Genomic DNA, 40,642 nt, shown 5'->3' with positions numbered 1-40,642 from the left:
TCGTGGCTCAACTCCATCGACTCCATGCCGCCCTTGTCGCGGTTGTAGCGCTGAGGCGCGCGCCCGCTCCTCATTCGCTCAAGGTTCGCGGCGCTCCAGTTGTCGATCTGGGGATTCGCGGCCTCGTTCTTCCAGTAGCGGGACCGAACGGTCGACCATGACGGCTTGTTGCCCGCTTTGGTGAGCGCATAGATGTCGTCACCGCGGGTCCAACCGCGCGCTCCTGCGTTTGCGGCAACTTCAGACCGCCGAACGACGACAGGACCTACCTCGGCGCTGTCGACCTGCTCCTCGGCGACCCGGCTACCGCGCGTGGTCTGCATAAATCCAAGGGTGTCGACGTAGTCGTAGACCGACGGCACCGTGAGCACATCCGGGCGCGCCGAAACTCCGAGCTGCCCAAGGGCGTCGGCGTTGTAGGTGCTGTTGTCGTACGTCGCGGGCGGGCCGCGCTCGATTGCCGAGTCTGAGGGCGCTGCAGACACGTGGTGTCTGTCGTACGCGTGCACGTTGGCAATCGGGCTTCCGATCGGTATGGCTGCGGCCGCCGTCGGCGTTGTGAGCCCCAAGCAGGCCGCGAGGGTTGCTAGGATGAGGACAGTGATGCGCTTCATCGCCTAATCACCTCGTCGGGGTCGAGGCCAAGATTCGCCAGATCCTCCTCAACCTGGGCGACGAATCGTTGGCAGCACCGATCGACCTCGGCGCGGTCGACCGGCCTAGCGGCGGCATCCGGGGCGAAGACCGAACCAAACGTCCACCCTGACGGGGAACGGCGGATGGCGAGTGCGCCACTCTCCTCGTAGGACATCGAGTCAAAATCAAAGTCGCCCGGGTCCGGGTCCCGAAGCCAGATCAGGAGGCTTCGGGCGAGCTCGACCACTGGGAATCCTGGTTCGTCGTAGATGGTCACGTCGTCATCGCGAATGCGGAAGTGAGCGTCGAGAGCGACCAGGTAGTCGGTCTGCGTTGTGCCTCGCAGCTCGTCGGTGCTCAGGTGGTCGTAGGTCAAGTCCACAGTCGTCACCTCACGTTGACGGGGAAGGCGTTGATGACTCGGCCGTCGCCAGTGACTATGACGCGTATGAACTCCTGACCGCGTGTGCCGACGACCCCACCGCCAGGGACGATCGCTCGGAACGTGTCATCCAGCTGGTTCAGCACCAGGTCCACCTCCGGCAGCACACCCTCGTAGGTGGCTGTGTCGCCCTCCAGCACCGGGACTGGCAGCCTGCCGGGCCACGACAGCGCCAACTCCGCGCTCTCCTCCCTCAGCCGGGCGGCGGGACCGGTCCCGCCGGGAGAGAAGACCACATCTGCGACACCGACCCTCGGTGCTAAACCCTCATCAGTGGCGATCAGCGTCAAGTCAACGTCCAGCCACTCACCGTCCCTCAGGACGCGCTCAGGGAAGAGCGATATCTCTGCCTTCAAGAGCCCGGATGGCTGGGCGGTCACCACCGTGTGCTCATCGGTCAGCGCCTCCACGACCACTTCGGATCCGGTCTCGGCAGCACGGTCCAAGGCGGCAGCCTCATCCAGTGACGGCGCATCGCCCTCAGGCTGGCTGCTCACCGCCTGAGCAGCCCCGCCAGCGTCTCCGGGAGGTGGCACAGTGCCCCACACCACAGCGCCGAGCCCTACCGACAACACGAAGACCCGACAAACACACGCGGCACCCGCACCGACGCCCCCTACCCGGGCAGTCGCCGCGGGAACAGACAATAAGGTCCCCACGACCCTCCCCGCCGGGTCGCGCGATCTCAAGCCGACACGCCGGGGTCCCGCAGAACCCTCACACCCGGGCGCTGTCCTCGGGTTCGTGAGCGCCGAGGTTCACGGCACGCCGGGCGTTGGCCAGGGCGGAGACGGTCACCGAGCCGAGCACTCCGGCCCGGTCGAAGACCCGCACGGTGCCCACCGCGATCCCGTCGTTCTCGGTGCGGTCCATCGCCTCCAGGCCGACCTCGAGGCCGACCGGGAGCCGGGAGAGCACCAGCGTGATGTCGGTGTTGATGTAGGTGACCCCGTGGGTGCCCCAGTTGGTGACCATGCTGGCGGCGTCGGCGATGCTGGCCACCGCGGTGAACGGGGTGGGTCGCTCCCCCAGCACCGGCGGCACGCCCGTCTGCCAGGTGCGTTTGCGGCTGGGGTTCTGGTGGCCGGCGAAGTCGTTGGACCAGTCGGTGTCGTCGCTGGCGAAAATCGGCACGTGCGGCTGATCGGTCTCCGGCGCGATGTCGGCCGGCGGCGGCTGCGGGGTGGCGGAGGAGACCCAGATGTCGCCGTCAGGATTCGCGGTCGGCAGCAGGAACAGGCCGCTGGCCCGGGCCACCCGGGCACCGTCCTGCTCCAGGTCCACGTCGATCAGGCAGAGTCGCTTGCCTTCCCGGACCACCCGCAGTCGCGGGGTGACCTCGTGCATCCGGGCCGGCGCGAAGAGATCGACCGCATACTTCGCGGGGCGCAGGTCGGTGCGACCCAGCGTGGCCAGGCCCTTCTCCATGCTGGACGCCAGCAGGGCGCTGACCGCGACGCCGTGCATCTGGTCGTCGCTCCACAGACTGCAACTGACCGGCTCGGGCAGGAAGCTCTCGTCACCGCTGCGACGGAAGAAGGCCAAGGGCATGGCGCCCACCCTAACTGTTGGGGTCTCCAAGGACTCTAGCGACCCGGGCGACCACAGCCATGTGGTCGCTGCCCGGGATGAACACCCGCTCCAGGTCGAGGGGGACGAAGCGCGCATCGACCATCACGTGGTCGATCTGGACCAGCGGCGGCACCCAGCCGGGGAACGTGTCCGGACTGGCCTCCGACGGCCAGGTGGGCTGCCAACCGGCGCCGATGAGTTCACCGACCCGGCGCAGCCCTGCATCGGCGAACGCGCGAACCTCCCGGTGATCGGGGGTGGCGTTGAGGTCACCGGCCAGCAGCACCGGCAACTCACCCGCCATCGCCTCCTCAACTTCGGCGAGCAGGTTCTCCAGATCACCGCGCCACGCGTACGCCGGCCCGATCGGCGGCCGCGGGTGTACGCCGAAGAAGCGGAACTCCCCCAGGTCGTGCTCGACGGTGACCGCATAACCGTCGTACCCGGTGCTGGTGCGGACCTCGTCACGCAACGGCCACCTGGAGAAGATCATCGTCCCCTCCACCGTCTCCTTGGAGTCACCGGCGCGGAACGGCATCGCCAGGTCGAGGCCCGAGTCGTCGAGAGTGGCCAGCGTTCGGGGGGTGATCTCCTGCAGCACCAGCACGTCGACACCCCGCTCCGAGGCGGCGCTCAGCACCGCCAACGGGTCGGCGTGGCCCTTGAGCAGGTTCGCGGTCATCACCGTGACCACTGGCCCGTCGGGGATCTGCTCACGGTCATCGATGAACTCCGGGGCCAGCCACCAGCCGTGCAGGCCCAACGGCAGCAGCACGATCAGAGCCACGGTCAGCCAGGTGCGCGGGGAGCCGCGCCGGCCGGCGTCCCGGGCCCGGAAGGCCGCCACCACACAGAGCAGCGCCACGACCCCGTAGCCGAGCACGGCGTACGGCGTGAACGAGACGATCCGCACCGCCCAGCCCTGCTCGAGCTGCAGCACCCGCAGCACCGTCAACGCCACGGCGCCGGGCATCAGCGTCACCAGCAGTAGCCAGAAGAGGATCCGCGCAACGATCACACCGGGCAGCCTCTCAGACCTAGAGCAGCACCATGTCGTCGCGGTGCACGACCTCGCGCTCATAGGCCGCACCCAGCGCCTGCTTCAGCTCGGCTGAGGAGCGGCCCAGCAGCGCCGGCAACTCGTCGGCGTCGAAGTTCACCAGACCCCGGGCCACCGGGCGGCCGTCCGGATCGACCAGGTCGACCGGGTCGCCGGCGACGAAGCTGCCACCCACCGTGCTGATCCCCGCGGCCAGCAGTGAGGCGCGGCGTTCGGTGACGGCCCGGACCGCTCCCGCGTCCAACCCCAACAGTCCCTTCGGCTCGGTGGCGTGCGCCAGCCACAGCAGTCGGGTGGGCCGGCGGCGGCCGGTGGGGTGGAAGAGGGTGCCGACCGGGGCACCGGCCAGCGCCGAGGCGGCGTTGTCGGCGCTGGTGAGCACCACCGGGATCCCGGCGCCGGTGGCGATCTTGGCCGCCTGCACCTTGGTGTGCATGCCCCCGGTGCCGACACCGGCCGCCCCGGCCTTGCCGATCCGCACCCCGGTGAGGTCGTCGTCGGAGCGTACGTCGGCGAGCAGCGTGGTGCCGTGGTGATCGGGGTGACCGTCGTAGAGGCCGTCGACATCGGAGAGGAGCAGCAGCAGGTCGGCATGGACCAGGTGCGCCACCAGGGCGGCGAGACGGTCGTTGTCACCGAACCTGATCTCGCTGGTGCCGACGCTGTCGTTCTCGTTGACGATCGGCAGCACACCGAGCTCGAGCAGCTTCGCGAACGTCTGATAGGCGTTGCGGTAGTGCGCGCGCCGGGTCACGTCGTCGAGGGTGAGCAGCACCTGCCCGGTGACCAGCCCGTGCCGGGCCAGTTCGTCGGTGTAGCGGTGCACCAGCAGGCCCTGCCCCACCGAAGCGGCGGCCTGTTGGGCGGCCAGGCCACGCGGGCGACGCTTCAGGCCCAGCGGCGCCAGGCCCGCGGCGATGGCACCAGAGGAGACCAGCACCACCTCGACCCCGGCGAGCCGGGTGCCGGCCAGTACGTCGACCAGGGTGCGCAGCCGGTCGGTATCCAGACCGCCGGCCGCGGTGGTGAGCGAGGAGGAGCCGACCTTGACCACGATCCGGCGGGCTGCACTCACCTCCGGTCGGGTCACTGCTCCTCCTCGGACACATGGTCGGGGTCGGCGGCCGAACCGATCTCGTAGGACATCGGGCCGGAGTGGCCGCCCCGGGGGGCGACCTTGGGGCCGTTGGCGAGCCGTTCCCGGCGCTCCTCGTCGAGGCGGCGGGCCACGTCGGCGCGGGTCTCGTTCTCGCCTCGGGCGACCATCGCCTCGTCGATCTCACGGCGACGCCGGGCGGCCGGCCGCTCACCGGCGAACCGTTCGTCCTCGCCGCGTCGGCCCAGGTTGGTCGCGCCGGCATCGATGCCGGGGGCGAAGTCGAAGACCACCGCGTCGTCGGGGTCGCCGATCAGCACCGTGTCCCCCTCGACGGCCCCCAGCTCGACCAGCCTGGTCTCGACGCCGAGACGGTTCAACCGGTCGGCGAGGAAGCCGACGGCCTCGTCGTTGCTGAAGTCGGTCTGCCGCACCCACCGCTCCGGCTTCTCGCCGCGCACCCGCCAGCCGGCGCCGGTCTCGGTGACGGTGAAGTCGGGGCCGTCGACCGCCTTGGGGCGGATCACGATCCGCTCGGTCTCGGCCGCGGGCCGGGCGGCCCGGGCCTGCTCCACCAGTCCGGCCATCGCGAAGATCAGCTCCCGGGTGCCCTCACCGGAGGCGGCGGAGACCTCGAAGACGTCCAGGCCGCGGCCGCGCAACTCCTCCACGACGAAGGAGGCGATGTCGCGCCCGTCGGGCACATCCACCTTGTTCAGCGCCACCAGCCGGGGTCGGTCCTCGAGGCCGCCGTACGAGGCGAGTTCGCGCTCGATGATGTCGAGGTCGTCGACCGGGTTGCGGCCGGGCTCGATGGTGGCGGTGTCGAGCACGTGCACCAGCGCGGCGCAACGTTCGATGTGCCGGAGGAACTCGTGACCGAGTCCGCGGCCCTCGGCCGCTCCCTCGATCAGGCCGGGGACGTCGGCGACGGTGAAGGTGGTGTCGCCGGCACTGACCACCCCGAGATTGGGCACCAGGGTGGTGAACGGGTAGTCGGCGATCTTGGGCCGCGCCCGGGAGATCGCCGCGATCAGCGACGACTTGCCGGCGCTGGGGAAGCCGACCAGGCCGATGTCGGCGACCACCTTGAGCTCGAGGACGATGTCGAGTTCCTCGCCGGGCTCACCGAGCAGCGCGAAGCCGGGCGCCTTGCGCTTGGACGAGGCCAGCGCGGCGTTGCCGAGCCCGCCCCGGCCGCCACGGGCGATGACCAGCTCGGTCCCGTGACCGACCATGTCGGCGATCACGTCGCCGTCCTTGGTGGAGACGACGGTGCCGTCCGGCACCGGCAGCACCAGATCGGCGCCGTGGCTACCGTTCTTGTGCCCACCGGCGCCGTGGCTGCCGTGCTCGGCGGTACGCCGGGAGCTGTGGTGGTAGTCGAGCAGGGTGGTGACGTCGGGGTGCACCCGCAGGATCACCGAGCCGCCGGGGCCGCCGTTGCCTCCGTCGGGTCCGCCCAGGGGCTTGAACTTCTCCCGGTGGACCGAAGCCACGCCGTTGCCACCGCGTCCGGCTGCGACGTGCAGAGTGACCTGATCGACGAAGGTGGGAACGGCCATGGCTGGATTCTCCCTCACATGAGGCGAAGGGCGCCCCCGTCGGGGGCGCCCTTCGCGAAGTTTGGTCCTACTCGCCCGAACGGATCGGGCGACAGGGGGTGGTTCAGGCCTCGGCCGCAGCCAGGTCCTGCACGTTGACGACCCGGCGGCCACGCTTGGTGCCGAACTCGACGGTGCCGGCCACCAGGGCGAACAGCGTGTCGTCCTTGCCGCGGCCCACACCGGCGCCCGGGTGGAAGTGGGTGCCACGCTGGCGGACCAGGATCTCGCCGGCGTTCACGACCTGGCCGCCGAAGCGCTTGACGCCGAGGCGCTGTGCGTTGGAGTCGCGACCGTTCTTGGTGGAAGCGGCGCCCTTCTTGTGTGCCATGTCTCTACCTCTTCTGGAGTGCTGGTGTCAGTCTGTGGGGCTCGGGGACTTCAGAGCCCTCCGGGCCGCGTGACGTCGAGGCGTCACACGCTCCCGGTTCAGTTGTTGATCGCGGTGACCTTGACCTGGGTGTACTTCTGGCGGTGACCCTGGCGCTTCTTGTAGCCGGTCTTGTTCTTGAACTTCTGGATGATGATCTTGGGACCCTTGGTCTGACCGAGGACCTCCACGGTCACCGACGCCTTGTCGAGGGCGGCGGCGTCCGAGGTCACGGCCTCGCCGTCGACCAGCAGCAGGACCGGCAGGGCAATGGTGTCACCGGTCGGGGTGCTCACCTTGTCGATCTCGATGACGTCGCCCACGGCAACCTTCTGCTGGGTGGCGCCACTGCGCACGATCGCGTACACCGCGGTCTCCTTCGTTGAAAGCTTCTGAGTCTGTGATGGTCCGCCACTCATCCTGGAAACGAATGCGCGGAAGCCTCGCGTGTGCACACGCACACCAAGGGTCAATCCTAGGGTGAGGCACCCGGCCAGCGCAAAACGGCGGGCCGGGCGCCGCCCTCACTTCTGGTCGTCGGCCGCCGGCGCCGGGGTGGCCACCCGGCCACGGGTGCGGGTCCGCACCGTCACCTTGGGCGCTTCGGTGGCCGGCGGCGGGGCCACCGGCTGGGTCGGTGTCTCGATCACCACGGTGCCCACCGAAGCGTCGCCGGCCGGGGAACCGGCGGGGCGTCGGGCGGACCTGCGGCGGGTGCTGGTGACCACGGTGGGTCGCTCCACCGGGGTGGTCGGCTCGGCGGCCTTGGCGGGCTTCTCGGCGACCGCACGCTTCTCGGGGGCCGGAGCCTCGGTGCCTGGAGCCTCGGGGGCCGGAGCCTCGGTGCCTGGAGCCTCGGTGGGCTCAGCCGCCGGGGACTGGGTGTCCGGGGCCTGGGTCTCCACGGCCTGGGTCTCCGACGACGGGGCGTCCGCCTCGTCCGCTGGTGGCCGGTCCGCGTTCTCCGGGCGGGCCACCGCGGCGACGTCCTTGGGTGAGGGCACCGCCTTGGGCTTGGCCGGCTGCTGCGAGCCGCCGCCCTTGCCGCCCTTGGTACGCCGGTTCCGGCGGTTGCTGTCGCCGTCGCCGCGCTTGGAGTCGACCGGCATGTCGCTGATGATCACGCCCCGGCCCTCGCAGTGGCTGCAGTTCTCGCTGAACGCCTCCAGCAGGCCGGTACCGATCCGCTTCCGGGTCATCTGCACCAGACCAAGCGAGGTCACCTCGGCGACCTGGTGGCGGGTCCGGTCCCGGCCCAGGCACTCGACCAGTCGACGCAGCACCAGGTCCCGGTTGGACTCCAGCACCATGTCGATGAAGTCGACGACGATGATGCCGCCGATGTCGCGCAACCGGAGCTGCCGGACGATCTCCTCGGCCGCCTCCAGGTTGTTCTTGGTGACCGTCTCCTCGAGGTTGCCCCCGGAGCCGGTGAACTTGCCGGTGTTGACGTCGACGACGGTCATCGCCTCGGTGCGGTCGATGACCAGCGAGCCGCCCGAGGGCAGCCAGACCTTGCGGTCCAGCCCCTTGGCGATCTGCTCGTCGATCCGATACGCAGCGAACGAGTCGGGGTCGTTGTCGTTGCGGGTGTACCGCTCCAACCTGGCCTCCAGATCGGGCGCCACCTGCGCGACGTAGGTCTGCACCGTGTCCCAGACGTCGTCACCCTCGATGACCAGTTTGGCGAAGTCCTCGGTGAACAGGTCCCGGACCACCTTGAGGGTGAGGTCGGGCTCGCCGTACAGCAGCTTCGGTCCGCCGCCGGAGGTGGCCTTGGCGTCGATGTCCTCCCAGCGGGCCTTGAGCCGGGCGACGTCCTGGCTGAGCTCCTCCTCGCTGGCACCCTCGGCCGCGGTGCGGACGATGACGCCGGCGGTCTCGGGGACGATCTCCTTGAGCAGCGCCTTGAGACGGCCGCGCTCGGTGTCGGGGAGCTTGCGGGAGATACCGGAGGTGGTGCCGTCGGGCACGTAGACGAGGAAGCGGCCGGCCAGGCTGATCTGGCTGGTGAGCCGGGCGCCCTTGTGTCCGACCGGGTCCTTGGTGACCTGCACCAGCACGCTCTGGCCGCTGGTCAGCACCGACTCGATCTTGCGCGGCTGGCCCTCGGTGTGGCCCAGCGCCGACCAGTTGACCTCGCCGGCGTACAGGACCGCGTTGCGGCCCTTGCCGATGTCGATGAACGCCGCCTCCATCGAGGGCAGCACGTTCTGCACCCGGCCGAGGTAGACGTTGCCGATCAGCGAGGTCTGGGACTCGCGGGCCACGTAGTGCTCGACGAGGACCTTGTCCTCCAGGACGCCGATCTGGATCAGGTCCTTGGCCTGCCGGATCACCATCACCCGCTCCACCGCCTCGCGGCGGGCCAGGAACTCGGCCTCGCTCACGATCGGGGCGCGTCGGCGACCGGCCTCGCGACCCTCCCGGCGGCGCTGCTTCTTGGCCTCCAGGCGGGTGGAGCCGGACACGGAGGTGATCTCGTCCTCGGCCGAGCGCGCCTGACGGACCCGGGTGACCGTGTTCTGCGGGTCGTCGGCGCCACCGCCACCACCGCTGCCGCCACCGTCACCGGCGCGACGGCGGCGACGACGCCGGCGGGTGGAACTGCTGCCGCCGGACTCGTCGCCGGACTCGTCGTCCTCGGAATCGGTGCTGTCGTCCTCGGACCCCTGCTCGTCGTCCGCTGCCGTGTCGTCCTCGGACTCGTCCCCGTCCTCGCCCTCGGTGCCGGGCTTGCGGCGACGTCGCCCGCCGCGGCGGCGCCGGCGACGCGGCTGACCCCCGGTGGACTCGTCGTCGTCCTCAGCCGAGGTGTCGTCCTCGTCGTCGGAGTCCGGGGTCTGGTCGGCGACCTCGTCGTCGGCCTCGTCGTCGGCGTCCTCATCGTCGGAGTCGTCGGAGTCGTCGAGCTCGTCGACGACCGGCGCGGTCCGCTTCGGACGGGGCGGCAACTGGCTGGCGTCGGGGGCCTGGAAGAGGAGCATGGTGCCGGGGACCGACTTGGGTGCCGGTGCTTCGTCCTCGGGCTCGGCCACCAGGGCATCGCCGGACTCCGCGGGCGGAGCCTCCTCGACCGGAGCCTCATCGACCGGGGTCTTCACGGCCGACCCTTCCTTGGTCTTGGCCGGCTGGCGCTTCTTCTTCTTCGGCGGCGCCGTCTCGGCGGTCTCGGCCGGCGGTGCCTCGGCGGACTCGGCCGGCGGTGCGGTCTCGGCGGTCTCGTCGGGGTTGTTCTGTTCGGTGGCGGCCGACTCGTCGGTCACGTCGTCGAGCATCTGCTCTCCTCATCCCGCACCGGGCCGGGCGGGTGTCGGTGCGCCGCAGGGCGCACAAAGTCTGTCAGCGGCGGCGACATTCTCCGCGGGGCGTCAGCGAACGTCGGGCGACACCTGCCGCGGTCGCAAGGCCCTCTTGCCTGTCGCTGTCACCAACAGGCCGGCCGCGTCGCGGTCTGGCACCAACTCGGGTCCTCTGTGCCCAGCCATGGTGTGACTGGGCGAGTACGTCGTCGGGTCGTGGCTCCGGCGGGGTTGCCGCCGTACCGATCAACCGTGGCGAGTATCGCACAGATCGTCGGAATCCCCCTAGGCCTCGGCCAGCGGGTCGCGCACACCGGTGCGCTCGGCGTCGAGGAGTCCCTGCGCCGATCGGGTGAGCAGGGGGGCGCCACCGATGTCGATTCCGGTGACGGTGGACAGGCCGGTGAGCACGTCGTCGGGGCGCACGGCGGGCACCGTGTGCTCCAGCAGCAGGTCCAGCCGGGTGCGGGACACCTCGGCGGCCGGGTCCGCGACGTTCAGTGTCACCACGGCTGCCCGGCAGTCGAACGCGCGCAACCCCTTCTTGGTCATCCGCTCCACGCTCACCGACTCCTCGGCCAGGAAGGCCGCCACCGCTTCGGCGGCCCGGTCCCGGTCCACGTCGAGGTCGATCAACCACCGACTGGCCTGCAACCGGTCCGCCAGGGAGCCGCCCGGCGAGACCACCACGTCGAGCACATCGAGGCCGTCGGGAAGGGAGGCGTCCAGGTCGATCCGGACCTGGTCGGGGTCGAGGACCTCGGCCAGCGCGATCTCCAGGTACTCCGCCTCCGACGCCGACCCGGTAGGGGCAGCACCCGCGTAGGAGATCCTGGGGTGCGGGTTGAATCCCGAGGAGTAGGCCATCGGGATGCCGGCACGGAAGACGGCACGTTCGAAGGCTCGGGAGAAGTCCCGGTGGCTGGTGAACCGGAGCCGGCCACGCTTGGCATAACGGATCCGGAGTCGCTGCACCGGCGGCGCCTGCTGTGGGGGCTGTTCTCGCACCCGCAGAACTGTAGTCGGATGCCTCAGCCGTTGGCCGCGGCGGCCTTCATCAGCGGCGACACCCAGATCGGACTGACCCGCTCCCCCGCGCACCAGTCGGTGATCCGGGTCGCTTCCGCGTCCAGGGCGCTCCGGGCAGCGCGGCTCACCGGCTCGACCAGATGCACCCGGACGGTGCCGTGCGGGTCCTGCACCCAGCAGCCGACGACCCGCCCGTCCACCCAGGCGGTGGTGCCGGCGTTCCCGGTGCTGTCGAAGTAGTCCGCCATCCGGTCACCGAGGAAGAAGGACCGGTCCTGCCACCCCATCGGGGTGGGGTCCAGCACCGGCAGCAGGGCGACGCTGGGTTCGTCGTGGGTCACCGGGGCCAGGTCATCGGGCAACAGGTAGCCCGTGGCCCCCGAGTCCAGGCTCACCTCGACGGCCGCGACATCGGCCAGGGCCTGGCGCACGATCGTCTTGGTGGCCCCGGTCCACCAGACCAGGTCCGCCAGCGTCCCCGGGCCGAAGGTCCACAGCCAGCGCCGGACGAGCTCGGCCCAGCCCCGATCGGCGTCGATCGGTGCGGGCTGCTCCCCCAGCCACGTGCGCGTCGTCGTCCAGGTCGGCCGGTTGATCCGCCAGTGGGCATCGTTGTGGGCCCGGACCAGATGCCCCTCCAGGGCCAGCACGGTGAGCACCCGGGGAGCCACCGGGACGGTGCCGCCGTACGCCTTGTCGGTTGCGTACTGGTAGCCGCCGGCCACCGCAGGCACCTCGGCCTTCACCTGCGTCGCGGTCCGGGGCGTCCCGTCGGCCAGGCAGGCCAGGACGTCCTCGGCTGCGCCGGCCAACCAGGCGGCGCCGTCGTCGGTGAGGCCGGCCGCTTCCACCTCCTTGACCAGGCGTCGCCGCTCGGCGCCGGCGACCCGGGCGCTGGGTCCACCCAGTGCGGCCGGCAGCAGGTCGCGGGGGAACCCGAAGAGGGTGCGGCGCATCGCCATATGCCGCACCAGCGAGCGTCGCCGGTACAAGGCGTCGTCGACGTCGGCCACCGCGAGGCCGTCCACCCGTGCCAACAGCGACAGATAGACGGTCGGTACGTCGGTGGCGTGCAGCACCGTCATCGCCGCCACCGCCTCCTCGACCAAGTCGGTGCGGTCGGCCCACCGGTGCCGCACGAGGAGTCGGGCCCGACGTTCATGGTCGTCGACGTGTCGCATCGGGTCAGTATCGCGGGGAGGGCGGACATAGGCTGACACCGTGGGGACGACGGGTCGGCGCGGCAGAGCCGGTGAGCTGATAGTGCTGGCCGGGCTCGCGCTGCTGCTGGTGGCCGGCTGGGCGGTGATCCAGGCCCGTCCGGCCCCGGACGGCCCCGGGGGCCAGTCCGCGCCGCTGACACCACCGCCCCCGGCGCCCCCCGAGGCCGACGAGGAGCACCCGCTCCCCGAACCACCGATCATCGACCTGGACTGCCTGCCGATGCCGGCCGGCACCTCGTTGACGGTGCTGACGTTCAACATCCACAGCGGGATCGGCCGCAACGGACCTGATCTGCCGGGGATCGCCGAGGAGATCCTGGCCTGGGACGCCGACATCGTGATGCTCCAGGAGGTCGACGAGCGCCGCCCCCGCAGCGGTGGGGTCCGCCAGGCCGACTGGTTGGGTCGGGCCACCTCGATGGCCGCGGTGTACGGCGGCCGGGCACCCATGAACCGTGACGGCGGCCTGATCGGCAACGCGGTGCTGTCGAAGTACCCGATCATGGGTTGGAGGTCGATCGACCTGCCGATGGCCGGTGGCCGCGCCGCCCGCACCGCCGTCCAGGCCGTGGTCGATGTCGACGGGGTCCAAGTGAGCGTGTGGAGCACCCACCTGGACCATCACCGTGGCAGTGCCCGACGAGCCCAGGCAGCGGTGATCGCCGGGCAGGTCGCTGCGGACCGTCGCCCCACCCTGATCGGGGCCGACCTCAACGTGGTGCCCGGATCGGCGCCGCTGCGCCAACTCCTCCGGGCCGACCTGCGGGACGCCTGGCGGGCCGGTGACGGTCCGGGGCTCACCGTCCCCGCCGGGGCTCCGCGGCGACGCATCGACTTTCTGCTGCACAGTCGCGAGTTCACTGCCGTGAAGGCCGGCACGCTGCGGTCATCGGTGTCGGACCATCGGGCGGTATGGGCCCGGCTCGAGCTCGGCGGCGAGGGTGAGTGCATCCAGATCGGCGACGGGTGATCGACCGGTTGGACGTCAGCCGCGCAGCACCGCGAGCCGGGTGGGGTCGACCGTCAGGTCGACCGACTCCCCCGGCGCCGGCGGCTGGTGCAGGGAGGCGACCGCGTCGAGTTCGCCGATCCCCTCCACGGCGACCACCAGCCGCACCAGCTCCGGGGTCGCCTGGATGCTGCGTACCTGCCCGCTGAGCCGTCCCCCCGACCCTACGACGCGCAGCGCCGAGCGTCGTACCGCGACCGCCGGGTCCCCGGCGCCGTCCAGGGCGGCCGCGGCCAGCACGCGGGCCGCTGCCGGCCCCTGCAGTACTCGGGCGTAGCCGAGGAAGAGCGCGGTGTCGGCGTCCACCGGCGCCTGCCACACCTGGGCGATGTGCCCGGACTGCACCACCCGGCCGGCACGCATCACCGCAAGCCGGTCGGCGACCCGGAACGCCTCCTCGTGGTCGTGGGTGACCATCAGCGCGGTGGTCCCGGCGGCGGTCAGGATGGCGCGGAGGTCGGCGGCGAGCCGCTCCCGGAGGCCGGCGTCGAGCGCGGAGAGCGGCTCGTCCAGGAGCAGCAGCCGTGGCTCCGCGGCCAGTGACCGGGCCAGCGCCACCCGCTGCCGCTCGCCGCCGGACAGCGTCCCCGGCAGCCGATCGGCGTACCCGGCCAGCCCGACCAGCTCCAGCAGTTCGGCGACCCGCGTCTCCCGGGTCCGGGCCGACACCCGGCGCAGCCGCAGGGCGTAGCCCACGTTGCGGGCCACCGACAGGTGGTCGAAGAGTTGCCCGTCCTGGAACATCAGCGCGAAGCCGCGCTTGTGGGTGGGGGTGCGGGTCAGGTCCCGGCCGTCCCAACTGACTCGTCCCGAAGCGGTCGGTTCGAGCCCGGCGACGGCCCGCAACAGCGTGGACTTGCCGGAGCCGGAGGGGCCGAGCACCGCCAGCACCTCCCCGTCGGGCAACTCCAGGGAGACGTCGACACAGGCCGGAACCCCGTCGTAGACGACGGTCAACTGCTGCAGTGTCAGGGTCACGGTCTACAAGGCTCCCACGGATCGGACCCGCAACCGCTCCACGGCCAGCATCACCACAGCAGTGGTGGCAGCCAGTACCACCGAGGCGGCCAGCGCCATCCCGTAGTTCATCGGCCCCGGGTGCCCGATCAGCCGGTAGATGACCACCGGCATCGTCGGGTCACCCGCCCGGGCCAGGAACGAGGTGGCGCCGAACTCGCCCAGGGAGACCGCGAACGCGAAGCCCGAGGCCGCCAGCAGCGGCTTCCAGATCACCGGCAGGTCCACGGTGACCACCCGGCGTACCAGTCCGGCGCCCAGGGACGCCGCGGCCTGGCGCTGTCGGTCATCGATGCCCTGCAGCACCGGCACCAGGGTGCGCACCACCAGCGGCAGCGCGATCAGGGCCTGGGCCAGCGGCACCAGCCACGGCGAGGACCGCAGGTCCAGCGGCGGCGCGTTGAGGGTGATCAGGAAGCCGAAGCCCAAGGTGACCGCGGAGACTCCCAGTGGCAGCATGAAGAGGCCGTCCAGGACGCCCTGCAGTCGACGTTCGGTCGAGGTTCTGGCCCGTCGGCCGGCCACGATCGCGATCGGCAGGGCCAGCGTCAGCGCGATCACCGTCGCCTGTCCGGCGATCCGCAGGCTGGTGGTCAGCGCGTGGCTCACCGGTACCACCAGCGCCTGGCTGGCGCCCGGGGTGGTCAGGGCCCGGTAGTTGTCCAGGCCCCAACCCCCGGAGACCTGCAGCGAGCCGGTGACCAGCGTGGCCATCGGGGCGATCACCAGCAGCATCAGGGTGGCCACCCCGACCAGGATCGGTGCCTGCCGCCACCCGACCCGGCGCGGCTGGGCGACCTGCCGCCGCTGGGTGGGGTCGGCCACCGCCCGCAGTCGTGCGGCGATGGCGAGCAGGGTGGTGACGACCGCGAGTTGCAGCAGCGACAGGACGGCGGCGGCCCGCAGGTCGAGCAGCTGGGTGGTGAGCAGGTAGATCTCGGTCTCGACGGTGGAGTAGCGCAGCCCTCCCAACATCAGCACCACCCCGAAACCGGAGGCACAGAACAGGAACACCACGCTCGCCGCCGACACGACCGCGGGTCGCAACGCCGGCCAGGTGACGGTGGCGAACACCTGCCTGGGTGACGCGCCGAGTGCGGCAGCCGCCTGAGCGGGGCGTACGTCGAGCGACTCCCAGGTGGCGCCGACCACCCGGATCACCACGGCGACGTTGAAGAACGCCAGCCCGCAGACGATCGCCACCGGCGAACCGTCGAGTCCCAGGCCGGCCAGCGGACCGGCGAAGAGTTGCCGGAAGGCGATGCCGACCACCACCGTCGGCAACACGAACGGGACGATCATCAGCGCACGCACCACACCGCGCCCGGGGAACGCGAGCCGGTGCAGCACGTAGGCGGCCGGCAGCCCGAGCGCGAGGGCGACCCCGGTGGCGGCGCCGGCCGACCAGAGGGTGAACCAGAGCACCCGCCTGGTCCGTGGGCGCGACATCACCTCGACGATGCCGCCCAGGTCGACCGCGCCGTCGACGAATAGCCCTCGCGTCACCATCCCCCAGATGGGCAGCGCGAAGAAGATCGCCAGCACCACCAGCGGCCCGACGGCCAACGCCGCCAGGGTGAGCAGGCGGCGCAGGCTGCTCACATCAACGGCTGATGAGTTCGGTCCAGGTGGTCAACCACTGCTGCCGGTTCGCGGTGATCTCGGCCGGGTCGACGGCCAGCGTCTCGCTGGGTTGTTCGGCGTGGCTGGCCCAGTCCTCGGGCAGGTCCACGTCCGAGCGCACCGGGAAGACGTACATGGACGTGGGCAGGGCCGACTGGACCTCGGTGCTGAGCAGCCAGTCGACCACGGCGCGAGCGCCTTCGGGGTTGTCGGCGCCGGCCAGCACGCCGGCGTACTCGACCTGTCGGAAGCACGTGTGCAGCAGTGCGGCCGTGGTCGATTCGCCGTCGTCGCCGATGGTGAAGGCCGGGGACGAGTCGTAGGAGAGCACGATCGGCCGGCTGGCGTTGTCGCCGCCGCCCTGGGTGAACTCGACGAAGTAGGCATCCGACCAGCCGCTCGTGAGCTTGGCGTCGTTCGCCAGGAGTGCGGTCCAGTAGTCCGGCCACCGCTCGCCGTACTCAGCGATGGTGGCGAGCAGGAACGCCATCCCCGGGGAACTGGTGGTGGCGCCGGGGAGCACGAAGAGCCCCTCGTACGCCGGGTCGAGGAGGTCTTCGAGGGTGGCCGGGGGCACCACGTCGTTCTCCGCGAACCAGACGGTGTCGATGTTCACGCAGACCGAGCCGGTGTCCACCGGGGTGAGGGCCTCGTCCTCGTCGCCGGGCAGCAGGTGGTCGGCGACACCGGCGGGCAGGTCGGGGCGGTAGGGGTCGAAGACACCCTCGGCGAGCGCTCGCGACGCGAACGTGTTGTCCACCCCGAAGACGACGTCGCCCTGCGGGTTCCCGGCAGCCAGCACCAGTCCGTTGGTGAGCTCACCGGCGTTGCCGGAGCCGCGCTGGTCGAGGGTGTACCCGGTGGCGGCCTCGAACTCGGCAACGAGTTCGTCGGGGAGGCTGAACGAGTCGTGGGTGAGCAGCACCACGGTGCCGCCGGTCTCGGTGGCACCGCCGGGATCAGGGGTCGGCTCGGGGTCGGCGGCGCACCCGCTGGCCACCAGTGCGGTGATCGCTACGAGGGCCCCCACTCGGAGGCTCGGACGGACGTGAGGCATGTCGACTCCCTTCGCCGGTGCTAACCGGAGCAGGTGATTGAGGGTCTGCGGCCGGTTGCCGCACTCTCAGCGCTGAAGCGCTCCCCTGTCATGGACCACCAACCCTAACCGGACGACGGGTCAAGGTCGTCGGGGCCCTCGGCGGTGGACCGCCCGCAGCAGTTGGGTCGGGCGTCAGCGCAGCATGGCGATCAGCATCGCCGCACTCCCGATGAGGTCATCGAGTGACACATCGAGTCGGAACACCTCGACGACGACCTGGTAGCCACTGCCGAAGACGAACACCTGCCCGTTGCCGGCCTCCGGAGAGCCGTCGGTGCCCACGGCCAGGCCGGCGTTCGCATAGGCGGGGTCGTCCAGGACGTCGAGGCCGATCGCTTCCAGGAACTCACGATCGGGAACGTCCCCGCCGCGCAGCCACCGTTGCAGGTTAATCTGGAAGGTCTCGGTCCCCGACTCCGCGTACCAGTGGCAGTTGGTCACCTCGTCGAACTCGTCGGCGCCCGGCCCGATGAGGTCCACCTGGGCGAGCACCACTCCGGCGGCGTTGACGATCGCTGGGCTGTCACAGGTGGGCAGGGCGGTACCAGGCCCGTCCGTGCTCTCGTCCGGGCCGTCGTCGTCTGGGCCGTCCTCGTCTGGCGCGTCGGCCTCACCCACCGAGGGTGGAGTCGCCACCGGCCCGGGCTCGTCGGCGCCCCCTCCGCAGCCAGCCAGAGCCACCAGAAGTGTGCCCGCGGCACACAGCGTCACAAGTCGTCGCATTGTTCTTCCCCCTCGGTCCCGAGTCCTTGCCCGCCACCCTAACCCGCCCCCGGTAGCCCCGCCTCGTGACCACCCCGGGGGTCGCACGGGGTCTCGATACGCTCGCTGACGCTCGCTACTCGACCGCCGAACCACACCGACCTGTTCGGTGGCCGAGTGCCGCCGCCCGTTCGGTGGTCGAGTGCCGTGCCTGTTCGGTGGTCGAGTGCCGCCGAGCTTGCGAGGCGGTGTATCGAGGCCACCCCCGAGGTCGCACGGGGTCTCGATACGCTCGCTACTCGACCGCCGAACCACACCACCCTGTTCGGTGGTCGAGTGCGGTCCCTGTTCGGTGGTCGAGTGCCGCCGGCGTCGGTGGTCGACCGCCGAACCACCGCCCTTGTTCGGTGGTCGAGTGCCGCCGAGGAACGAGGCGGTGTATCGAGGCCACCCCCGGGTGGCACGGGGCGTGCCGGTGGCCCCGCAGCCGGTGGGGTTGCGGGGTCAGGGGCTGGGTGTATCTCGTGGTGGGTCGACGGGACTGCTGCCGTCGGGTCCACGGTGATACGCGCGGCCTTGGGGGCTGGTCCACAGGTACTCACCAGGGATCAGCATCGTGTAGGTCCACCCCAGATGGGTCTTCGCCCTGTGGTGGCTACGACACAACGGCGCGAGGTTCGTGGAGTCGGTCCGGCCACCGCCACCGTCGTCGCGCCAGGGTTCGACATGGTCCAGATCGCTGGTCCTGGCCGGCCGGTGGCAGAAGGGGAACACACACGTCGGGTTGTTCCCGACCACCTGCTCCCGCAACCTGCCTGCGGGCTGATACCCCGTCGACATCAACGTCTCGTGAAGATCCAGGACCGGTTGCACGGTGACCTGGGCTCCGGCGCACCATTCGGTGAGCTGCTCGAACGTCACCAACCGATCCCGCTGCCCCAGGATCGTCTCGACCCGGGCGATCCCGTCCCCGTACCCCTGGACCGCATCCTCGGACAGATGCACATGCAACACCACCCGCCGGGTGGGTGGCCTCGATACATCGGCTCGTCCCTCGCCGACACTCGACCACCGACCCTCCGCTCCATCACCCGGCGGTGTATCGAGGCCACCCCCGTCACTGTCCCCGCGGTTGTCGAGGGTGAGGGTGAGTTGGGTGCGGGCCAACTCGCCGAGGGCTTTGGCGCGGCGTACGTTCAACGATTCCAGAGATCCCAGTTCGCGGTACTGCGCGGCCAGGGTGGTCAACGCTTCCTGGAGATCGATCGCATCAGCGGCGTCGATGACCCCGTGCACGCGGGCGTGGCAGACCTGCCCATCGATCAGGTCATCGAGGTCGATGTCGACCCGGCGACCCTCGAGGCCGTCGAGGCGGCGTTGTTCGGCCTCCTCGGGGTCGAACCGGGTGATCGCCTCGTTCAGGATCCGGTCCAACGCGGTGGGCCCGATCCGTCCCGCGGCGGGGGCGACCTGACCGTCGACCCACGCCGCCCCGGCCTGGGGGAGCTTCATGGTCTGGGACGCGATCCGGCGTGCTGCCCAGCCGGGGACCTCACCGGCACGGACCCGGGTCCAGGTCTTCCGGAGCCGATGCGCCAGTTCCAAACACTCACCCAGATACTTCTTCGCCGACTCCGTGCTACGGCCCAGGGCGGCGGCGTACTCGATGACCGCGGATTCTGACACCTGAGGGGCACCCGCACCCGCCAACGCGCAGGACCGGTCCCCGAACCAATGCCCGGCGGCCTCGGTGTCATCGGTCGGGGTGTTGATCCCGCAGTACTTCACCGCCGCCACCATCTGGTCGACCTCGGCCCGCTGCTCCACCACCCGGCGAGCGCGCACGAAGTCGAGCACCTCACCCGAGGTGTCGAGATCTTCGAGCTGCTCCGCCTTCATGAGAACAAGCCAACCAGCAGCCTCCGACATTTCCGGGCGACTGGGGGGCGTGGTCTCGATACACCGCCTCGTTCCTCGGCGGCACTCGACCACCGAACGCGGGCGGCACTCGACCACCGAACGGGGGCGGCACTCGACCACCGAACGGGGGCGGCACTCGACCACCGAACGGGGGCGTGGGTCGGCGGTCGGGCGTGGTCTCGATACACCGCCTCGTTCCTCGGCGGCACTCGACCACCGAACAGGCGCAGCACTCGACCACCGAAACCGGGCGGCACTCGACCACCGAAACCGGGCGGCACTCGACCACCGAGGTCAGAGGTCAGACGACGGACAGGGGGAGCAACTTCTGGCCGGTCGGACCGATCTGGATCTCCGTGCCCATCTCCGGGCACACCCCGCAGTCATAGCAAGGGGTCCAGCGGCAGTCCTCGACCTCGATGTCCTCGCCGTCGGCGACCGCCAGTGCGTCCTCCCAGTCGGCCCACAGCCAGTCCTTGTCGAGGCCGGAGTCGAGGTGGTCCCAGGGCAGCACCTCGTCGTACTCACGCTCCCGGGTGGTGTACCAGTCCAGGTCCACGCCGGCGTCGGCCAGCGCAGTCTCCGCGCAAGCGATCCATCGGTCGTAGGAGAAGTGCTCGCTCCAGCCGTCGAACCGGCCGCCGTCGCGCCAGACCGCCTCGATGATCCGGCCGACGCGGCGGTCTCCGCGCGACAGCAGACCTTCGATGATGCCGGGCTTGCCGTCGTGGTACCGGAAGCCGATCGCCCGACCGAACCGCTTGTCCGCCCGGACCTCCTCACGCAGCTTCGCGAGCCGGATGTCGGTCGTCTCGTGGTCGAGTTGGGCCGCCCACTGGAACGGCGTGTGCGGCTTGGGCACGAACCCGCCGATCGACACCGTGCACCGGACGTCATTGCGACCCGACACCTCACGCCCGGTCTCGATGACCCGCTTGGCGAGGTCGGCGATGGCGAGCACGTCCTCGTCGGTCTCGGTGGGCAGACCGCACATGAAGTAGAGCTTCACCTGCCGCCAGCCGTGCGAGTAGGCGGCGGCCACGGTGCGGATCAGGTCGTCCTCGGTGACCATCTTGTTGATCACCTTGCGCATCCGCTCGCTGCCGCCCTCGGGGGCGAACGTGAGGCCGGAGCGCCGTCCGTTGCGGGAGAACTCGTTGGCCAAGGTGATGTTGAAGGCGTCCACCCGGGTCGAGGGCAGCGACAGCGACACCGACTTGCCGTCGTACCGGTCGGCGAGCCCGGTGGCCAGGTCGCCGATCTCGGTGTGGTCGGCCGAGGAGAGTGAGAGCAGGCCGACCTCGGAGAAGCCGGACTTGCGGATCCCGTTCTCGACCATGTCGCCGATCGTGGTCAGCGAACGCTCCCGGACCGGCCGGGTGATCATCCCGGCCTGGCAGAACCGGCAGCCCCGCGTGCAGCCGCGGAAGATCTCCACGCTGAACCGCTCGTGCACCGTCTCGGCCAGCGGCACCAACGGCTTGGCCGGGTACGGCCACGCGTCGAGGTCCATCAGCGTGTGCTTGCGGACCCGGGCGGGCACTCCGGGAACGGTCGGGGTGTACGCAGCGATGGCACCGTCGGGACGGTAGGTCACGTCGTAGAAGCGCGGCACGTAGACGCCGCCGCTCACCGCGAGCCGCCGCAGCAGTTCGTCGCGGGGAGTCGGCATCTCCCCCGCTGGCCGGCCCTCGGCCTTCCACTCGCGGACCACCTCGGAGATGGCCAGCACCACTTCCTCGCCGTCGCCCAGCACCGCGGCGTCGATGAAATCGGCGATCGGCTCGGGGTTGAAGGCGGCGTGACCGCCGGCGAGCACGATCGGGGCGTCCTGACCGCGGTCGGCGGAGTGGATCGCGATCCCGGCCAGATCGAGCGCGTTCAGCATGTTGGTGTAGCCCAGTTCGGTGGAGAAGGAGACCCCGAACAGGTCGAAGTCACCGACGGGGCGGTGACTGTCGACGGTGAACTGTGGGATCGGGCCGTGCTCGTCACCAGTCCGCATCACCGCCTCCATGTCCGGCCACACGGCGTAGGTGCGTTCGGCCACGATCCAGTCGCGCTCGTTGAGCACTTCGTAGAGGATCTGCACACCCTGGTTCGGCAGCCCCACCTCGTAGGCGTCGGGGTACATCAACGCCCAGCGGACGGTGGGACCCTCGGGGGCGCAGTCCCAGTCCTTGACGGTGGCATTGAGTTCGCCGCCGACGTACTGGATCGGCTTGGACACGCCGGGCAACTTCGGCTCGAGTCGGGGGAAGACCGACGTCACTCAACTCACCTCACGGGTCGGGGCAGGACAACTCCCTAGGGTACGGCGTCGGGCCGCGGTTCGCGCGATCGTGGATCGGCGTCGACCACCGGTGCGGCTGACGCACGGGCCATGACAGCATGACCGGCGTGCCGCACTCGGAAGCCGCCACGCCCACTCGTGGTGAGATCGCCCCGCCCGCATCCGGCTCGTCGATCACTGCCCTGGCCCTGTCCTTCGTCGGCTGCAGCCCGCCGATGCTGGTCATCTCGGCCGTTCTGAGTGGCATCGTGCTCCGGCGCAGGCTCCCCGGACGCGGCCTCGCTGTCGCCGCCCTGCTGGTCAATCTCGGCTGGCTCGTGGTCTGGGCACTGTTGCTGGTGGTCTACCTGACCAAGCCTGCGTTCCTGATGCACGATCACGACCCGTTCGACCCGTTCGACCCGTTCGACCCGTTCATGGAGGAACCCGCGCCGCACAGTGACCAGGGCCAGGACATCCCGCACTGGCCGGGCCTCAGCGAATGGGATGAGTTCGAGGGGGCTGAACTGACCTCGTACCTACGGCTACGCGTCGGGGACTGCGCCCTCGGGCCGTACGTGGCTCCTCCCGGGAGCAAGTTCGCCGAGATGGTGATCCGGGTGCCGTGCAGTGAGCCGCATCTCGCCGAGATGTTCCACGCCTTCTGGCTCAACACGGCCCTGATCGACACCCAGGAGGCCTTGGACACCCGCGCCTACGACACCTGTCGGGCCGAGTTCGCCGGGTACTTCGGTCGGGATCATTCCGAGTGGGACGACCCACTGGTGTACTACCGCCCCTCGCTCCCCTCGCCGTCCACGACCGACCGGATCGTGTGCCTGGCCAGCAAACCGTACGGCCCGGACCACAGCCGGATCGCGGACCTCGGCCCGAGCAACATCTCCGCCGCGAACCGTTGACCGCTTCAGCGGCGAACGCTGGTGGCCCAACCGGGTACGGCGCGCAGGTGGATGTTCTGCAACAGCCCCACCGCGATCATCACCGCGAAGAGCGACGAGCCCCCGTAGGAGACGAACGGCAGCGGTACGCCGGTCACCGGCATGATGTTGAGGCACATGCCGATGTTCCAGAAGCCCTGGATCCCGAACCAGCAGGCGATCCCGGCAGCGGCCACCCGACCGAACAGGTCCTGGGCGTGGACGGCGATCGAGAGTGCCCGCCACACCACCACTGCAAGCAGCAGAATCAGCAGGGCTCCGCCGATGAAGCCGAGCTCCTCGCCCGCGACGGTGAAGATGAAGTCGGTGTGCTGCTCGGGCACGAACCCCGACCTGGTCTGGGAGCCGGCGAAGAGACCCTGACCGGTCAACTGGCCGTTGCCGATCGCGATCCGGGCCTGGGCGACGTTGTAGCCGGCCCCACGCGGATCCAGGGTGGGGTCGATGAAGGCCAGGAACCGGTCCAGCTGGTAGGCCTTCAGCATCCCCTGCTGGACGGCCACGAAGACCGCGGCCAGGCCCGCCACCGGCAACGCCAGCAGCCAGCCCCGTGACGCCCCGGCGATGGCGATCACCCCGAAGGTGCTGAGCAGCAGCACCAACATCGTGCCCAGGTCGGGTTGCAGCAGAATCAGCGCACAGGGCACCGCCGCGATCGACAGCAGGCCGATCAGGTCCGACCAGCCGAGCTGCTGTCGCCAAGCCCCCTCGGCCCGTTCGGCCACCCACAGTGCCATCGTCACGATCACCGCGACCTTGGCGAACTCGGCCGGCTGGATCGACATCCCGCCCACCACGATCCAGGACCGGGAGCCGTTGATGGTGCTCCCCATCGCCAACACCAGGCCCAGCCCCACCAGCGAGGCGACATAGACCAGCGGGGTCAGCAACCGCAACCACCGGTGGTCCACGGCGGTCACCACCACCATCAACACCAGCCCGATGGTCACATTGACCAACTGCTTGGACAGGAAGAACGTCGGGTCGCCGCCGAGCCGGATCAACCGGGCCGAGGTCGCCGACCACACCAGGAGCGTGCCCAGCACCAGCAACGCCAGTACCGCGCCGAGCAGCAGCCAGTCCACACGCCCGAGCCGCTTCGCCACCCCCGACCCCGACGGCCGGGCCAGAGTCGCGCTCATCGGCCCCTCCTGGTCGGCGGCATGATGGAGCCGTCCTCCCCGAAGGTCGGCAACCGCGCCGGTGCCACGACGCCTGGGATGGCGGCCCGGCTGCGGTCAGCCTGGTCCCCCTCCACGCCGTAGAGCGCCTCCCAGATCCGACGTACCGCCGGACCGGACGTGCCGGAGCCGGTGCCGCCCTGGGAGACCGTCATCACCACCACGTAGTCGTCGGTGTAGGTCGCCAGCCACGACGTCGACTGCTTGCCGTTCACCTCGGCCGACCCGGTCTTGGCCCGCAGCGGCACCTGGTCGAGCGGGAAGCCGCCCAGCCGCCACGACATGGTGCCGCGAGTGCTGACCCCCTTGAGGGACTCGTCGATGAAGCGCAGATGCCGCTTCGGAATGCCGACGGTGCCCTTGGCCTGCGGCTTGATCCGCTTCACCACGTTGCCGTCGTGATCGACCACGGCCTTGCCGACCCGCGGCTCCCACAGGGTGCCCCCGTTGGCGATCGCGGCGTACCCGACCGCCAACTGCAGCGGCGTCACCATCGTGTCGCCCTGGCCGATCGAGAAGTTCACCGCGTCACCGGCACGGTAGGCGTACCCCTCGGCACAGAACTCGACGGCGAACCGGTACTGGAAGTCACTGCCCGCCTGAGCCCGCCCCTTCCCGGCGACCTCGCAGTAGTGGTCCTTCATCTGCTCGTAGTAGGCCCGCTTCCAGGTCCGGTCCGCGATGCGCCCGGAGGCCTCCCCGTGGATGTCGATCCCGGTCAGGCTGCCGAAGCCGAAGTCCTGAGCCACCTCGACCAGCGGGTCCCGAGCACCCTGATCGGCGACATCGGAGCCGAGCCGACGCCAGTAGTCGTAGCCGAGCCGATAGAAGAAGGTGTTGCAGGAGACCTCCAGGGCGCGCGCGAAGCCGATCGTCCCGTACGCCCCTGACTCGTAGTTGCGGAAACTTCGGTTGCCCACCCGGAACGACGACGAGCAGGCCAGCCGGGCGTCCTGCGGATAGCCGTTGGTGAGGGCGCCCGCGGTCATGAACGGCTTCCAGGTCGAACCGGGCGCCATCTGCCCCTGGGTCGCCCGCGACAGCAGCGGAGTGCCCGCGTCGGCGGAGTAGAGCCGGTCGAGCTCGGCCGCGCTGATCCCGCCCACCCAGACACCGGGGTCGTACGTCGGCTCGCTGGCCATCGCCACGATCCGCCCGGTCTTCACCTCCATCACCACCACCGCGCCGGCGTCGGCGACGAAGTTGCGTCCGGAGACCCGGTCCCGAGTCTGGCGGGCGGCCTCGATGGTCTCGCGCAACTCCCGCTCCACCACCGACTGCACCTTGGCGTCCAGGGACGTCACCAGGGTCATCCCCGGCTCCGCCTCGATCAGGCTGTCGTCACCCAACACCCGCCCCATCGCGTCCACCGCGACCCGCTGGTAGCCGGGCATCCCGCGCAGGTGCGCGTCGTAGGCCCGCTCGATGCCGGCTCGGCCGACCACCGAGGCCCCGTTGACCGACCGGTCCACGTCCTCGCGTGCCTGGTCGAGCTCGGACTCGGTGATCGGGCTCAGATAGCCCAGCAGGTGGGCCGCGTTGATGTCGTACGGCGACGGGTAGTCGCGGACGCTGGTCCGCTCCGCGATCACTGCCGGGAAGTCCTCGCTCTCCTCGAGGATCTGCAGCGCCACCGCCCGGTCCACGTCGGTGGCGATCGGCACCGGCTGGTGAGGCGACCCGTTCCAGCACTGGCCGCGCACCGCGTCCGGATGCCCACAGTCGAGAAGCTTCGCCTGCACCCGGGCAGGGCGGAGTCCGACGGTGCGCGCGGCCCGGCGGATGAGTTCGACGCGGTCGACCTCGTGCATCCGGCGCAGCACGTTCCGGTCGATCGACACCACCCAGGCGGTGCGATTGGCCACCAGCGGCCGACCCATCGCATCCACGATCAGGCCGCGCTCCGGCTGTACGACGATCTCCCGCACCGACTGGGACGCGGCCAGGGCGGCGTACTGCTCGCCGGTGTTGACCTGCACGTCCCACAACCGCACCAGCAAGGTGCCGAAGAGGGCGAGGACGAGCGCCTGGACGACGACCAGCCGCAGCCGGCTGCGCCGCCGGATCATGCCGCCACCCGCTCGCGTTCGGGCTCCAGTCGGGTCAGCACGGCCAGCACCACCGGCAGCACCAGTGGGGTGAGCAGCACGTCGTACCCGACCGACACCGCGATCACGGTGAGCATGTCGACCACACCGATCGCCGGATCCCGCAGCACCACTCCGGACAGCGCGAACACCGACGTGCCCACGAACGAGCACCCAGCCACCGCCACCACCACGGCCCAGGCGCCCAGCCTGGTCTCCGGGCGCATCCGGCCGGCGAGGTAGCCGACCACCACCAGGGCCAGCGCCCAGCGACCCGCCACATGGTCGGCCGGGGGCGCCAGATCGATCATCAGCCCGGCCACGAGCCCCAGCATCATCCCGAACCCGGGCCCGCGGGTCAGCGCCGCACCGACCACCACCAGCAGGCACAGATTGGGCACCACGCCCGCGATGGACAGGTGCGGCATCACCGAGACCTGCAGGGTCAGCGCGAGCACCAGCATGGCCACCGCGACCACGGCCCGGAGCGTCTTCATCCGATGCTCCCGTCCGCTTCGATCAGGGTCCTGTCGCTGGCACTCCCGGACGGGACGACCACGCCGACCAGATCCAGGGCCGCGAAGTCCACGAACGGGGTGATGATCGCCCGCTGAGTCGTCTCCCGCGGGTTGGAGACGATGGCCTCCACCTTGCCGATCGGGATGCCGGGCACGTACGGCGCGCCGCCGCGGCTGCCCCAGGTCAGCACCACCTCACCGAAGGCGGGCACCGTGGTCTCGTCGACGAGTTCGAGGTCGAGACGGCCCTCCTTGCTGACCACGCCTCGCCCGGTCAGGAAGCCGATCTCCATGCTGGATCCGATCCGGGCGCCGACCACCGAGTGTGCGTCCAGGATCAGCAACACAGTGGCGGTGCTGCGGGTGCTGCGCAGCACTCGGCCGACCAGGCCGTCGTTGTTCACCACGGTCATGTCCGGGAGGACGCCTGCGTCGCTGCCGGCATCGATGGTGACGGTGCGGGTGAACGACTGCATCGGGCCGAAGGCGATCACCCGGGCAGGGACCATCGCGTACCCGGTCTCGGCAGCGGCGCGAGTGAGACCGTCGTACTCGGCGAGGCGGTTGCGATCCAGGTCGGTGGTGAGCGCCTGCTGACGCAACCGGGCGTTCTCCGCCTCGAGGGTGGCGACCTGCTCCTGCAACGCGGACTTTCGTCGGAACCAGGCCGGCACGGACGTGAACGGCCGCACCACCGTGGCAGCGCCCTGCTGGGCGGGACCGAGAACCTCGCCGACAGCCCGGCGTGCCGGGTCGACCGGAGACCGATCGCCGGCCTGCGCATCGACGGTGATCACGGTGATCGCCACCAGCAGCAGCGCGATCAGGGCCGAGGTGGGTCGTCGGTCGTCGTGACTCCGGCCGCCCCAGCGCCGCTCGCGCATCTAGAACCGCCTCGGCTCGGAGACCAGCACGGCCTGCAGAGCGTCGAACTCCTCGACACAGCGTCCGGCCCCCATCACCACCGAGGTGAGTGGGTCGGGAGCCAGGTGGACCGGCATCCCGGTCTCGTGCCGCAACCTCTCGTCGAGTCCGCGCAGCGCCGCGCCGCCGCCGGTGAGGACGATGCCGCGGTCCATGATGTCGCCGGCCAACTCGGGCGGGGTCTGGTCGAGGGTCACCCGGACGGCGTCGACGATGGCGTGCAGGGGCTCCTCCAGGGCCTGACGGATCTCGGCGCTGGAGACGTTCACGGTGCGGGGAAGTCCCGAGACCATGTCCCGGCCGCGGACCTCGGCCTCGGGCTCATGACTCATCGGGAACGCCGAGCCCAGACTGATCTTGACCTCCTCGGCGGTCCGGGCCCCCACCATCAGCGAGTACTCCTTCTTCAACCAGGAGGTGATCGCGGCGTCGAGATCGTCCCCGGCGGTGCGGATGCTCAACGAGGTGACGATGCCGCCCAGGGAGATCACCGCCACCTCGGTGGTGCCGCCGCCGATGTCGACGATCATGTTGCCGGTGGCCTGGTGCACCGGCAGGCCGGCGCCGATCGCGGCCGCCATCGGCTCCTCGACGATGTAGACGCGGCGGGCACCGGCGGCGTACCCGGCCTCCTTGACGGCCCGCTGCTCGATGGCGGTGATGCCGCTCGGGACGCAGATGACCATCCGCGGCTTGGCCAGGTAGCGGCGGCGGTGCACCTGCTGGATGAAGTAGCGCAGCATCTGCTCGGTGGCTTCGAAGTCGGCGATCACGCCGTCGGACAGCGGTCTGATGGCGGTGATGTTGTCCGGCGTGCGGCCGATCATCCGTTTCGCCTCATGGCCGACGGCGAGGATCTCGCCGGTGTTCTCGTTGACGGCGACGACCGAGGGCTCGTCGAGGACCACCCCCTTGCCCCGGACGTAGACCAGGGTGTTGGCGGTGCCGAGGTCAACGGCCATGTCACGGCCGATAATGCTGTTGGCCATCGTGATGCCCTCGCTGCGGACGTGGTGGGGAAGGTGTGGGTACGACGCAGCCGCCGACCCTTCGCCGAAAAGCCTAGGAGCGCGAGACACCCAGATCGGGGAGGACACGCCCCTCCGCGCGTCAATCGCGCGGCGGCGCCTCCCAGATGACGTCGGGGCCGCCCAGGGACAACTCGCGGGCCGCCTCGCGTCCGATCACGAAGCGTCCGCTCCCGGCCCCACCGCTGACCACCAGGGCCCCCTGGTGCCGCAGCAGCGTGACCCCCGCGTCACCTTCCCTGCCGGTGACGCCGTCACCTGCGGTCTCCTCGGAGGCCTCGAACCGACTCACCTGCTCGAACCCGGCTGCCGCGAGGGCCCGCATCGCACGCTCCAGGTTCTCGTCGCTCGGATCCACCTCGATCCTGCCGCGCAACGAGTAGTTCGCCGCCCGGGGGCGACCGTGGAGGTCGTTGTTGGAGAACGTGTAGACCCCACTCACCCGGCCCTCGAACTCTCCGAACTCGGCCTCCAGCGCCGCCACCGCCCGCGACGCCATCGTTCGCACGGTGTCCCGCCGCTCCTGCAGTTCAGCGATCGCGGCAGCCTCCTTGCCACCACCGAAGGTCGAGCATCCCGAGAGCACCGCCACCAGTGCCAGCGCAGCCACCCCTTTGATCAGCATGCGTCCATGCTGCCTCATCGTGGCCTCCCTCGGGTTCACCGGCGGACCCCGAAGGCTCGTTGATCCTCGGGTCCGTCTCGGTGGGTGTGCAGTTCAGTGGCCTCGCGCCCACGCTCGGGGTCCTTGGGCCCGCCGAACAGCGGATCGTACTTGTGCGCAGCCTCGGTGAGCACACCCTGGCCGGTGACCAAACTGGCCATGTTCGCCAACGACTCGGTGTTGGGGTCGTAGTAGGAGGTGTGCATGGCGATCGGCCCGGGGACCAACGAGTGTTTGCCCGGGTCCTCGGCTTGGAACCGGGTCGCCTCGAATCGGTCCTCGGACGGATCACGGCCCAGTCCCAGCCCGAAGAGCGTGCCCTTGTTGACCCAGCCTTTGTCGCCGAGGCCGCCGACCGGGTCCAGGCTGTTGGTCCCGACGAACACCTCGCCCGCGGGCACGCTCAGGTCGGACACGTGGTTCACCCCGCCACCGAGGCCGGGGCTGCCGATGAAGACCGCCCGATCGACGTCGACGTCGTACTGACTCAGCGCATACCCGGTGGTGGTGGAGCCGTAGGAGTGGCCGATCACGGTCAGGTTCGCGCGGTCGACCTCATCGGCCCTGCTCGCGCGAAGCCCGTCCAGGAAGTCGGCCAGGTGCTCTCCCCCGGCTCGCGCCATCCCTTCGAACGCGACCCTGGGAATCTCCATCCCATCGGGTGCGTCGTAGCCGATCCACATCACACTGGCGGTGGTGGCGTCGGGGTCGGCGAAGGCCGCTGCGCCGTACAGGTTGGCCAGATCACCCTGGACGTTGCCGGCGATCGACTGCATGTTGCTGGTCAGCCCCGGCACGGAGACGCTGACATTGTCGGCGGTGTCCACGTCGCCGAGAGCCACCGCCACCGCGCCATCTCCGCCGAAGGCCGCCGGGTCGTAGGCCAGCAGATACCCGCCCGGACGCTCACCGAAGGGCCCCTCATGAGCGTCGGCGATCGCCAAGGCATCCAAGGCGGCCTGGGCGTTGTCGAACCACTTCTGTTCCTGGCGGGTCAGCAAGCCCTGCTCGGCGAGTGTCCCCCAGTAGCTCAGGTCCCGGTCCAGCGCGATCCTGTTGGCCTGGTCACGGACCTGGGCGGGGATCCCGTCGGTGTTGCCGATCAGATCCGGGTCGGCGTGGATCAGCGCATGGCGCTCCTCCTCGGTGAGACTGTCCCACCACTCCCGGATCGCCGCGGGGTCCCCGTGCGGCATCCGGGCACGAGCCGCGTCGGCGGGGTCGGGCTGGCCGCCGTACCTACCTCGGACCTGCCCGAGGGTGGTCAGCGCCCGGAAGGCTGCGGCCATCTCGGCATCCTCGGCGCGTGCCCGCTCGGCCCAGGCATCGATCTCGGTCTTGAGGCGCTGAATGCGGCGACCGAGATCGTCGGCCTCCGCCTGCACAGCGGGCAACTGCTCGATCGGCACCACCCGCGCGGCGAGTTCGGTGAGCGCATGATCGATCTCAACCACGGCGTCCACGAGCCCGTCGCGCTCCCTGACCAGCGTGCGCAACGTGTCCGAGTGCTCGCGGACCCGCCGCCCCACGTGACGCAACGCCAGCGACATGGCATCCGCCTCGTCGCCGATCTCACCCACCGATCTGTGGAACTCCCCGCCCGCCTCGGAGTCCCAGTCAGGGACCCGCAACAGCGCCGTGGCGGCATCGGTGCCGAGGTCGTCCAAGTCTCCCGAGGAGAGTTCGAGATCGCGTCCGAACCGATCCACCGCCTCCGGGTCGCAGGTCAGCGGCGGTGGCGCCGCCGGACGGCCGGGCAGCACCAGGACGCTCATGACACACCCCGCATGAGGCCGTGGGCGTCCTCGAACAGCGTCGCGCTGAACTCGTCGGCGGCGTAGAAGTCGTTGAGTTGGTCGGCCAGATCGACTCCGGTCCCTCCACAACGGTCCGCCATCGCGCCGGTGTGCCCCTGCCAGGCACTGAGGAACCTGGCAGCCGCGCCGACCACCGACTCGGTGAAGCCGGTCGAGTCGGCCTCCTCGAGCCGCCTTCGACAGCCCCGCAGCCGATGCCGTTGATCGTCCCAAGCCACGATCGCGGCGGCCACTTCCCGGGAAGGGAACTCGATGTGGCTCATCGCTCCACCGCCCCTCGACGCAGCATTTCGGTCCGCGCTCGACGCCCCACCTCGAAGGCGGCCGACGTGACCCGCAGCGTGAACGTGGCGTGCTGCTGTGACCAGAGCGCGACCACCTGATGCTCGCCGGCGTGGCCCTGGACCGAGCTCAACGGGCCGCGCTCGACAACCGTCTGGTTGAGCTCTCCGGCCACAGCCGAGACCGGCGCTGCGTCGGGGACACCCACCCACTGCTGACTCCAGGTGACCACGACCCCGCCAGGGGTGCCGGCCGGGACCACGTCTGTCCGCGGAGGCGGCGTGTCGACGGCCACGGCCACCTGCCACAGCGACTCCGCGACTGCGACGACCCGCTCGGCGGCTGCCTGGACGTCCTCAGCACCCGCATTCGGCTCCCGGGTCGCCGGCACCGGCGCTGGGTCCGTCGGCGGCAACACGACCAGGGTCACATCCTGGTGGCGGCGACGGACTGCGTCCCAGAACGGATCGGAGGGTGCGGATTGGTTCATGGTGGGGTCCTACCCACCGTCGGGACGGTTGAAACCCCTCCCGGTCGACGTACCCGGCAGATCAGCCGAGTTCGGGGAACCAGATCTTGATCTCGCGCTCCGCGGACTCGGGTGAATCGGAGCCGTGCACCAGGTTCTCCCGGTTGGACAGCGAGAGGTCGCCGCGGATGGTGCCCGGGGCCGCCTTGCGGCCGTCGGTGGCGCCGTTGAGAGCCCGGACCACCTCGATCGCCTCGTCCCCCTCCAGCACCAGGGCCACCATCGGACCGCTGGTCACGAAGGCCCGCAGCGGCGGGTAGAAGTCGCGCTCGACGTGCTCGGCGTAGTGCTCGTCGGCCAGCGACGCGTCGATGGTGCGCTGCTGGAGCGCGGCGAGGGTCAGCCCCTTCGCCTCGTACCGGGACAGGATCTCGCCGACCAGCCCGCGTCGTACGGCGTCCGGCTTGATCAGGACCAAGGTGCGCTGCGTCATGGGCACACACCCTATCCATCCTCGGGCCGCTCGCCCCCGGGCCGTCCCCCACGGGCGGCCAGGGATGACGTGTGCGGCGCCGACCGGATCCGTGAGTCGGGCGCGGTGATCGGCGGTCCGGCGACTCGACGGATCGGGATGTGCCCGGCCCACACGGGCGCGTCCAGGTCCTGCTCGTCATCGACCGGCCCTCCCTCGCGGACCTTGAGCGACGCCTCGCGCAGTGGCACCGCAAGCACCGCGGTCGCGGCCAACTCCTTCTTCGTCGGTGGCCGCAGCGTGGCGGCACGGCCGGGCATCATCTGGTCGATGATCAGGTCCAGGGCGCGACGGCGCTCGCTGGAGTCCTCGACCCGCCTCACCGTCCCGATCACCACCGCAGACCGGTAGTTCATCGAGTGGTGGAACCCGGACCTGGCCAGCACCAGCCCATCGAGCTCGGTGACGGTGACGCAGACAGGAGCGCCCAGCGCCCGGTCGAGCCAGCCGGCGGCGACCGAGCCGTGCAGGTACAGAGAGCCGCCGGGGTCGGGTCCGGCAAGGTCGGCGGCGAAGGCCATCGGCAGTACGACGGGCCGGTCGCCGACGACGACGCCCAGGTGGGCCACGACGGATTCCGCCAGGAACGCATGCAGGCGGTCTCGCTCCGACAGCATCCGGTGGCGTCCCCGGGTGGCGACGGTCCGTTCGGTGGGGCTCAGTGGGGTTCGGCTCAGTGCAGTTCGGCTCAGTGCGGTGGGCATGCTCTGAGCATGAAGCCAGATTGGCCTGGCATCATGGGCCAATCAGGCACCACTTTGATAGGCCACTTTGATGACGACCCCGTTGGCGTTCACCCTCGACCGAGATCAGCCGGTACCACTGGCCGCTCAGGTTGCGCACCAACTGCGCGCCAAGATCGCCCGAGGATCCCTCCCGCCCGGGGCGCGGCTGCCCAGCAGCCGCCGCCTCGCCCGAGACCTCGGGGTAGCCCGCAGCATCATCGAGCAGGCCTTCGGCCAGTTGGTCGCCGAAGGGTGGCTGGAGGGCAGGCAGGGTTCGGGCACCTTCGTCTCAGCCGTGACTCCCCTGGCTGATCGCTCGCCGGGCAGCACTCGGCCGGCATCCGCGACCACCTCCCTGCTCCGCCTGGACAGCGGCACCCCATGGATCGATCCCCGGCACCGAGCCGCCTGGCGCCGAGCGTGGCGGGAGGTCGCCCATGCCCGGCCCCCGACCGGCTACCTGGATCCACGCGGGATCCCCGAACTACGGGAGGCACTGGCCGAGCGCCTCGCACGCACTCGCGGCCTGGACGTCGCACCCGACGAGGTGTTGGTCTGCGCCGGCACCACCGACGGTCTCCGGCACCTGCTCGGCGTACTCCCCGCCGGGCCGGTGAGCGTCGAGGACCCCGGCTACCGAGCGGCGGTGGCGACGGTCCTCGCCAGCGGCCGAACCGTTCGCGACACCGCCGCGCTGGAGGTGCCCGACCTCAGCGGCGTGGTTGCGCACTACGCCACGCCGGCGCACCAGCACCCCCTGGGGGTGACCATGCCGGCTCCGCTCAGGCTGGCGCTGCTCACCGAGGCGCGGCGTCAGCATGCCGTCGTCATCGAGGACGACTACGACTCGGAGTTCCGCTACGACGTCGCCCCGGTCCCGGCGCTGGCGGCGTTGGATCGCGACCAGGTGGGCTACCTCGGGACCGCCAGCAAGACCGTCGCGCCGAGCCTGCGGCTGGGCTGGCTGGTCGCACCCACCGGGCTCAACGATCAGATCAACGAGACCCGTGCCCTCACCCACGACACCGCCGCCTGGCCCGTCCAGCAGGCGTTCCTGTCCCTGCTCCGGGACGGGTACGTCGACAAGGTGGTGCGCTCGGCCCGTGAGGTCTACGCCGACCGAGCGGCTCGGGTCGTGGCCGCGCTCGGCGATCACGCACCGGATGCTCCGATCGCCGGGATGTACGCGTGCGTCGACCTCGCCGAACCGCTGGCCCGCACCGTGACCGCGGCGGCTGCTGCCGCCGGCTTCGAGATCCCGTTGCTGTCCGACTACTGCCGCACGACCGAACGGCACGGCCTGGTGCTGGGGTTCGGCGGCTGCACCGACGAGGAACTCGACCGTGCCCTCGCGGTGATCAGCCGCGCCGTGCAGGCGCGGTGAGCAACCCGGCACTCTCGGTCCGAGGCGGCTACTCGGCCTGTTCGGCCTGTTCGGCCTGCTCGGCCTGCTCGGCCTGTTCGGCCTGTTCGGCATCGAAGGCGGCCTGGGCGGCGGCGCGGTCACGTTCGATGCTCTTGCCGAGGAAGTACGCCGACCCCCACAGCACACCGAAGATCAGGCCCAGCACGAACATCGTCGGCACCACGAAGCCGAGCCCGATCGCGGCGGCCTGGATGACCCAGCCGGCGTAGTAGGCCCACTCGTGCCGGAGCAGGCCCGCGATCACGAGGCAGGCGGTCATCAGGCCCAGGCCGATCCACAGGGCGGTGCTCACCGGGACATCGGCGACACCGATCATCACCGGGGTGGTGAGGCCCAGGACGATGGCCTCCAGGGTCAGGATCGCGGCACACATGCCGCGCCGGGGGGAACGCATCTACGGCCTCCGCTTGAGCAGGGATCGCGCCTCTCCGACGGTGATCACCGATCCGGTCACCAGCACCGCACCGGAGCCGAGCGAGGAGCCGGAGTCCTGTTCGGCCAGCGCGGCGGCGTCGTCGAGCGCCTCGGGCAGGGTGGCGGCGATGGTCACCCGGTCCTCCCCGAAGATCTCCCGAGCAGCTTCGGCCAGCCGCTGCGGGCTCATCGACCGCGGGGTGGAGTTCCGGGTGCAGACCACGTGCGCCAGGTGGGGTTCGAGCGCGGCGAGCAGTCCGTCGGCGTCCTTGTCCCCCATCACACCGAGGACTCCGATCAGCGGTTCGAACGCGAACGAATCGGCCAGCGCGGCGCCGAGCGCTTCGGCGCCGTGGGGGTTGTGGGCGGCGTCGAGCACGATGGTGGGGCTACGGCGGATGATCTCCAGCCGACCCGGGGACCTCATCTGCGCGAAGGCCTCGCCGACGAGATCCTCGGCGAGCGGCTGGTCGGTGGGCAGCAGCGCCTCGACCGCCACCAACGCGAGCGCCGCGTTCTGCGCCTGGTGGGCGCCGTAGAGCGGCAGGAACAGGTCGTCGTACTGACCGAGCAGGCTCTTGATCGAGACCAGTTGGCCGCCCACCGCTGGGGCGCGGGAGACCACCCCGAAGTCGATGCCCTCACGGAGCACCCGGGCTCCGACGTCGGCGGCGCGCTGCAGCAACACCGCGGCCACCTCGGGCTGCTGACCGGCCAACACCGCGGTGGCACCCGGCTTGATGATGCCGGCCTTCTCGACGGCGATCTCCGCAGGCGTCCCGCCCAGGTAGTCGGCGTGATCGACGGCGATCGGCAGCAACACGGCGACCTCGGCCTGGACGACGTTGGTGGCGTCCCATGCGCCGCCCATGCCCACCTCGACCACGGCTACGTCGACCGGGGCGTCCGCGAAGGCGGCGAAGGCCATCCCCACCACGGTCTCGAAGAACGACAGCGGGTGCTCCGACGCAGCATCGACGAGCCAGGTGTAGGGCGCCACGTCGTTGAACGCCTCGACGAACCGCTCGTCGGAGAGCATCTCCCCGTCGATGCTGATCCGCTCGTTCATCTGCTCCACGTGCGGGCTGGTGAACCGTCCGGTCCGCAGCTCCAGGGCCTGCAGCAGCGTGTCCACCATCCGGGAGGTGGAGGTCTTCCCGTTGGTGCCGGTCAGGTGCACCACCCGGTAGTTGTGCTGGGGGTCACCGAGCAGGTCGGTGAAGGCCGCGATCCGGTCCAGGGACGGCTCCAGTTTGGTTTCGGGCCAGCGGGAGAGGAGCGCGTCCTCGGCCTCGGCGTACGTCTCAGCCGGACGGGGAAGGGGGGTTTCAGTCATCGCTGGCCGAGTCTACTTCCCGAGCCTCGAATGCCGAGATGCGCCACCTCGTCCGACCAGACCTGACACCTCGTCCGACCAGACCTGACACCTCGTCCGACCAGATGTGACACTTCGGCGGGCGGGGCAGTAGAACATGTTCTAGTTATTGGGTAGATTGTGGGCATGAGAACCACAGCAGCCGTTGTGAACGCCCAGGGCGAGGACTTCACCCTGACCGAGGTCGAGCTGGACGCCCCGCAGGCCGACGAGGTGCTGGTGCGGATGGTGGCCACCGGCATCTGTCACACCGACATCACGCTACGCACCTTCCTGCCGGCCGAGATGTTCCCGAACGTCTTCGGCCACGAGGGCGCCGGCGTCGTGGAACAGGTCGGCGACGGAGTCACCGACATCAAGCCCGGCGACCACGTACTGCTCAGCTTCCGTGCCTGCCGCAGCTGCGGCCCCTGCGTGGCCGGCCACGTCGGCTACTGCGACTCCCACCTGATGCTCAACTACATGGGCATGCGCATGGACGGCAGCCACACGTTGACCCGCGACGGCGCCCCGGTCTTCGGCTCCTTCTTCGGACAGTCCAGCCTGGCGGCCCACGCGATCACCTCGGCCGACAACTGCATCGTCGTCGACCCCAGCCTCGACCTGACCCACGCCGCCCCCTACGGCTGCGGCTTCCAGACCGGAGCCGGCACCGTCTTCAACACCCTCCAGGTGGGCGCCGACGACAGCCTCGCCGTCTTCGGGGCCGGGGCCGTCGGTCTGGCCGCGATCGCCGCCGCAGCCACCACCGGGGCGCGTATCGTCGCGGTGGACCTGCAGCCGAGCCGGCTGGCGATCGCAGAGAAGTACGGCGCCGCCACGGTCGATGCGACCGGGTTGGACGGCGCCACGGTCGTGGAGCGGGTCAAGGAACTCACCGGTGGGGGCGCGTCGTACGCCATCGACACCACCGCCGTGCCGGACGTCGTCCGCGACGCCCAACGGGCCCTGGCACCGCGCGGCACCCTGGTGGCCCTCGGTCTGGGCGCCGAGGAGTACCCCCTGGACGCGATCGACCTGCTGCAGAACGGCAAGGTGGTCCGCGGTTCCATCGAGGGCGACTCCGACCCCCACCTGATGGTGCCCACGCTGCTGGCACTCAACGCGGCCGGTAGGTTCCCCGTCGACGAACTGATCCGCACCTACCCCGCCGACCAGATCCACACCGCAGTGGCGGACCTGCTGGCCGGGACCGTGGTCAAACCCGTGCTGCTGTGGTGACCCTCGCCACAGCCCTCCAGCCATGAACTGATTCGGGGACGACACCGTGTCCGCCGTAGCATGCCGCCATGACTGAGACCCCCACCAATCAGGCACCGGAGACGACGACACCCAGCACCCGTGCCGTCGTCGTACCGGAGAAGCCTGCCCTGGAGGGCCTCGAGGAGACGTGGAGCCAGCGCTGGGAGGAGCGACAGACCTACCGCTTCGACCGCACCCAGCCGCGGGAGAACGTCTACTCCATCGACACTCCCCCGCCGACCGTCTCCGGCTCCCTGCACGTGGGACACGTCTTCTCCTACACCCACACCGACCTGATGGCGCGGTTCCAGCGGATGCGCGGGAAGAGCGTCTTCTACCCGATGGGGTGGGACGACAACGGGCTGCCCACCGAACGCCGGGTGCAGAACTACTTCGGCGTCCGCTGCGACCCCTCGCTCCCCTACGACCCCGACTTCGTCCCACCGGCCAAGCCGGACCCGAAGAAGCAGATCCCGGTCAGCCGCCCCAACTTCATCGAGTTGTGCGAGCAGTTGGTCGTCGAGGACGAGAAGGTCTTCGAGTCGCTGTGGCGCACGCTCGGCCTGTCGGTGGACTGGCAGCAGCACTACACCACCATCGGCAGCAAGGCCCAGGAGGTCAGCCAGCGCGCCTTCCTGCGCAACCTCGCGCGCGGTGAGGCGTACCTGCAGGAGGCGCCGACGCTGTGGGACGTCACCTTCCAGACCGCGGTGGCCCAGGCCGAGTTGGAGGCCCGTGACTACGCCGGCCACTACCACCGGATCGCGTTCCACAAGCCCGCCGGCGGCACCGTGGAGATCGAGACCACCCGGCCCGAGCTGATCGCCAGTGTGGTTGCGCTGATCGCCCACCCCGACGACGAGCGGTACGCCGACCTGTTCGGCAACATCGTCACCTCGCCCGTGTTCGGGGTCGAGATCCCGGTGCTGGCCCACCCGGCGGCGGAGATGGACAAGGGCGCCGGCATCGCGATGTGCTGCACCTTCGGCGACCTCACCGACGTACAGTGGTGGCGCGAACTGCAGCTCCCGGTGCGCACCGTGATCGGCCGGGACGGCCGGTTCACCCGGGAGACCCCCGAGTGGCTGGTCCGGGACCGAGCCGCCACCGCCTATGCGGAGCTGGCCGGCAAGACCGTCTTCTCCGCCAGGGAGACGATGGTCGCGAAGCTGCGCGAGTCAGGCGACCTGATCGGCGACCCCAAGCCCACCCAGCGGATGACGAACTTCTTCGAGAAGGGCGACAAGCCGCTGGAGATCGTGGCCACCCGCCAGTGGTACATCAAGAACGGCGGCCGGGACGCGGCGCTGCGCGACGACATGGTCGCGGACGGCAGCCAGATCACCTGGATCCCCGGACACATGCAGCACCGCTACGACAACTGGGTGTCGGGCCTCAACGGCGACTGGCTGATCTCGCGGCAGCGGTTCTTCGGCATCCCGTTCCCGGTCTGGTACCCGCTGGACGCCGAGGGCGAGCCCGACTACGAGAACCCGCTGCTGCCCAGCGAGGCACAGCTGCCGGTCGACCCGTCCACCGACGCGCCGACCGGGTACGACGAGTCCCAGCGAGGCGTCCCGCACGGGTTCATCGGCGACCCGGACGTGATGGACACCTGGGCCACCTCGTCGCTGACCCCGCAGATCGCCGGCGGCTGGGAGTCCGACCCCGACCTGTTCGAGCGGGTCTTCCCGATGGACCTGTGCACCCAGGGACACGACATCATCCGCACCTGGCTGTTCAGCCGGGTGGTCCGCTCGCACTTCGAACACGGGCAGGTGCCGTGGTCGCACGCGATGCTCTCCGGGTGGATCCTGGACCCGGATCGCAAGAAGATGTCGAAGTCCAAGGGCAACGTGGTGGTGCCCACCGAGATCCTGGACAAGTTCGGTGCGGACGCGGTCCGCTGGCGCGCCGCGATGGCTCGGCCCGGTCTGGACTCACCCTTCGACGAGACCCAGATGAAGGTCGGCCGACGGCTGGCGATGAAGGTGCTGAACGCGTCGAAGTTCGTGCTCGGCAACGTCGGCGCCACGGAGACCGACACCTTCTTGGTGCACGATCCGATCGACTGCGCCCTACTGGGCCGGCTCGCCGAGGTGACCCGGACTGCGACCGAGGCGTTCGAGCGCTACGACTACACCACTGCCTTGGAGACGACCGAGAAGTTCTTCTGGAGTTTCTGCGACGACTACCTGGAGCTGGTCAAGGAGCGGGCGTACGGCGCCGACGGATCCGGGACCGCCTCGGCCAAGGCCACGCTGGCCATCGCGCTGCACACGCAGCTGCGGCTGCTGGCACCCTTCCTGCCGTACGTGACCGAGGAGGTCTGGTCCTGGTGGCAGGAGGGTTCCGTGCACACCGCGGCCTGGCCCGAGCCGGTCGACCTGGGGGCCGCCGCAGCCGCTGACGCCGCGCCGGTCGACGCCGTCGCCGCCGCCCTGATCGGCATCCGGGGCGCGAAGTCACGGGCCAAGGTCAAGATGCGCAGCCCGCTCGCGGCCGTGGAGATCCGCGGCCCGCAAACCCTCGTCGCCGGCGCCGAGTCGGCGGCCGGGGACCTGCGTCGCTCCGGCAACATCGTGGGTGAGCTGACCTTCACCGTCGACGAGGAACTCACCGAACTCCAGGTCACTGCCGAACTCGCCGAAACCCCACCAGCCGAGTAGCGAGCCCCAGCGCAACCCCGGCGGTCGAGTAGCGAGCCCCAGCGCAACCCCGGCGGTCGAGTAGCGAGCCCCAGCGCAACCCCGGCGGTCGAGTAGCGAGCCCCAGCGCAACCCCGGCGGTCGAGTAGCGAGCCGCACCACCGACTTACGGCGGTCGAGTAGCGAGCCCCAGCGAACGTATCGAGACACCACCGACCAACGGCGGTCGAGTAGCGAGCCCCCGCGAGCGTATCGAGACCCCCACCACCGTGGCCTCGATACACCGCCTCGTCCCTCGGCGGCACTCGACCACCGAGGGAGGCCGGCACTCGACCACCGACTTCCGGCGGTCGAGTAGCGAGCGCCAGCGAGCGT

36 protein-coding genes and 1 riboswitch are annotated in these 40,642 nt (G+C 70.3%); of the genes, 5 read left to right on the top strand and 31 right to left on the bottom strand.

Translation table 11 applies throughout. The features are described from left to right. The 12 genes from JKG67_RS16575 to JKG67_RS16520 all read right to left on the bottom strand — a co-directional run. On the bottom strand, positions 1 to 614 hold a 614-nt coding region (locus JKG67_RS16575), incomplete at its 3' end, for a hypothetical protein (protein ID WP_203338449.1). Continuing rightward, positions 611 to 1,018, bottom strand: a complete 408-nt coding sequence (locus JKG67_RS16570; RefSeq protein WP_203338448.1) for a DUF7878 domain-containing protein — start codon at positions 1,016 to 1,018, stop codon at positions 611 to 613. The genes JKG67_RS16575 and JKG67_RS16570, both read right to left, overlap by 4 nt. 5 nt (positions 1,019 to 1,023) lie before the next feature. Further along, positions 1,024 to 1,575 (bottom strand): hypothetical protein, encoded by a 552-nt coding sequence (locus JKG67_RS16565; protein ID WP_203338447.1) that lies wholly within the window; start codon positions 1,573 to 1,575, stop codon positions 1,024 to 1,026. A gap of 220 nt (positions 1,576 to 1,795) precedes the next feature. Further along, positions 1,796 to 2,629, bottom strand: coding sequence for an acyl-CoA thioesterase domain-containing protein (locus tag JKG67_RS16560; RefSeq protein WP_203338446.1), 834 nt, complete (start codon positions 2,627 to 2,629; stop codon positions 1,796 to 1,798). A gap of 10 nt (positions 2,630 to 2,639) precedes the next feature. Beyond that, positions 2,640 to 3,668: an endonuclease/exonuclease/phosphatase family protein gene (locus tag JKG67_RS16555; protein WP_203338445.1), complete on the bottom strand. Its 1,029-nt coding sequence runs from the start codon at positions 3,666 to 3,668 to the stop codon at positions 2,640 to 2,642. 19 nt (positions 3,669 to 3,687) lie between these two features. After that, a complete protein-coding gene (gene proB, locus JKG67_RS16550; protein ID WP_307816610.1) occupies positions 3,688 to 4,800 on the bottom strand; it encodes a glutamate 5-kinase in 1,113 nt (370 codons plus the stop codon). After that, positions 4,797 to 6,371 carry a GTPase ObgE gene (obgE, locus tag JKG67_RS16545; protein ID WP_203338444.1) on the bottom strand — a complete coding sequence of 525 codons (1,575 nt, stop codon included), beginning with the start codon at positions 6,369 to 6,371 and terminating at the stop codon, positions 4,797 to 4,799. Before obgE ends, proB begins: the two co-directional genes overlap by 4 nt. A gap of 103 nt (positions 6,372 to 6,474) precedes the next feature. Further along, positions 6,475 to 6,741: a 50S ribosomal protein L27 gene (rpmA, locus tag JKG67_RS16540; RefSeq protein WP_203338443.1), complete on the bottom strand. Its 267-nt coding sequence runs from the start codon at positions 6,739 to 6,741 to the stop codon at positions 6,475 to 6,477. Positions 6,742 to 6,839: 98 nt separating this feature from the next. After that, positions 6,840 to 7,148: a 50S ribosomal protein L21 gene (rplU, locus tag JKG67_RS16535; protein ID WP_203338442.1), complete on the bottom strand. Its 309-nt coding sequence runs from the start codon at positions 7,146 to 7,148 to the stop codon at positions 6,840 to 6,842. A gap of 156 nt (positions 7,149 to 7,304) precedes the next feature. Further along, positions 7,305 to 10,058 (bottom strand): Rne/Rng family ribonuclease, encoded by a 2,754-nt coding sequence (locus JKG67_RS16530; protein WP_203338441.1) that lies wholly within the window; start codon positions 10,056 to 10,058, stop codon positions 7,305 to 7,307. Positions 10,059 to 10,367: 309 nt separating this feature from the next. Further along, positions 10,368 to 11,090, bottom strand: coding sequence for a TIGR03936 family radical SAM-associated protein (locus JKG67_RS16525; RefSeq protein WP_203338440.1), 723 nt, complete (start codon positions 11,088 to 11,090; stop codon positions 10,368 to 10,370). A gap of 23 nt (positions 11,091 to 11,113) precedes the next feature. Then, positions 11,114 to 12,292, bottom strand: coding sequence for a winged helix DNA-binding domain-containing protein (locus JKG67_RS16520; protein WP_203338439.1), 1,179 nt, complete (start codon positions 12,290 to 12,292; stop codon positions 11,114 to 11,116). A gap of 40 nt (positions 12,293 to 12,332) precedes the next feature. On the opposite strand from JKG67_RS16520, the gene JKG67_RS16515 reads away from it, so the two are divergent. Further along, complete coding sequence (locus tag JKG67_RS16515) at positions 12,333 to 13,304, top strand: endonuclease/exonuclease/phosphatase family protein (RefSeq protein WP_203338438.1); 972 nt, start codon at positions 12,333 to 12,335, stop codon at positions 13,302 to 13,304. Positions 13,305 to 13,319: 15 nt separating this feature from the next. Here the strand turns inward: JKG67_RS16515 and JKG67_RS16510 are convergent, their stop codons facing one another. From JKG67_RS16510 to JKG67_RS16485, 6 genes are all read right to left on the bottom strand, one after another. Beyond that, positions 13,320 to 14,321 carry an ABC transporter ATP-binding protein gene (locus tag JKG67_RS16510; protein WP_203338437.1) on the bottom strand — a complete coding sequence of 334 codons (1,002 nt, stop codon included), beginning with the start codon at positions 14,319 to 14,321 and terminating at the stop codon, positions 13,320 to 13,322. 3 nt (positions 14,322 to 14,324) lie between these two features. Next, positions 14,325 to 15,962 (bottom strand): ABC transporter permease, encoded by a 1,638-nt coding sequence (locus JKG67_RS16505; protein WP_307816609.1) that lies wholly within the window; start codon positions 15,960 to 15,962, stop codon positions 14,325 to 14,327. Between the two features lies 1 nt (position 15,963). Continuing rightward, a complete protein-coding gene (locus JKG67_RS16500; RefSeq protein ID WP_203338436.1) occupies positions 15,964 to 17,040 on the bottom strand; it encodes a thiamine ABC transporter substrate-binding protein in 1,077 nt (358 codons plus the stop codon). Next, positions 17,030 to 17,137, bottom strand: a riboswitch (TPP riboswitch). It overlaps the preceding gene by 11 nt. A gap of 77 nt (positions 17,138 to 17,214) precedes the next feature. Further along, entirely contained in the window at positions 17,215 to 17,805 is a 591-nt protein-coding gene (locus JKG67_RS16495) for a hypothetical protein (RefSeq protein WP_203338435.1), read from the bottom strand. A gap of 483 nt (positions 17,806 to 18,288) precedes the next feature. Beyond that, a complete protein-coding gene (locus JKG67_RS16490; protein WP_203338434.1) occupies positions 18,289 to 19,683 on the bottom strand; it encodes an HNH endonuclease signature motif containing protein in 1,395 nt (464 codons plus the stop codon). A 322-nt stretch (positions 19,684 to 20,005) separates the two neighbouring features. Then, positions 20,006 to 21,976: a TIGR03960 family B12-binding radical SAM protein gene (locus JKG67_RS16485; RefSeq protein WP_203338433.1), complete on the bottom strand. Its 1,971-nt coding sequence runs from the start codon at positions 21,974 to 21,976 to the stop codon at positions 20,006 to 20,008. A 128-nt stretch (positions 21,977 to 22,104) separates the two neighbouring features. On the opposite strand from JKG67_RS16485, the gene JKG67_RS16480 reads away from it, so the two are divergent. Next, positions 22,105 to 22,896 (top strand): hypothetical protein, encoded by a 792-nt coding sequence (locus JKG67_RS16480; RefSeq protein WP_203338432.1) that lies wholly within the window; start codon positions 22,105 to 22,107, stop codon positions 22,894 to 22,896. Between the two features lie 5 nt (positions 22,897 to 22,901). On the opposite strand, the gene rodA is transcribed toward JKG67_RS16480, so the two are convergent. The 11 genes from rodA to JKG67_RS16425 all read right to left on the bottom strand — a co-directional run bounded on the left by rodA (position 22,902) and on the right by JKG67_RS16425 (position 33,141). Beyond that, positions 22,902 to 24,077 (bottom strand): rod shape-determining protein RodA, encoded by a 1,176-nt coding sequence (gene rodA, locus JKG67_RS16475; RefSeq protein ID WP_203338431.1) that lies wholly within the window; start codon positions 24,075 to 24,077, stop codon positions 22,902 to 22,904. After that, a complete protein-coding gene (gene mrdA / locus JKG67_RS16470) occupies positions 24,074 to 26,185 on the bottom strand; it encodes a penicillin-binding protein 2 (RefSeq protein ID WP_203338430.1) in 2,112 nt (703 codons plus the stop codon). Before mrdA ends, rodA begins: the two co-directional genes overlap by 4 nt. Then, positions 26,182 to 26,700, bottom strand: coding sequence for a rod shape-determining protein MreD (gene mreD, locus JKG67_RS16465; RefSeq protein WP_203338429.1), 519 nt, complete (start codon positions 26,698 to 26,700; stop codon positions 26,182 to 26,184). The genes mrdA and mreD overlap by 4 nt, the downstream gene beginning before the upstream one ends. Next, a complete protein-coding gene (gene mreC, locus JKG67_RS16460; protein ID WP_203338428.1) occupies positions 26,697 to 27,605 on the bottom strand; it encodes a rod shape-determining protein MreC in 909 nt (302 codons plus the stop codon). Before mreC ends, mreD begins: the two co-directional genes overlap by 4 nt. Next, positions 27,606 to 28,634, bottom strand: coding sequence for a rod shape-determining protein (locus tag JKG67_RS16455; protein ID WP_203338427.1), 1,029 nt, complete (start codon positions 28,632 to 28,634; stop codon positions 27,606 to 27,608). A 121-nt stretch (positions 28,635 to 28,755) separates the two neighbouring features. After that, positions 28,756 to 29,298, bottom strand: coding sequence for a hypothetical protein (locus tag JKG67_RS16450; RefSeq protein WP_203338426.1), 543 nt, complete (start codon positions 29,296 to 29,298; stop codon positions 28,756 to 28,758). Between the two features lie 35 nt (positions 29,299 to 29,333). Further along, complete coding sequence (locus tag JKG67_RS16445) at positions 29,334 to 31,112, bottom strand: alpha/beta hydrolase (RefSeq protein ID WP_203338425.1); 1,779 nt, start codon at positions 31,110 to 31,112, stop codon at positions 29,334 to 29,336. After that, a complete protein-coding gene (locus JKG67_RS16440; protein ID WP_203338424.1) occupies positions 31,109 to 31,417 on the bottom strand; it encodes a hypothetical protein in 309 nt (102 codons plus the stop codon). The genes JKG67_RS16445 and JKG67_RS16440 overlap by 4 nt, the downstream gene beginning before the upstream one ends. Beyond that, positions 31,414 to 31,926 (bottom strand): hypothetical protein, encoded by a 513-nt coding sequence (locus JKG67_RS16435; RefSeq protein ID WP_203338423.1) that lies wholly within the window; start codon positions 31,924 to 31,926, stop codon positions 31,414 to 31,416. Before JKG67_RS16435 ends, JKG67_RS16440 begins: the two co-directional genes overlap by 4 nt. 61 nt (positions 31,927 to 31,987) lie before the next feature. Then, on the bottom strand, positions 31,988 to 32,398 hold the full coding sequence (gene ndk / locus JKG67_RS16430; RefSeq protein ID WP_203338422.1) for a nucleoside-diphosphate kinase: 411 nt from the start codon (positions 32,396 to 32,398) through the stop codon (positions 31,988 to 31,990). Positions 32,399 to 32,409: 11 nt separating this feature from the next. Beyond that, positions 32,410 to 33,141, bottom strand: coding sequence for a pyridoxamine 5'-phosphate oxidase family protein (locus JKG67_RS16425; RefSeq protein WP_203338421.1), 732 nt, complete (start codon positions 33,139 to 33,141; stop codon positions 32,410 to 32,412). Positions 33,142 to 33,211: 70 nt separating this feature from the next. On the opposite strand from JKG67_RS16425, the gene pdxR reads away from it, so the two are divergent. Further along, a complete protein-coding gene (gene pdxR / locus JKG67_RS16420; RefSeq protein WP_203338420.1) occupies positions 33,212 to 34,546 on the top strand; it encodes a MocR-like pyridoxine biosynthesis transcription factor PdxR in 1,335 nt (444 codons plus the stop codon). A gap of 28 nt (positions 34,547 to 34,574) precedes the next feature. Here pdxR and JKG67_RS16415 read toward each other — a convergent pair whose 3' ends face one another. Further along, complete coding sequence (locus JKG67_RS16415) at positions 34,575 to 34,982, bottom strand: DUF4233 domain-containing protein (RefSeq protein WP_238998579.1); 408 nt, start codon at positions 34,980 to 34,982, stop codon at positions 34,575 to 34,577. After that, positions 34,983 to 36,338, bottom strand: coding sequence for a bifunctional folylpolyglutamate synthase/dihydrofolate synthase (locus tag JKG67_RS16410; protein ID WP_203338419.1), 1,356 nt, complete (start codon positions 36,336 to 36,338; stop codon positions 34,983 to 34,985). 165 nt (positions 36,339 to 36,503) lie between these two features. Between JKG67_RS16410 and JKG67_RS16405 the strand changes: the two genes are divergently transcribed. Together JKG67_RS16405 and valS are read left to right on the top strand one after the other, a co-directional pair. After that, positions 36,504 to 37,598: an NAD(P)-dependent alcohol dehydrogenase gene (locus JKG67_RS16405; RefSeq protein ID WP_238998578.1), complete on the top strand. Its 1,095-nt coding sequence runs from the start codon at positions 36,504 to 36,506 to the stop codon at positions 37,596 to 37,598. Positions 37,599 to 37,666: 68 nt separating this feature from the next. After that, complete coding sequence (gene valS, locus JKG67_RS16400) at positions 37,667 to 40,288, top strand: valine--tRNA ligase (RefSeq protein WP_203338418.1); 2,622 nt, start codon at positions 37,667 to 37,669, stop codon at positions 40,286 to 40,288. The last annotated feature ends 354 nt before the right edge of the window (positions 40,289 to 40,642 follow it).

It is taken from the genome of Nocardioides limicola (assembly GCF_016827675.1).
Taxonomy (GTDB): domain Bacteria; phylum Actinomycetota; class Actinomycetes; order Propionibacteriales; family Nocardioidaceae; genus Nocardioides; species Nocardioides limicola.
The sequence above is the reverse complement of the archived record's forward strand: the minus strand, read 5'-3'. Positions and strand labels throughout refer to the sequence as shown.

What these genes read in the sequence shown, in the direction of transcription:
- JKG67_RS16450 (WP_203338426.1), bottom strand. Translation starts at nt 29,298, where the DNA reads ATGCTGATCAAAGGGGTGGCTGCGCTGGCACTGGTGGCGGTGCTCTCG.
- JKG67_RS16425 (WP_203338421.1), bottom strand. Translation starts at nt 33,141, where the DNA reads ATGCCCACCGCACTGAGCCGAACTGCACTGAGCCGAACCCCACTGAGC.
- JKG67_RS16490 (WP_203338434.1), bottom strand. Translation starts at nt 19,683, where the DNA reads ATGAAGGCGGAGCAGCTCGAAGATCTCGACACCTCGGGTGAGGTGCTC.
- JKG67_RS16445 (WP_203338425.1), bottom strand. Translation starts at nt 31,112, where the DNA reads ATGAGCGTCCTGGTGCTGCCCGGCCGTCCGGCGGCGCCACCGCCGCTG.
- ndk (WP_203338422.1), bottom strand. Translation starts at nt 32,398, where the DNA reads ATGACGCAGCGCACCTTGGTCCTGATCAAGCCGGACGCCGTACGACGC.
- JKG67_RS16520 (WP_203338439.1), bottom strand. Translation starts at nt 12,292, where the DNA reads ATGCGACACGTCGACGACCATGAACGTCGGGCCCGACTCCTCGTGCGG.
- JKG67_RS16500 (WP_203338436.1), bottom strand. Translation starts at nt 17,040, where the DNA reads ATGCCTCACGTCCGTCCGAGCCTCCGAGTGGGGGCCCTCGTAGCGATC.
- pdxR (WP_203338420.1), top strand. Translation starts at nt 33,212, where the DNA reads ATGACGACCCCGTTGGCGTTCACCCTCGACCGAGATCAGCCGGTACCA.
- rodA (WP_203338431.1), bottom strand. Translation starts at nt 24,077, where the DNA reads ATGAGCGCGACTCTGGCCCGGCCGTCGGGGTCGGGGGTGGCGAAGCGG.
- JKG67_RS16495 (WP_203338435.1), bottom strand. Translation starts at nt 17,805, where the DNA reads ATGCGACGACTTGTGACGCTGTGTGCCGCGGGCACACTTCTGGTGGCT.
- JKG67_RS16530 (WP_203338441.1), bottom strand. Translation starts at nt 10,058, where the DNA reads ATGCTCGACGACGTGACCGACGAGTCGGCCGCCACCGAACAGAACAAC.
- JKG67_RS16410 (WP_203338419.1), bottom strand. Translation starts at nt 36,338, where the DNA reads ATGACTGAAACCCCCCTTCCCCGTCCGGCTGAGACGTACGCCGAGGCC.
- rpmA (WP_203338443.1), bottom strand. Translation starts at nt 6,741, where the DNA reads ATGGCACACAAGAAGGGCGCCGCTTCCACCAAGAACGGTCGCGACTCC.
- mreD (WP_203338429.1), bottom strand. Translation starts at nt 26,700, where the DNA reads ATGAAGACGCTCCGGGCCGTGGTCGCGGTGGCCATGCTGGTGCTCGCG.
- valS (WP_203338418.1), top strand. Translation starts at nt 37,667, where the DNA reads ATGACTGAGACCCCCACCAATCAGGCACCGGAGACGACGACACCCAGC.
- JKG67_RS16455 (WP_203338427.1), bottom strand. Translation starts at nt 28,634, where the DNA reads ATGGCCAACAGCATTATCGGCCGTGACATGGCCGTTGACCTCGGCACC.
- JKG67_RS16435 (WP_203338423.1), bottom strand. Translation starts at nt 31,926, where the DNA reads ATGAACCAATCCGCACCCTCCGATCCGTTCTGGGACGCAGTCCGTCGC.
- JKG67_RS16440 (WP_203338424.1), bottom strand. Translation starts at nt 31,417, where the DNA reads ATGAGCCACATCGAGTTCCCTTCCCGGGAAGTGGCCGCCGCGATCGTG.
- JKG67_RS16405 (WP_238998578.1), top strand. Translation starts at nt 36,504, where the DNA reads ATGAGAACCACAGCAGCCGTTGTGAACGCCCAGGGCGAGGACTTCACC.
- obgE (WP_203338444.1), bottom strand. Translation starts at nt 6,371, where the DNA reads ATGGCCGTTCCCACCTTCGTCGATCAGGTCACTCTGCACGTCGCAGCC.
- JKG67_RS16560 (WP_203338446.1), bottom strand. Translation starts at nt 2,629, where the DNA reads ATGCCCTTGGCCTTCTTCCGTCGCAGCGGTGACGAGAGCTTCCTGCCC.
- JKG67_RS16415 (WP_238998579.1), bottom strand. Translation starts at nt 34,982, where the DNA reads ATGCGTTCCCCCCGGCGCGGCATGTGTGCCGCGATCCTGACCCTGGAG.
- mreC (WP_203338428.1), bottom strand. Translation starts at nt 27,605, where the DNA reads ATGCGCGAGCGGCGCTGGGGCGGCCGGAGTCACGACGACCGACGACCC.
- mrdA (WP_203338430.1), bottom strand. Translation starts at nt 26,185, where the DNA reads ATGATCCGGCGGCGCAGCCGGCTGCGGCTGGTCGTCGTCCAGGCGCTC.